Here is a 55,314-nt window from a genome sequence, read left to right as displayed (position 1 = left end):
CGCAGCACGCGGAAGCGGCTGCCGCTCTCGCCCTCGAAGTACAGCACCGCATCGACCATGTGCTCGAGCACGCGCGGGCCGGCGATGCCGCCCTCCTTGGTCACGTGGCCGACCAGGAACACCGCGGTGCCGGTCTCCTTGGCGTAACGCACCAGCCGCGCCGCGCTCTCGCGCACCTGGCTGACCGAACCCGGGGCGGCGGTCAGCGACTCGGTCCACAGCGTCTGCACCGAATCGGCCACGATCAGCCGCGGGCGCGCGCCGGCGGCCATGCCGGCGACGTGCGCGAGGATGGTCTCCACCCCGGTCTCGGCCAGCGCCTGCAGGCCGTCCAGCGGCAGGTCGAGCCGCGCCGCGCGGCCGGCGACCTGCGCCAGCGATTCCTCGCCGGTCACGTACAGCGCCGGCAGCGTCGTCGCCATCCGCGCCACCGCCTGCAGCAGCAGCGTGGACTTGCCGATGCCGGGATCGCCGCCGACCAGCACCACCGCGCCTTCGACCAGGCCGCCGCCGAGCACCCGGTCGAGTTCGCCGATGCCGGTGGAGACGCGCGCTTGCTCGGTATGGCGCACGTCCTTGAGCGCAGTGACCCGCGGCGCGTCCGCGCGCCCCGCCCAGCCGCCGCGGCGCGCGGCTTGGGCGGTCTTGGCGGCCGGCTCGACGACGAACTCCGACAGCGTATTCCAGGCGCCGCAGCCGGCGCACTGGCCCTGCCACTTGCCGTGTTCGGCGCCGCACTCGGCGCAGACGTAGGCGGTACGCGCACGCGCGGGCTTGGCCGCGCCGGAGGGTCTGGACATGCCGCTGGATCCGCAGGAAAACCGGACCACAGGGTAACGGGGCGCGGTCGCGTGCGACGAGACCGCGATGGCGCCGGCGCCGCCGGCGCGATGCTCAGGCCGCGGCGGCCAGCGCGCCGACCGCGCCCAGCGCCAGCGGGCGCGGCGGCGGCGCCAGCGCGCGCGGCAGCAGCAGCGCCATGAAATCCTCCTCGGAGAGGATGCTGTAGCCGCAGGCGTCGAGGTCGTTGCGCACCTCCCGCCAGCCGGGCAGCACGCCGGCCTCGCCGATCTGCTGGGTCCAGCCGTGCACCACGCCGCCCAGGGCCTCCATCGCGTCGGCGGGCAACGGGGCGCCGGCCGGGGCCACCACGTAGCCGTCGACGTTGCGGGTGACGAAGATGTCGATCGAGCTCGGATCCATGACGAAAGCGGTCGGGTCGGGACGCGCACTGTGCCCGGCATACCGCGTAGAAACGGTGAAGCGCGCATGGCCGCGCGATGACGGCGGCCGCAGCGCCTAGGGAACTTCTGAACAAAGTTCAGAAGTTCCGCAAACCAGGAGGGTTTGCCCGCAGTCGATCGCGTAAGCGATCGATCTGCGTGAGCCAGTCCGGACGTGCGCCGGACTGGCGGCGTCTGAACAAGTCCATGGATGGACTTGTTCAGACCTTCCCTAGGGATCCGCCGCGGCCCGCAGCCAGCCGGTGATGGACAGCCGCGGCGCCTCCACGAACGGCGCCACCGCGCTCACCAGGTGCGGGCACGGCACCCGGAACAGGGACAGCGTGTTGAAGCGCGGCACCACCACCTCCTCGACCCCGCCGTCGGCGCCCAGGAACTGCAGCTGGCCGCCGTAGTCCGGCGCCCAGTCCGGGGTCAGGCCGAGCACGTAGGCCACGCGCCGCCGCTTGGCCGGCTCGGCGTCGTCGTGCAGGGTCAGGAAGTGGCCCTTGCGGTAGCGCGTGGCCTGGCCGTCACCGAAGGCGATGTCCTCGCAGCCGCTGATCCGCCGCGCGAGCGCCAGCAGCGGCCCCTCGCGCAGCAGCGCGCGGAACCGGTCCAGCACCGGCGGCCCCGGTTCCGGCCGGAAGCCGACGTCGTAGAGCGGGTAGCGTTCGTAGAGGTACTGGAAGCCCTGCCGGGCTTCGGCGGCGATCAGCGCGTCCAGCTCGGTGCGATCCTGCGGCGGGATGCGCGCCATCGCCGCGGCATCGAAGTCGCGGTGCCGGCCCTGCACCCGGGTCACCAGCGCCCAGCGCGGCCAGCCCGCCAGGCAGGCGTGCAGCTCGGCGGCGAACACCGGCGCCAGCAGGTCGGGCACCACCACCCGGCCCCGGGCGGCGAAGCGCGCGCGCAACGCCTCCAGGTCCGGCCTCGGGGCCAGCGGAGCGGAGGGAAGGTCGTCGGAGGCGCCCATGCGCCGGAGTGTGCACGCATCGCGGCGGCCTTGTCGCGCGCCGGCGGACGGATGGAGCGGAATGGTGCCGGAAATAGGATTCGAACCTACGACCTACGCATTACGAATGCGCCGCTCTACCAACTGAGCTATTCCGGCACTGCAGCCGCGCGGTGCGTGGCGCCCGACGCTTGCGCCGGGGCATGCGATTCTAGGTTTCGGCCGCGACGGGGTCAATCGACCAGGCGCACGCGCAGCTCCTTGGGCAGGGCGAACACCATGCTCTCGGGTTCGCCTTCCAGTTCGCCCACGCTGCGCGCGCCCAGTTCCCGCAGCCGCGTGAGCACGCCCTCGACCAGCACGTCCGGGGCCGAGGCGCCGGCGGTGACGCCGATGCGGTTGCGGCCGGCGACCCAGGCGGGGTCGATCTCGTCGGCGCCGTCGATCAGGTAGGCCTCGACGCCGTCGCGCTCGGCCAGCTCGCGCAGGCGGTTGGAGTTGGAGCTGTTGGGCGAGCCCACCACCAGCACCAGGTCGCACTGCCGCGCCAGGTCGCGCACGGCGTCCTGGCGGTTCTGGGTGGCGTAGCAGATGTCGTCGTTCTTCGGGCCCTGGATGGCGGGGAACTTCGCCCGCAGCGCGGCGATGACGCTGCGGGTGTCGTCCACCGACAGCGTGGTCTGGGTGGTGTAGGCGAGATTGCCGGGCTGCGAGACCTCGAGCGCGGCGACATCGTCCTCGTCCTCGACCAGGTAGATGGATCCCGCCCCGGCCTCCTTGCGCCACTGGCCCATGGTGCCTTCGACCTCGGGGTGGCCGGCGTGGCCGATCAGCACCACATCGCGCCCGGCGCGGCAGTGGCGGGCGACCTCGAAGTGCACCTTGGTGACCAGCGGACAGGTCGCGTCGAACACCTTCAGCCCGCGGCGCTCGGCCTCGGCGCGCACCGCCTGCGAGACCCCGTGGGCGCTGAAGATCACCGTCTGGCCGTCCGGCACCTCGTCGAGTTCCTCGACGAAGATCGCCCCGCGCGCGCGCAGGTCCTCGACCACGTAGCGGTTGTGGACCACCTCGTGGCGGACGTAGATCGGCGCGCCCAGCGTCTCGATCGCGCGCTTGACGATCTCGATCGCGCGGTCGACGCCGGCGCAGAAGCCGCGGGGATTGGCGAGAATGATCTCCATGAACCCCGAATTCTAACGGAGCCGCGCCCCTCCAGCCTGAAGCGCGAGGCGGGTGCCGGCGCCGGCCCGGCACGATCGCCCCTCTCCCGCCTGCGGGAGAGGGGTTGGGGTGAGGGAGACGAGCGGCAGCGCTCGAGAAAGCGGCCCTCATCCGCCCCTTCGGGGCACCTTCTCCCGCAACGCGGGAGAAGGGATCGGGCCACGGCATGCCTGGGACACCTTCTCCCGCAAGCGGGAGAAGGAAACGGGCCACGACATGCTTGGGGGCACCTTCTCCCGCAACGCGGGAGAAGGGAACGGGCCACGGCATGCCCGGGGTCGGCCAGCGCTGGCCAGGGCCCCTGCGCGGCGCCGAGCCGGCGGCCCTACCCCTTCTTCTTTTGGCCCGGGAACAGCCCGAACACCGCGATGCCGATCGCGCCGCCGACGATGGCGCTGTCGGCGAGGTTGAAGGCCGGCCAGTAGTAGTCGCGCCAGTGCCACTGGATGAAGTCCACCACGTGGCCGTGGATCTGGCGGTCGATCACGTTGCCGAGCGCGCCGCCCACCACCAGCGCGAACGGCAGCGCGGTCTTCCAGTCGCCGCGCGGCGTGCGCGAGAGCCAGAACGCCAGCAGGCCGCTGATGCCGAACGCGAGCACGGTGAAGAACCACTTCTGCCAGCCGCCGGCATCGGCGAGGAAGCTGAACGCCGCGCCGGTGTTGTAGGTGCGGTACCAGTTCCAGAACCCGTCGATCACCGGGATCGCGGTGTACTCGGGCAGGTGGGTGAGCACCCACCACTTGGTGAGCTGGTCCAGGCCGATCACCAGGGCGGACAGCAGCAGCCAGATCAGGGCGTTGGGCTTGGGGCGCGTCATCAGTCGTGGATCCGTGGTGGGGCCGCCGGCGCGGGCGACGGCGGAAAGCGCAGGGGGCCTATTCTCGACCATCGGCCGGCCGCGCGCGCGCCGGCCGAAGCGGCATCAGAACCAGCGCCGGTCCTCGCCGTCGCCCTCGATGTTGTCCACGCAGCGCCCGCACAGCCCGGGATGCGCCGGGTGCGCGCCCACGTCGGCGCGGTGCTGCCAGCAGCGCACGCACTTGGCCTTGTCGGTCCGCCGCGCGACCACGCGCAGGCCGTCGGCCTGCTCGTCGGCGTCGACCACGCTCACGTCGCCGCTGATGAAGAAGAAGCGCAGCTCGTCGACGAACGGCTCGGCGCGGATCTGGTCGGCCACGCCGGCGCGCAACTCGATCTCGGCCTCCAGCGCGGCGCCGATCTCGCCGCTGGCGCGCATCGGCTCCAGCACCTTGGCGACCTGCTCGCGCAGCGCGAGCAGGCGCTCGAAGTTGGCTTCCGAAAGCAAGGCGTCGGCCGGCAGCGGCGCCAAGCCCTCGTACCAGGTGGCGAACAGCACGTTGTCCGCGCGCTCGCCCGGCAGATGGCTCCACAGCTCGTCGGCGGTGAAGCTCAGCACCGGCGCGATCCAGCGCACGAAACCTTCGGCGATGCGGTACATCGCGCTCTGCGCCGAGCGCCGGCCGCGCGAGTCCTCGGGCATCGTGTACAGGCGGTCCTTGGTCACGTCCAGGTACAGCGAGCCCAGGTCCACCGAGCAGAAGTTCAGCAGCGCCTGCACGATCTCGGCGAAGTCGTAGCGCTCGTAGGCGGCCTTGATCTGCTCCTGCACCTGCCAGGCGCGGTGCACGATCCAGCGGTCCAGCGCGACCATGTCGTCCAGATCGCGCAGGTGCGCGGCCGGGTCGAAGCCGTGCAGGTTGCCGAGCAGGAAGCGCGCGGTGTTGCGGATGCGCCGGTAGGCATCGGCGTTGCGCTTGAGGATCTCCTGCGACAGCGACATCTCGTTGCTGTAGTCGGCGCTGGCGATCCACAGGCGCAGGATGTCCGCGCCCAGGGTCTTCATGATGTCCTGCGGCTCGATGCCGTTGCCCAGCGACTTGGACATCTTGCGGCCGTGCTCGTCCACGGTGAATCCGTGGGTCAGGCACTGCCGGTACGGCGCGGCACCGTCGATCGCCACCCCGGTCAGCAGCGAGGACTGGAACCAGCCGCGGTGCTGGTCGCTGCCCTCCAGGTACAGGTCGGCCGGCTTGGGCAGGCCGCGGTCGGGCAGCACCGCCTCGTGGGTGACGCCGGAATCGAACCAGACGTCGAGGATGTCGGCGACCTTGTCGTAGTGCGCGGCCTCATCGCCGAGCAGTTCGACCGGGTCCAGCGCGTACCAGGCATCCACCCCGCCCTGCTCCACCCGGTCGGCGACCTGGCGCATCAGCTCGACGCTGCGCGGGTGCGGCTCGCCGGTCTCGCGATGCACGAACAGCGCGATCGGCACGCCCCAGGTGCGCTGGCGCGAGATCGTCCAGTCCGGGCGGCCGGCGATCATGCCGGCAATGCGCGCCTGTCCCCATTCGGGATACCACTTCACGTCCTCGATCGCGCGCAGCGCGTCCGCGCGCAGGCCGGCCTGCTCCATCGAGATGAACCACTGCGGCGTGGCGCGGAACGCGATCGGGGTCTTGTGGCGCCAGCAGTGCGGGTAGCTGTGTTCCATCCGGCCGGCGGCCAGCAGGCTGCCGTTGCCGCGCAGGGCCTCGACGATGGCGTCGTTGGCCTTCCAGATGTGCATGCCGGCCAGCGCGGCGTCGCCGATGGGCGGCGTCGAGGGCAGGTACACGCCGCGCCCGTCCACCGGGTTGATCTGCGCGGCCGAATAGCGCTCGAGCAGGCCGTAGCGGCGCGAGACCTGGTAGTCCTCCTGGCCGTGGCCGGGCGCGGTGTGGACCGCGCCGGTGCCGTCGTCGTCGGAGACGTGCTCGCCCAGCACCAGCGGGATGTCGCGCTCGGCATAGGCCGGGTGCGCCAGCAGCAGGCCTTCCAGCGCCGCGCCCCTGGCGTGGCCGTGCACGACCGCCGCCTCCACGCCGTAGCGCTGAAGAGCCTTTTCCGCCAGCGCCGAGGCCAGCACCAGCCAGCGCCGCCGGCCGTCGCGCGGCGGCCCTTCGACCAGCGCGTAGTCCAGTTCCGCGCCCAGCGACACCGCCAGCGAGGCGGGGATCGTCCACGGCGTGGTGGTCCAGATCGGCACCGCGACCTCGACGCCCTCGGGCAGCACGGCCCCGAACCGGGCCGCCAGCGCCGCGCCGTCGCGCGCGGCGTAGGCGATGTCCACCGCCGGCGAGACCTTGTCCTGGTACTCGATCTCGGCCTCGGCCAGCGCCGAGCCGCAGTCGAAGCACCAGTGCACCGGCTTGACGCCTCGGGTCAGGTGGCCGTTCTCCACCACGCGCGCCAGCGCGCGGATCTCGTTGGCCTCGAAGCGGAAGTCCAGCGTCCTGTAGGGGTTCTCCCAGTCGCCGACCACGCCCAGGCGCTTGAATCCCTGCCGCTGCAGCTCGATCTGCTCGGTGGCGTACTCGCGGCACTTCTGCCGGAACTGGGTCGCGTCGAGCTTGGTCCCGACCTTGCCGTACTTCTTCTCGATGGCGATCTCGATCGGCAGGCCGTGGCAGTCCCAGCCCGGGACGTAGGGCGCGTCGAAGCCGGCCAGGTGCTTGGACTTGACGATGATGTCCTTGAGCACCTTGTTGACCGCGTGCCCCAGGTGCATCGCGCCGTTGGCGTAGGGCGGGCCGTCGTGCAGCACGAACAGCGGGCGGCCGCGGGCGTGCTCGCGCAGCCGTGCGTACAGGCCCTCGCGCTCCCAGCGATCCAGGATCCCCGGCTCGCGCTTGGGCAAATCGCCGCGCATCGGGAAATCCGTGGCGGGCAGGTGGATGGTGGATTTGTAGCGGTTGGAGTCTGCGCTCACGCGGGGAGGCCTATCGTCGTGCGGTATGCGTGGAATGGCCCGCATCGTCCAGCGCGGGTTCGGGGTGCAGCGCCAGCATGCGGCGCGCCTGCTCGGCGTCGCGGTCCATCTGCGCCACCAGCGCCGGCAGGTCGGCGAACTTCTCCTCGTCGCGCAGGCGGGCGACGAATTCGACCTCGATGCGACGGCCGTACAGGTCGCCGGCGAAATCGAACAGGTGCGCCTCCAGCAGCGGCTCGACGCCGTCCACGGTCGGCCGGGTGCCGAAGCTCGACACCGACGGCCACGGGGCGTCGCCGACGCCGTGCACGCGGGTGGCGTAGATGCCGCGCAGCGCCGGCACCTTGCCGCCGAAGCGCAGGTTGGCGGTGGGATAGCCCAGGGTGCGGCCGAGCTGCCGCCCGCGCACCACCCGCCCGGAGATCGCGTAGGGGCGGCCCAGCAGGCGCGCGGCGTGGGCGAAATCGCCCGCCGCCAACGCCGCCCGGATCGCCGTGCTCGACACCCGCTCGCCCTGGTGCAGCAGCGGATCGATCTCGCCGGCGCCAAAGCCCAGTTCGGCGCCCATGCGCTGCAGCAGGCCGAGATCGCCGCCGCGGCGGTGGCCGAAGCGGAAGCCCGGCCCCACCCACACCTCGCGCGCGCGCAGCCGGCGCACCAGCACCTGGCGCACGAAGTCGGCCGCGTCCATCGCCGCCATGGCCGCGTCGAAGCGCAGCAGGCCGATGGTGCGCGCGCCCACCGCGCGCAGGCCCTCGACCTTGGCCCGCGGCAGCATCAGCCGCGGCGGCGGGTCGCCGGCGCCGAAGAACTCGCGCGGCAGCGGCTCGAAGCTCAGCGCCACCGGCTCGGCGTCGAAGTCCTTCGCGCGCGCGGCCGCATGCCGCACCAGCGCGCGGTGGCCCAGGTGCAGGCCATCGAACGCGCCGATGCAGACCACGCTGCCGCCCGGACAGACCGGGCCGCCGCCGACGTCGCGGAAGAGCCTGCTCATAGAAGCCCGGCAGTATAGAGCGTGCGGCCGGCCTGCCGGGATCGCACGCGCGTTCAGTGCCGCAGGTGCCGCGGCCGCAGCCCCAGCGCGGCCAGCGCCAGCGCGTAGCTCGCCGCGCCCGCGCCGATCGCCGCGGCCAGCCAGCCGACCCGCGCCGCCGGCCCCGCGATCGCCGTCCACTCGCCGATCCAGCCGCGCGCGCCCAGCACCACCGCGGCCATCGCCGCGCAGGCCGCCGCCAGGCGCAGCGCGAAGCGCAGCCAGCCCGCCTGCGGCCGGTACAGGCCGCTGCGCCGCAGCGCCCGCCACAGCAGCCAGGCGTTGACGATGCCGGCCAGCGCCGTGGCCAGGGCGATACCACCGTGCGCCCCCGGCACGCCGCGCAGCCACAGCGGCGTGGTGATCGCCACCGTCAGCGCGACGTTGGCGGCCACCGTCCAGATCGCCGCGCGCATCGGCGTGCGGGTGTCCTGGCGGGCGTAGAACGCCGGTGCCAGCACCTTGCTCAGCATGAAGGCGGGCACCCCGAGGCTCATCGCGCCCAGGCTGATCGCCGCCATGCGGGTGTCGAGCGCGGTGAACTCGCCGTAGTTGTAGATGGTGGCGGTGATCGGCTCGGCCAGCAGCAGCAGGCCCAGGCCCGCCGGCGCGCCCGCCAGCAGCGCCATGCGCAGGCCCCAGTCCAGCGAGGCGTTGTAGCCCGCGGCATCCTCCGCCGCGTGCCGGCGCGACAGGTGCGGCAGGATCACCGTGCCCAGCGCCACCCCGAACAGCCCCAGCGGGAACTCGATCAGGCGGTCGGAGTAGTACAGCCAGTCCACGCTGCCGGCCGCCAGCACCGAGGCGAAGGCGGTGCCGACGATCAGGTTCACCTGCGCCACCGAGGAGGAGAACAGGGTCGGCAGCATCAGCCGCCCGACCTTGCGCACCTCCGGGTGGCGGAAACCGGGCCGCAGCCGCGGCCGCAGCCCCAGCCGGCCCAGCGCCGGCCACAGCAACGCCAGTTGCAGGAAGCCCGCCGCCAGCACGCCCCAGGCCAGGCCGACCGGCGGCACCGCGAAGCGCGGCGCCAGCCAGAGCATGGCGGCGATCATGGTCAGGTTGTGCAGCACCGGGGTGAAGGCCGGCAGCCCGAAGCGGCCGGTACTGTTCAGGATCGACGCCGCCAGCGACATCATCGACACGAACAGCAGGTAGGGGAAGGTGATCCGCAGCATCTGCGCGGCCTGCCCCAGCAGCTCCGGCTGGTCGGCCCAGCCCGGCGCGAACAGCCGCGCGATCCACGGCGCGGCGAGCATGCCGGCCGCGCAGACCACCAGCACCACCGCGCACAGCGCGCCGGCCATGTGGTCGATGAAGTCCTTCAGCGCCGCGCGGTCGCCGCGCTCCTTGATCTCGTTGAGCACCGGCACGAAGGCCATCGCCATGGAGCCTTCCGCGAACACCCGGCGCAGGAAGTTCGGTACCCGGTAGGCCACGATGAAGGCGCTCATCGCCCCGCCGGTACCGAACAGGGTCGCCTGCAGCATGTCGCGGGCGAAGCCGGCCACCCGCGACAGCAGGGTCATGCCGCTGAAGACCGCGGTGGAGCGCAGCAGGCCGCGGCGGCGGTCCGGCGGCCCGGCGTCGCCGGGGGCCGCGGTGCCCGGGTCGGGAGCGCTCACCGATCGCCCCGGCGCCGGCGCGCCTGAACCGGCGCATCCACACGATTGACCCGCAACCCGCGACCCCGCATAATTTCCTGCTCGCTTTGTCAAGACTCCCGGAACTGTCCGGGTGCCGACACCCCAGTTTCCGTCCCCAATAGTTTCCAGGATTTCGCCGTGGCCAACATCAAGTCCGCCAAGAAGCGCGCCAAGCAGACCGTGGTGCGCAACCAGCGCAACAGCAGCCAGCGCTCCATGCTGCGCACCTACGTCAAGAAGGTGATCAAGGCGCTCGACGCCAACGACGCCGCCGCCGCGCAGGAGGCGTTCAACGCCGCGCAGCCGATCCTCGATCGCTTCAGCGCCCGCGGCCTGATCCACAAGAACAAGGCCGCCCGCCACAAGAGCCGCCTGACCGCCCGCATCAAGGCGCTGAAGGCCGCCGCCTGAGGCAGCCTCGCTAGCGCCAGCGTCGCCGAAGAACCCGGCTCCGGCCGGGTTTTTCGTTTCCCGGGCGCCCGCCCCCACCGACACCGCGCGACGACGCGGCGAATGCGCGGCCACGCCGCGCGTCGTCGGTCCCGACGCACGGATCGTGCCGTCGCCCTTGCGCTGCCCCTCCCGACCGGCCGCCAGCCCGGCGCAAGCCTCAGCCCCCGATCCTCGCCGCGGAATGCGTCCGGCGTCGGCGCCGCGTCGCCGCTGTCGGCGGCCCAGCACGCCCGCTCGGCGCTCACGCGGATCATCCCGTAGGCCGCGGCTTCGGACGACAGCGGCGCCCCGGTCGATCGGAGGCGTTCCCGCGGCGAAAAAGTCGCGCAGTCGCCCGCGCAGAGTCCCGATGCGTCTTCGACGTCGGTTGCGATGGCGCTATAGCGATCGTCATAATCCTTTTCGATCGCCCAGGCCCACGAGGTTCGTCTCGACGGTGCCGCGAACGCGCTGCGAAGTCCCGCGCCAGCGAACAGCCATCCTCGCGCGTGTTCGCGTTTCTCGGCCCTGTCGTCCGCCCTCAACCCGGCCTGCCCGTGAAGCCAGCAGCGGCGGGCATCCCCTTCCTGGCCGGCGAGAGCCGGAGAGGACGGCGACGCACGCCAGCACGCCCGAATGGCGCCCAGACCCGAACAGCATGCGAGAGACGGCAATGGAACCATCCGAACAGCCCCGGCCTGCGGCGCAGCAATGGACGCTCGCCGATTTCCTCAGCACCCGCAGGTACTGGTCGTTCTTCTTCGCGACCTTGTTCGCCGTATCGGCGGTTCAGGGGTGGAACGCGCTCATGCCCCACCTGCTCATCGCGGCCGACGCCGAGCGCAGGTCGATCTACGGCTACTTGAGCATGTTCTCCTCCGGGGGATTGCTCGGACTCGCTCTCGCCTTCCTGGTCGTGGCGCGCGGCGGAAAGGCGTCGCTGGCTGCGGTGCTGGCGGCGGGTGCCCTCGTCGCGGCGCCGGCGGCGCTGAACCCACAGAGTCTGCTCGCGCCGTGGTATCCGAGCCTGCTGGGCGCCACGCTCGGCGCCGTGAACGTCGTGTTCCCCATTGCGGGCGCCTTCTTTCTTTCCACCGGCCGCGCGAACAGGGTCGATTTCGCCGGCGCGCTCATCCTGTTGATCGCGGCGGCGATGGTCGCCTCCATCGTACCGGTCGCCGTCGCGACCGAACTGGCGCGGGCGTCGGCCGCCAGCTTGGCCGCCGGCGGCTCGGTAGCGGCACTGATCGCCGCTGCCGTGGTGCTGCTGGCCTGCCAGCGGCTGACTTTCGACGACGCGCCCCCGCCCCATCACAGGCCGCTGCCGCCACGACGTCGATCGCCGTGGCTGGTCCTGATGACGACGGGCGCGCCGCTGATCGTGGCGGCGGGACTACTGACCTATGCGTTGGCGCGGACGCTGTCGTTTTTCGGGCCTTCGCGCATCTCCGATACGCTCGCTCATCCGATGGCGCTCCTGGCGCTCGTCCTCCTCATCGCATGGGCGGCCGGCATCGCCTACTGGCTCTACCGCATCCACGGCGAAGTCGCCGCGGCGAATGCATCGCCCCGACTGCTCACGCCATCGGCGGCCCTGTGGATCGGGATGTTCGTACCGCTGGGCCTGGTGGTAGTGCTGATGACGCTGGGGGACTTCCTGAACGAGCGGACCGCCTCCCCTGGCCGGCGTCGGGCCATTCCCACGCCGGTACTGGCATTGTGCGTGATCCTGGTGCCGCCCGTGGCCATGGCGCTGATCCAGCACGCCGCCAACAAGACGTATCCGCACGCCAAGTAGGCGAAGGCGGCTATCTCATCAGCCGCATCCGCCCGGCGCGGTGTCGGCGACCGGCCGCGACCGGGGCAGGTCGCCGTGAACAGCGCGTCGTCCGCACGCAACGGGAACGCCGACGCGTCCGCGCGAGCCAACAGCAGGCCCGCGCACACGCCGCGGCCACGGCTGTCCCATCGCATCGCAAGGCTCCCGATCGCGCGAAGGCGCGTTCCTGCCGCGGGCGCGCGCATCCCGCAAACCAGGCGCGCGCCGGCCCCTCATTCGCCGCGCGCGGCGGCCTCCTCGGCGTCCAGCCGCGCCTGCTCGTCGAGCGCGGCCTGCACGCGCCGCATCACCTCGCGGGTGCCTTCGTGGGCCAGGCCCGAGATCAGGAACCACGGCGCCCGCCAGTCCAGCGCATCGACGATGCGGCGCGCTTCGGCCTGCGCGTCCTCGGCCTGCATCAGGTCGGCCTTGTTGACCAGCAGCCAGCGCGGCTTGTCGAGCAGCCCGGCGTCGAACTTCGCCAGTTCGCGCTCGATCGCCCGCACCTGGTCGACCGGATCGCTGCCGTCCAGCGGCTGGATCTCCACCAGGTGCAGCAACAGCCGGGTGCGCTGGATGTGGCGCAGGAACAGCGCGCCCAGGCCGGCGCCGTCGGCCGCGCCCTCGATCAGGCCCGGGATGTCGGCCACCACGAAACTGCGGTGCGGCTCGGTGCTGACCACGCCCAGGTTCGGGTACAGCGTGGTGAACGGGTAGTCCGCCACCTTCGGCGTGGCCGCGGACACGGCGCGGATCAGCGTGCTCTTGCCGGCGTTCGGGAAGCCCAGCAGGCCCACGTCGGCCAGCAGCTTCAGCTCCAGCCGCAGCAGGCGCTCTTCGCCGTCCTCGCCCGGCGTGGCCTTGCGCGGCGCGCGGTTGACCGAGCTCTTGAAGTGCATGTTGCCCAGGCCGCCGCGGCCACCGCGCGCCACCAGCAGGCGCTGGCCGTGGGCGGTGAGATCGCCGATCACTTCGTCGGTCGCCACGTTGGTCACCACGGTCCCGACCGGCACCATGATGGTCAGGTCCTCGCCCCCCTTGCCGTACATCTGCCGGCCCATGCCGTTCTCGCCGCGCTGCGCGCGGAAGCGCGTCTCGTGGCGGAAATCGACCAGGGTATTGAGGTTCTCGTCGGCCTGCAGCCAGACGCTGCCGCCGTCGCCGCCGTCGCCGCCGTCGGGCCCGCCCAGGGGGATGAACTTCTCGCGCCGGAACCCGACGCAGCCGTTGCCGCCCTTGCCGGCGGCCACGGTGATTTCGACTTCGTCAACGAGCTTCATCGTCGTAGCGGTATCCGTAGAGTGTGAGGTCCGCGCGCGCCGGCGCCGCGTCTTCGCCCGCGCCCTGCGGCCGGAACACCCGCAGCATGCGCAGCGGCTGGCCGCGCTCGTCGGTGCCGAAGTAGCGAATCGATACGTCGTACCAGGTTCCGTCGCGCAGTTGCCGCGCGCGGACGGCAAGGCCGTGCGCATCGCGCGAGACGATCGCGAACTCGTCGTCTTCGACGTCGGCGCCCTCGCGATACGTCCGGCTGCTCCACCCCAGCAGGCGCCCGTCGGCACCCAGGCGTTCGGTCCGCACGACGCGCTCCGGCGGCTGCCCCGGACGCCGGGTATTGAGTTCCATTTCCCGCGATCGCGGATCGGGATGGTGGATCGTCCCGCCCCCGAGCGACAACAGGGCCCCGCCGCTGCCCTCCGGCGGCGTCAACGCAAGATCGATGGCGCTCGGCGCGGCGGCGCCGGTGCGCGAACGCCGCATCCACAGCGTCCAGCCCTCGTCCTGGTCCCAGTTCAGCGCGGTGGCCTTGATCCAGCCGTCGCGATCGAACCGGATCAGGCTGCGCAGGTACTCGATGCCGGTTTCGATGCGGACCGGCGGTGGCGGCGGCGACCAGTCCGCCGGATCGGCGAGCATCGCCTCCATCGCGGCCGAGGGCGCATCGAACTCGAAAGAGTGCGCCTCCAGCTCCAGCGTCGTCTCCGGCAGCGACATCGCCGCCCGGTCGTCGAAGCGCGGCGCCGCGACGGCGACGCACGCCGCCAGCAAGACCAGCAGGCCCATCAGCGCTCGCACCTTCCCGGTTCTCGTCATCTCGCTCTCCGCTGCGCGCCGCGCGGAAACGAAAAGCCCCGCGGACCGCGGGGCTCTCCGGAACCGATCGTCGCGGCGACCCCGGCTCAGGCCTGGGCGGCCACCACGCTCACGGTGCGGCGCTTCTTCGGGCCCTTGGTGGCGAACTCCACCGTGCCGTCGACCAGCGCGAACAGCGTGTGGTCGCGGCCCAGCCCGACGCCCGGGCCCGGGTGGAACTGGGTGCCGCGCTGGCGGACGATGATGTTGCCGGCCTCGATGGCCTGGCCGCCGAAGATCTTGACGCCGAGGTACTTCGGGTTGGAGTCGCGGCCGTTGCGCGAGGAACCGACGCCCTTCTTGTGTGCCATGACTGCTGCTCCTTACTTCTGGTCGCCGGAACCGTTGATCCCGGTGATCTCGATTTCGGTGTAGTGCTGCCGGTGCCCCTGGCGCTTCATGTGGTGCTTGCGGCGGCGGAACTTGATGATGCGGACCTTGTCGGCGCGGCCGTGGGCCTTGACGGTGGCGGCGACGGTGGCACCCTTGAGCGCGTCGCCGAGCTTCACGCCCTCGCCGTCGCCCAGCAGGAGCACGTTGTCGAACGTGATCTCCTGACCGGCCTCGGCTTCGAGCTTCTCGACGCGCAGGGTCTCGCCCGCCATCACGCGGTACTGCTTGCCGCCGGTGACGATGACTGCGTACATGACCAATGCTTCCTTTGGTAGTTATTGTGGTCGCTGCCCGGCACCAGGGCTGGACAGAAGCGGAATTGTAGTGCTTTCAGGAATTTAGGGTCAAGCCGCCGGGAATCCCGTCTCATCGGCTGAGACGGCCCCGCGGCACCATGCCCGGCGCGCGCGGAACCGGGGCACCGACCCCGCGCATGCCCGCCCATGGCCCGGCCCGCCCTGGCGAAACCGGGGTTTGCCCCCATGTCGGCGGCTCGGTAGGCTGCCCGATTGGCCTCCGGCTCCGGCCGTTCCCCTCCCCACCTCCCCGGCCAGGCCAGCCGGGACGACCCGGATCCACGACCCGATGGCGATGGACTACATCCGCATTCGCGGTGCCCGTACCCACAACCTGAAGAACATCGACCTCGACCTGCCGCGCGACAAGCTGATCGTGATCACCGGCCTGTCCGGCTCGGGCAAGTCCTCGCTCGCCTTCGACACCATCTACGCCGAGGGCCAGCGCCGCTACGTCGAGTCGCTGTCGGCCTACGCGCGGCAGTTCCTCAGCGTGATGGAGAAGCCGGACATCGACCACATCGAGGGCCTGTCGCCGGCGATCTCGATCGAGCAGAAATCCACCTCGCACAACCCGCGCTCGACCGTGGGCACGATCACCGAGATCTACGACTACCTGCGCCTGCTGTACGCGCGGGTGGGCATCCCGCGCTGCCCCGACCACGGCTACCCGCTGGAGGCGCAGACGGTGAGCCAGATGGTGGACCACGTCCTGACCCTCGACCCGGAACAGCGCTGGATGCTGCTGGCGCCGGTGGTGCGCGACCGCAAGGGCGAGCACGCGCAGGTGTTCGAGCAGCTGCGCGCGCAGGGCTACGTGCGCGTGCGCGTGGACGGCGAGGTGTACGAGATCGACGCCGTACCGACGCTCGCGCTGCGGCAGAAGCACACCATCGAGGCGGTGATCGACCGCTTCCGCGTGCGCGAGGACCTCAAGCAGCGGCTGGCGGAATCGTTCGAGACCGCGCTCAAGCTGGGCGACGGCATGGTCGCGGTGCGTTCGCTGGATGCGCCCGACGCCGAGCCGATCCTGTTCTCCTCGCGCTACAGCTGCCCGGTCTGCGACTACTCGCTGCCGGAGCTGGAGCCGCGCCTGTTCTCGTTCAACGCCCCGCTCGGCGCCTGCCCGACCTGCGACGGCCTGGGCGTGAGCGAATTCTTCGACCCCGCGCGGGTGGTGGTGCACCCGGAGCTGTCGCTGGCCGCCGGCGCGGTGCGCGGCTGGGACCGCCGCAATCACTACTACTTCCAGCTCATCGCCTCGCTGGCGCGCCACTACCGCTTCGACGTGGACACGCCCTGGCAGGATCTCTCCGAACGCGCGCGCCAGGCGGTGCTGTTCGGCAGCGGCGACGAGACCATCGCCTTCACCTACTACACCGAATCGGGCAAGCGCAGCCAGCGCCGGCACCGTTTCGAGGGCATCGTGCCGAACCTGGAGCGGCGCTACCGCGAGACCGAGTCGGCCGCGGTGCGCGAGGAGCTGGCCAAGTACGTCAGCGAGCGCCCGTGCCCGGCCTGCGGCGGCGCGCGGCTCAACCGCGCCGCGCGCAACGTGTTCGTCGCCGACCGCCCGCTGCCGGAGATCGTGGTGCTGCCCATCGGCGAGGCGCTGGCCTTCTTCGGCGAGCTGCGCCTGCCCGGCTGGCGCGGCGAGATCGCCGCCAAGATCGTCAAGGAGATCCGCGAGCGGCTGAGCTTCCTGGTCGACGTCGGCCTCGACTACCTCACCCTCGAGCGCAAGGCCGACAGCCTGTCCGGCGGCGAGGCCCAGCGCATCCGCCTGGCCAGCCAGATCGGCGCCGGCCTGGTCGGCGTCATGTACGTGCTCGACGAGCCCTCCATCGGCCTGCACCAGCGCGACAACGAACGCCTGCTGGAAACGCTGACGCGGCTGCGCGACCTGGGCAACACGGTGATCGTGGTCGAGCACGACGAGGACGCGATCCGCCTGGCCGACCACATCGTCGACATCGGCCCGGGCGCCGGCGTTCATGGCGGCGAGGTGGTGGCCAAGGGCAGCTTCGAGGACGTGCTGCGCGCGCCGCGCTCGCTGACCGGCCAGTACCTGTCCGGCCGCAAGCGGATCGAGATCCCGGCGCAGCGCCGCAAGCCCAACGCCAAGCTGCAGCTGCGGCTGGAAGGCGCGGCCGGCAACAACCTGCAGGACGTCGACCTGACCATCCCGTCCGGCCTGTTCACCGCGATCACCGGCGTCTCCGGCTCCGGCAAGTCCACCCTGATCAACGACACCCTGTACGCGCTGGCCGCCAACGAGATCAACGGCGCCTCGCACTCCCCGGCGCCCTACCGCGACATCCAGGGCCTGGACCTGTTCGACAAGGTCGTGGACATCGACCAGTCGCCGATCGGCCGCACGCCGCGCTCCAACCCGGCCACCTACACCGGACTGTTCACGCCGTTGCGCGAACTGTTCGCGCAGGTGCCGGAAGCGCGCGCGCGCGGCTACTCGCCGGGGCGCTTCAGCTTCAACGTCCGCGGCGGCCGCTGCGAGGCCTGCCAGGGCGACGGCCTGCTGAAGGTGGAGATGCACTTCCTGCCCGATGTCTACGTGCCCTGCGACGTCTGCGGCGGCAAGCGCTACAACCGCGAGACGCTCGACATCCTCTACAAGGGCCACAGCATCCACGACGTGCTGGAGATGACCGTGGAGGACGCGCTGGAGCTGTTCCAGCCGGTGCCCGCGATCGCCCGCAAGCTGGAAACGCTGCTCGACGTGGGCCTGGGCTACATCAAGCTCGGGCAGAGCGCGACCACCCTGTCCGGCGGCGAGGCGCAGCGCGTCAAGCTGTCCAAGGAACTGTCGCGCCGCGACACCGGGCGCACCCTGTACATCCTCGACGAGCCGACCACCGGCCTGCACTTCCACGACATCGAGCACCTGCTGGCGGTGCTGCACAAGCTGCGCGACGACGGCAACACGGTGGTGGTGATCGAGCACAACCTCGACGTCATCAAGACCGCCGACTGGGTGATCGATCTCGGCCCCGAGGGCGGCCACCGCGGCGGGCGGATCATCGCCGAGGGCACCCCGGAACAGGTGGCGGCGATGCCGCAGTCCTATACCGGCCAGTTCCTCGCGCGGATGCTGACCCCGGAGCCGGCGGCGGCCACGGAGACCGCGGCCCGGGCCGAGGCCGCGCCGCCCGCGAAGGCGACGAAGACGGCCAAGGCCGCGAAGAAGACGCCGGCCCGCAAGGCCTCCACCACCACCGGCGCGCCGCGCAAGCGCGGCCGCGACGCATGACCCAGGAGTTCCGATGAGCGACGCCCCTGCCCCGCTGTACCGCCTGCCGATCGAGCTGCGCTGGCGCGACCTCGACGCGTTCAACCACGTCAACAACGCCAACTTCATGACCTACCTGGAGGAGGCGCGGATCCGCTGGTTCGATTCGCTCGGCGAGGAATGGGTCACCGAACGCACCGCGCCGCTGCTGGCCGCGGTGCAGATGAACTACCGGCTGCCGATCCCCTACCCGGCCAGCATCGAGGTCGAGCTCGGCTGCGGGCGGCTGGGCACCACCAGCGTGACGCTCTCGCACCGCATCGTCGGCGCCGGCGGCAGCCCGCTGTACGCCGACGGCCACGTCGTCATGGTCTGGATCGACCGCGCCAGCGGCCGCCCCACGCCGCTGCCCGACGCGGTCCGGCGCGCCGCCGGCGGCTGACGCGCACCACGCGCTCGCGCACCGGGCGCCGCCGGCCGGCTCAGTCGGCCAGCGCCACCCGCACGCTGCCCGAGTGCGATTCGATCGACACGTCGCCATCGCCGCCGCCGAGCCGGGTGCGCAGGCTGCGCCCCGGCCCGTGCCGCGGCCGCTCCACCTCGCCGGCGGCGGAATCGATCCTGCCGCTGAAGGTCTCGATGCGCAGGCGCGCGGAAACATCGGCAGGCAGCCGCAGGCCGACGCGCCCGCTCACGCTCTCCATCGCGATGCGCCCGCCCGGCGCCAGCCCGGCGACGCGCGCGTCGAGGCCGCCCGATACCGACTCGGCGCTCAACCGCTCCACCCGGCCCAGCTCCAGCGACAGGTCGCCCGATACCGTCTTCGCCTGTACCTCGCCGCCGACGCCGCCGGCCGCGATCGCATCGCCGCTCACCGTCTCCACGTCGAGGCGGGCGGTGGCCAGGCGCGAACGGATGTCGCCGCTCACCGTCCCTAGCGCGGCCTCGCCGACGCGCCCCTCGGCGTGCAGAAGACCGCTGACGGTCTTGGCCCGCAGGCTGCGCAGGTCGATCCCGCCGATCTCCAGATCGGCGCTGACGGTGGAGGCCTCCAGCTCGGCGCCCTTCGGCACCCGGATCTCCAGGTCCGCGCCCGACGACGCGCGGCCCTGCGGATAGTCCACCTGTATGCGCACGCGGTTGCGGCTGGCATCCACGTTCAGGCGCTGTCCGCTGCCCAGCGTGCCGGCGACGGTCACCTCGTCGCGGTCCCAGCCGCGCACGCGGACGCTGCCGGCGATGTTCTCCACCTCCACGCGACCGCCCGCGGCCAGCGGCCGGCGCTCGTCGATACGGGTCTGCGCCTGCAGCGCCGAAGCGCACAGCAGGCCGAAGGTCAGCAGCACGGCGGCGGCCAGCCGGCGATGGAACGAGTTCGGACAGGTCTTCATGGCGGGTCCTTCAGGTCGAGGCGAACGCCGCGTCGCGCGCGGCCTGCCGGGTGAGTTCGAGACGCTTGGCGTAGGTGCGCTGCAGCTGGCCGACCAGGAAGGCCGAGCCCGGGTTCTCGTCCAGCGCCGCGCGGATTTCCGCCGCGCTACGGTCCAGCTCGGCCAGCGCAGGTGCCACCTCGGGCATGGCCGGCGCAGCCGGCAGCGACTGCAACGCGATCCGGTACTGGCGCACCATCGCATCGGCCTGCACGCGCAAGTGCGAGAACTCCGGCTCCGGTTCTGGCGCCGGCGGCGGCGGCGACAGGCGCGGCAGCACCGCGACGGCGGCCAGCATGGCGGCGAGCGCCAGGCCCGCGCCTGCGAGCAGACGGCGGCGGCGCGGCCGCGGAGGCGGCGCCGACGTCGCGGCGGCATCCAGCCCGCGCGACACCGCTTCCCAGGCCTGCGCCGGCGGAACCTTCTCCCGGGGCAACGCGCGCAGCCGCGCGCTCAATGCATCGTCGTATTCGTTCATGCGGGGTCTCCGAGCCATCCGCGCAGCAGGCCGCGGGCGCGATGCAACTGCGCCTTCGAGCTGCCGACGGCCATGCCGAGTTCCTCGGCGATCTCCTGGTGGGTCCAGCCCTCGATCTCGTACAGCACCAGCACCGCCCGTGCGCGCGGCGGCAACGCGGCGATCGCGCGCTCCAGGTCCATGCCGGTCCCGACGCAGCGCGCCGTGCCCGGCAGCGCTTCCAGCGCATCGTCGCCGTCGTCGCGATCGTCCCGGCCGCCGCGCCCGCGCACCTCCATCAGCGCCGCGTTGACCGCCAGGCGCTGCAGCCAGGTCCCCAGCGCGCTCTCGAAGCGGAAACCGGGCAGCGCGCGCCAGGCGCGCAGGAACGTCTCCTGCAGCACGTCCTGCGCACGGGCCTCGTGGCGCCCGCAGATGCGCCAGATCAGCGCGTACAGCCGCGGCGCATGGCGGCGGTAGATCGACTCGTAGGCGCGCCGGTCGCCGTTCGCGGCGGCGCGCGCCAGCGCATCGTCGTCGACGCCGTGGAGGGCGCCGGCGGGGCCGGACTGCAGCGATGCGGTGGTCTCGAACATGACCGGTTGGATGCGCTTGGCCCGGCGAAGGTTTAAAGGCATGGCGCGCGCGCCGGCACCCGCCCCACCGGAACGTTCTAAACCCTTCGCGCCCACCGCGCATCCAACTCCGCATGGACGCACCCACCGCGTCCGCCGGCGCGCGCCGCGCGACGGAGACCCAGGAGGCGACGATGCGACCCGGACCCATCGCCGGCATGCTGGCCTGCAGCGCGTGGCTCGCGCTGCAACTCGCAGGCTGGACGCCCGCGCCACCGCCCCGGCCCGCAGCGGCGGCGGCGCACCGGCCGGGCCCTGTCCAGCCGACGACCTTCGCCTGCGACGCGCCGACGCACGCGCCCGCGACGACGCGGCTGGCGGTCGCCTGCGCCTACGCCGGCGGCCGTCCCGGCCGCTGTACGGTCAGCACGACACCTGCGCGCGAACCGCGCAGCGCGCCCGCGCGCTGCGCCCCTCCGCCGGCCGCAGGCTGACGGGCGCCGGCGCGTGGGCCTCCGCGAGCGCATCCATGCAGTCGCGCCAGCGCCCGCGGCGGTCGCGGCCATGGCCGGCGCGCGACGCCCGCGACAAAGGCGCGGTGGACGGGGACGCGGACTTCACCGCCGTATGATGGCGATATCCTCTTCCCGAGCCGGCCGAGCATCCGCATGACGATCGATACCCTCGTCCACGACGACATCCATGAGCTGCGCCTGGCGCGGCCGCCGGTCAACGCGCTCGACCCCACGCTGTGCCGCGCGCTGCCGGAGGCGATCGCGCGCAGCCTGGCGGCCGGCGCCGCCGGCCTGATCCTGAGCGGCGGCCCGAAGGTCTTCTCCGCCGGCCTGGACGTGCCCTACCTGCTCTCGATCCAGGACGATCCGGGCGCCCTGCGCGCGGCCTGGGAAGCCTTCTTCGACGCCGCGCGCGCCCTCGCTGCCTGCCCCGTGCCCGTGGCCGCGGCCATTGCCGGCCACGCGCCGGCAGGCGGCTGCGTGCTCGCGCTGTGTTGCGACCTGCGGATCATGGCCCGGGGCCCGTTCGCCATCGGTCTCAACGAGACCCAGGTCGGCCTGGCCCTGCCGGTCGGCATCCTGCGGCTGCTGCAACGCACCGTCGGCCAGCGCGAAGCCGAGCGGCTGGCCGTTGCCGGCGCGATGGTCGAGGCCGAGCGGGCGCTCGCCATCGGCCTCGTCGACGAGCTGGCCGGCATCGACGAGGTGACTACGCGCGCCCTCGCCCAATTGCAGGCACTGGGGAGCCTGCCGCGCACGCCGATGCTCGCCACCCGCGCCCTGGCCCGCGCCGACCTGGTGGAGGCGCTGTCGCCGGCCGCGATCGACCTCGACCGCATGCTCGACAGCTGGCGCAACGCCGATACCCAGACCGCACTGCACGCCCTGGTGGCGCGACTCGGCAAGGGCTGAAGCGCGGCGCCGTCCTGCGCGTACTGCGCCGCGCTCGCGCCTTCGACAAGCCCCACACCCTTGCGCGCGAGCGCCGTACTATCGCGACAGGCCGGTGGTCCCCGCCTCGTCGCCCACCGCGACCGGCCGCGTCGGGTCCTCGATCCAGCCGCTCCAGGAGCCCGCGTAAAGGCGCGCGCCGTCGAGTCCCGCATGCGCCATCGCCAACAGGTGGTGACAGGCGTAGACGCCGGACCCGCACATCGTCGCGACCCGTTCGGGATCGCGCCCGTCCAGCAACGCCTCGAACTCGCGCCGCAGCGCCGCGGCCGGCTTGAAGCGGCCGTCGTCCGTCAGGTTCGCCGCGTGCGGCCGGTTGACCGCGCCCGGCACGTGGCCGGCGACCGGGTCGAGCGGCTCCACCTCGCCGCGAAAGCGCTCGGGCGCGCGGGCGTCGATGAGCAGCCCACCCGTATCCAGATGCGCCCGCACATCGGCCGCGTCCAGCGGCGGCATCCGCCACGACAGCGGCCGGATCGGCACCCGGCCGGGCGCCGGCGCGTCCGTGGACACCGGCAGGCCCAGGCCGCGCCAGGCCGCCCAACCGCCGTCCAGCACCGCCACCTCGCGGTGGCCCGCCGCGCGCAGCAGATACCACAGGCGCGCCGCGAAGCCGCCGTCGCCGCCGTCGTAGGCCACCACACGACTCGTCGCCTCCACGCCCCAGTCGGCCAGCCGGCGCGCGAACGCCTCCGCATCCGGCCAGGGATGCCGGCCGCCCCCCGGCCGATGCGGCCCGGAAAGGTCCCGGTGCAGGTGCGCATAGTGCGCACCGGGCACGTGCCCCTGCGCATACGCGCGCTCCCCGGCCGCGGGATCGGACAGTGCGTAGCGGCAATCGACGACCACCAGCCCGGGTGTTCCGACTTGCGCGTGCAGCGCCTCGGGCGCCAGCAGCACCGGCCACGGCGCGCTCATGCCGCGGCCTCCCGCAGCGCGGCCAGGCGCTCGCGCAGATTGAACAGGATCGACGCGGTCGCCCCCCAGATACGGTGCGGCGCGACCAGCGGATCGCCGCGGAACTGCAGGATCTGGCGCGATCGCCCACCGTACTCGATGGCCACGCGCTCCAGGCTGTCGGCCGCCAGCAGAAAGGCCAGCGGCACCTCGAACACCTCCGCCACTTCGCCCGGATCCGGCCGCGGCACGAAGTCGGGCGCGATGCGCGCCACCAGCGGCAGCACCCGGAACCCGCTCACCGTGACCAGCGGATCGAGATAGCCCAGCGGACGGGCCTGCGCCGGCGCCAGCCCGATCTCCTCGTCCGCTTCGCGCAGCGCCGCCGCCAGCGCGTCGCGGTCCTCGGGCTCCACGCGACCGCCCGGGAAACTCACCTGACCCGCGTGGTGCCGCAGCGCATCGTTGCGCAGCGTCAGCACCACTTCCAGTCCCCGGGCGCGCGGCACGAGCCCGACCAGCACCGCCGCTTCCGCACGCGCCCGGTTGCCCGGCAGCAGATCCTGGACCTCCTCCAGGTTCCAGCCCTCGCCCTGCGGCGGCCGCCGTACCGGATGCAGGACCCTGGCGATCGCATCCAGCATCACAGAACCCTCGCTCATGCCCGCCGCGCCTCGCGTTCCGGCAGCACCTCGTCCAGGTAGCGCGCCCGCTCCGCATCCCCCATCAGGCCCCAGCGCGCGATCTCGTCGATCGTGCGGAAGCAGCCATGGCAGAGGCCATGCTCATCGAGCGTACACACACCGATGCAGGGCGTCAGGATGGGCGTAGCGGGCGGCGTCATGCCGGCAATTCTAGGCCGGCGGGGGTGAACGCATCCGACAGGCGAAGGCAATGCTCGGAGGACGCCACGTCCGGCGCGCCGGTCCGCGCGCATGCGCGACGATGGCCCGGAATCCCAAGAACGACGCACGATGGGCCTTGGAACGACGCGCGATGGGCGTTGCCGAGCGTCCGCAGATGCCCCGTGCTTGCGATGACCGAGCCAGCTCGATCCCGCTGCGCACGGCATTCCAGTCATCGGGAGCACTGCAGCGACGCCTCGCAAAGCCCCCACGGCGTGTCACTCGACGACAATCACCGGGCTGGTGCAATCGTCATAGCGGATTTTGCAGGCCTGCCCATCGTTGGCCTGCGTGCATTCCTGCAACGCCCGGGCTCCTGCCTCCTCCACGGTCAAGCCCCCCTGGAACGACACCATCATCGGCTCGCCGGTCCTTTCGGCACGAACGGCAACGGCCGCCACCGATTTTCCCAAGACAGCACGATGTCGCAATCGCGACCACACGTGGAGCGACAGGGCCCCCCAGGAAGACGCTCAATGACGAACAGGATCGAATTCAGGCCGCCCCGCACCTTCCCATTGCCCCGACGCCCCCGCCTTCGGGCAAACCCGCAGGTATTGCTGCAACGAATCCCGATCGGCGTAAGTCCAACTCTTCCAACCGTACGGGTTCGGCGGCCTGCAATATGGCATCAGCGTGTAGGCCCCTGTGTAAGGCGGCTGCGGCCTCCAACAGGGAAACGGCTCGATCTGCGGATCCTGCCCCTGCGTACAGAAGACGAACGGATCGTCATCCCGATATCGCAGGCGCTCATAGAACCCGGACTGCGCACTGATGTCCATCATCGGCAAGATCGCCAGAAACGCCAGCATCGCCCATCGTCGCATTTTCCACCCCCGCCTACTAGCTATCCGATTAAAGCCACCGCCGCCCAGCGGAACACCCCATCCCTAGCCAAAATATGCACGAACGCACAATCACTAACAGCGCCTCACGTAAACTTCCATTCAGGCCGAACAAGTGCCGCAAACCCTGGATAGATGGATTGACCCGACGAGTATAGGGTGCATCAAGGCACTACATGCCGAGAAAAGCCCCTACGCCAACGCGAGCGAATCCGCCTTGGCAACAGGCAGCACGAAAATGACGAAAAGCAGGATTTCCACGCATAAGCGCCCACTCTCGTCAACGGACCCGGATCATCCAACAAGCAAGCAACCGATCACCCTACTGACCAGTCTTCGAACAATCAATTCACTAACTGGAGCGGCGCAGCCGGAGCACAGAATCGCGCAGCCCTTCTCGCGCATTCTGCCACATCAACACTAAAATTAACGAACCCCCAACGATAAAGAAGAAAACCCTTAATTCACTAGCAACGGTTCACTACAAGCTGAGTACACGATTCGACAACCAGTGCCGCCGTTTCTTTGCGAACAACTGGAAAGCGCTGCATTCGACGTTTCTTCTATGGTCGGCCCGCTCCGATAGATGCTCTCGCCGGGAATGAACTGACCGTCCCGAACGGGATCCGCTATTACCGCGCACTGATTTTGATAAGCCAACATCACCTCGCAATCACGCCCACCCTTACCATTACATTGAGCCAACGCCTGCCGCCGCGCGCGTCGCTGAGACGGCTCGCCGACCGCATACCCTGTCGCCCCAGTGGCCACATCGAAAGCTATGGCGCCCCAGGTCAACTTCCATCTTGGCACGGTAGCGGCCTCAGAAATGGGGGTAGCGGACGCGTTCGGAAGACACATCGCGCTCCCCTGTGGCGCGCCGTATGGACATGCGGTTTGGGCAAAACCAGAGCCATACGACAGCAAGTAAATCGCACCTATCAGACTGGCCGGACGCAAATAAAAACGAATAGCCATAAAGCGGTCCCTAGTACCTGTAGCCATGAATTTGGCCGCCTCGCTCAACAGAGCCAGCGCTCGCCGAGGGGGCACTAGGCGCAATAGGCTGCCCGCCTACGGGATAATACCCGCCACCAGGCTGCCCCGGCCTCGCGGCTTGCATGGGTTGCTGGCTGAATGCGCTATGGGGCATGAAGTGTCCAAGGGTACCTTGGAAGAACGATGCCGCCATCGCAGGCACAGTAATCAGGAACAGGGTCATCAAAATGCCCAGCCCGCCCTGCTGCATCGCCATGCTGCCTACGCCCTGAGCCGAAGCGCCCTCGCCCGTAATGGCGAGCATAGCGAGATACTGCAGTAGAAATTGCGTCGAAACTGCACCGATCAAGCTCGAAATCATTGACACCGTGAAACTCAACACGGCCAACGAGAACATTGTGCCGATGCCGTACCACAACCACTTCTGAAACATCCCCTTCGTTTGGTCGAAACCCAGACACATAATAAAGAACGGCCCCAGGCCGACGAACAGCGCCAACGCCATCTTATACATCAACAGAATAGCGCCACCAATCAGCGATGGGCCAGCAACGCCAACCCCTGTGAACCATAGCGCACGAGTTTTTGCGGCCTGAAGTGTTTCGTCCCAGCTTGTGAATAAAGCATCGATCATTACCATAGCACCTTCCATTTGCTGAAGGTTTTCATCGATCGCATCTTCTGGCGCCTCGTCTTCGCCCGTAACCATTTGATTGATCAACGCAGGCATGTCGTCTGTGAGGAGTTCATGCACGTCACTCCCCCCAAACATAAACGTGGTCGCGACGGCAAACAAAAGCACCCACTTCAACGAATTTACGACGAGCTCCATCATGTATTGACGGGACTGACCCGTGACGATCCGATAGCCCTGCAGCAAGATCCACAATGTCAGCATGACAAGCCCGATACCGAAGACCCAGTCGCCAACCGCCCCCAGAAAATTGTCTCGAAACGTCTCGATTTCTTCGCCAATCCAATCAAAGATGGCACGAAAAAATAGCCAACGCTCTACCGCCTCCAGCTGCACGCCAATACCACGCAGCAAATCAGCGAGCCCTAATTGAACCACGTAACTCATACGCCCTCCCCTATGCAGCAACCCTTGTCAGTTCGAGCGTCAGCGGCGCCGGAAGAATCCACTTGAGCGCCTTTCGGTACGTGCAGCATCCAAAGCCCCTGCGAGCGCCGCCCCTCCCACGATCGCGCCGAGACCGGGCAAGCCTCCTGATCCCGCCCTCGTACCCTCCAAGGCTTGTTGGGCCATAGTACGACTAGCCTGCTGCAGGTAATTGATACGCGCCGCATAAGCATCCATATAGTAACGCTGTTGCTGCCTATCGATTTCCATCTGAGACATCAGCAATAGAATGCGATTGGTGTTGTCCTCGAGCTTACCGATCTCATGTTCTCGAATATCCGCACGCTGCTCCTTCAGCTGATCCAGATATCTCTGCCGTTGCCTTGTCAACTCGAACATGCGCAGCGAATAGGTGTATTGCGCCAACTCGGTCGTGGCGATCTCACGACACAGTTGCCATTGCTGTTGCGCAACCCCCCCCGCGGCAGGTTGGGGACACCGATCTTCCACACGGATGGCGACGGCGGCACTAGGTCTCTCCGCATCGAGCGACACTTCGGGCTCTTGGGCAGCAGCGACATCGCTGTCCGAACTGTCGTAGCCAGCGATGTACTGCTGACGATAAAGGTCCCTGAGATTACCAGTGACACTACCCTCACCATCCCCGCTGGCGCTGGTATTACCAATACGGCGTGAAATCGTATCCAGCTCCTCGTTAGCGTCACGCAGCCGGTCATTGGCGCGCTCCAGCTTTTCGTTGGCTTCACGGTCGACTACTCGCCATTGAGCGGCAGCGCTGCCCATCGCAAGCAGTAGACCGAGAGCGATACACGGGACCGCTGCGTAGCCACACTTGATCGAACTCCGGCTTGCGCTCGCGCCTTTGCCATTTTTTTCTACGGCTTCCATTATGAGTACTCCGACTGAATTCCAGTAGAGATCGAAGCCCGCGAATTCCGGGCTCCCGGCGTTCCCCGCGCTCGATTCGAAGGCGCATGGACACCACGCGCCCGAGACCCTTTGCGCTCCGCCTGGAACCGCGGCAGCCACTGCTCCGGCCGCAGATCGTCCTTCGGGATACCCAGGGCAGCGGCCTCCTCATCGACGATCCGGTGCATGATCTCGATGTTGTCGGTGCTGGCGGAAATGACCGCGAGCGCGTCGTCCATGCCGCGCAAGTTGAGCTGACAGACCGTGGACGCGTGGCCCTGCTTGACCAGGAAGCAACGCGAACGCTCGTCGAGACTCTTGACGACCTGGAATTCCGCCTCGGTGAGCTTGAGGCCGTCGAGGTAATCCTCGCGCGCCGCGTTGGGATTGGGCAGAAGGATGAGCGTCGCGGTCTGCTCGATCAGGGCTGCGGAGATATCGCTGTTGAGCGCGTCCTCCGGGCTCTGGGTGGCGAAGATGCCTAGGCCGTTCTGCTTTCGGATGGTCTTCTGCTTGTTCTTGGCGAATTCCTTGAGCGCGCCGCCGCCGTCGAGGATCTTCCAGAACTCGTCCATCACGTAGATCAGCGGACGGCCGTCGATCAGCGACTCCAGGCGGTGCAGCAGGTAGTTGATGACCGGCACGCGCACTTCGGGGTTGTCGATGACGTCGGTGTAGTCGAAGCCGATGATGTTCGCCTTCTGCAGGTCGATCGTGTCGACCGGATTGTCGAACACCCAGCCCAGCGCATTGCCGGCCGTCCACTTGCGCAGCCGCGCGTAGAGCCCGTCGTCGCCCATGTTGGGCAGGCTCTTCTGGAAGTTCGTCATCGATCGCAGGTGCATCGGCGTGTCGAGCATGCTCTCCACCGCGCGGAAGATGTCCTCGTCCTCGCGCGCGGTGTAGTGCGTCTTCGCGGCCAGCACCTTGATCAGGTCGGCCAGGAACTGCACGTTGGCGTCCGTGCGCTCGCACTGGAACGGGTTGAAGCCGGTCGGCGCGCCGTTCTCCAACGCGAGGTAATTGCCGCCGCAGGCGCGCACGAAGATCTCCGCGCCGCGGTCCTTGTCGAAGAAGAAGATGGTCGGAACCGGATCGAACTTCTGCACTTGGCTCAGCAGGAAGTTGATCAGGGCGGTCTTGCCCGTACCGGACTTGCCGATGACCATCGTGTTGGCGATGGCCTTCTCGCCCAGCGAATTCTCCGCCGGGTGGGTGGCGTGGAAGTTGAAATAGTACGGCTGGCCGTTGGTGGTCTGCAGCACGGTCACGCACTCGCCCCAGGGGTTGCGGTCGCGCTTGCCGGTGGCGAAGTTGTGCAGCGGCGACAGGCCCAGGAAATTGAGCGAGCTGACGTTGGCCAGACGGGTACGGTACTTCCAGTTGGCGGGAAACTGGGAATAGAACGACGAACAGACGGCCAGATCCTCCTTGGCGGAGACGAAGCCCGCGTTGGAGAGCTCCGCCCGCGCGATCGCCAGGTTGTTGGCGAGCTTCTCCTGCGTCTCGGCGTAGATGGTCAGAATGAAATGGTATTCGCCCAGCACGAAGTTGCCGGAGGCGAGCTGATCCATCGCGTGATCCAGCTCGACGATCTGGCTGACCGCCTTGTCCCCGGACGAAATCATCATGCCCTTGGTGCGGTCCAGCACCTTCAGCGCGTCCTGCCGGCCCATCGGGCTGAAGGAGTGGGTGATGACGTACTCGAAATCGAGGTACTTCAGGCCATTGAGGATGCCTGGCCAGGTGCCATCGGTGTATTCCTTGATATTCAGAATGGCACCGAAGTGGTTACCACCGCCCGGCGCGATGACGACGAAATCGCCGGTCTTCGCCGAAAACATGTGCCGGCTCACCGGCAGGTAGTCGTAGACCGGCGCGTTGAGCACCGGCACCCGCTCGGTAATGCGGTTGAGCAGGAAGCCGAAGAACTCCAGCGTCTCCGAGAACACCACCCCGTTATCGGCTTCGTACATGCCCAACCGGACCGGCGCATAGTCCTTGAGCACGGCTTCCACGTTGCCGGCCAGTTCCATGAGCTTGGCGACAGCCTGTTCCTGCTCGGCGCGAAGGCGGTCCACGTTCGCCGATTTTTCCACGAACCGCTTCCCGACCACGATCGGGCGATAGATCATGGTCAGGTACAGCTCGTTGCGCATGATCTTCTGCGAGGACAGCGCGGAGAAATAGGTGTCCGAAAGCTCCTGATTGAACGCCTGCCCGAACCTGGGCTGCGCGTCCACATGACCGCGGCGCCGCACGTCGTGTACCCAGAACGCCACATTCACGAAATCGGGCGCCCGCAGGGTCTGCAGCATCCGGTTGAACGTGTTGTGGCGATGCTCGAGCTCCCATTCCTCGCGCCCGACGAACGGCAATCCATCCAGCCGCCAGGTCAGCAGATAGTCGCCACCCGTGGTCTTAACGACCTCAGGCGCGACATGGCTGGAGAATGGAACGAATTCGGCAATGGAAAGATCCGGAGCCAGCATAGAGCAGCCTGCTATTTCGGGTTCGCGGGAACGTCGAGACGTTCGCGGTAGGAATTCGGCGTGAACACCCACATGCCGTCGTGCTGCTGGATATTGCGCACCTTCGCCCGGAACTGCCAGCGCAATCCCAGCAGCCGGAAAATCATCTCGTCCCGCCTGGCCATCTGCCGCATGATGAAGACGACCACCGGCAGCAGGGCCAGGCAGAACATGTCGATGTAGAACGTCAGCAGCAGGCACGCGCCGGCCCCGATCGTGAAGGGCACGTATGGCACCCCCATGAACATAGGCGGGCGCGTGCAGCCGCGGAACAATACGTTCTTATGCATACTGCAACAGCTGAACGAACGCCATGGCCATTCCGCCAGCGCCGCCGCCAGGCTCGGCGCCGACTTCGTCCGGCAGAAGCATGTTCGCGATCTGGGCCGCCGCACCGATCAGGAAGCCGCCGATGAGGACCGGCGCAACGTCGCCGATGCGCTTGTGATTGAAGGCGATCTGATAGCCGGCGAAGATGATCGCGATGGTCACGATCGCGATCGACGCGACGTTCAAAAGTGTGTTGAGACTCGAGAAGAACGTGCGGACGCTGCCCGCCGCGCCGTCGACACTCTGAGCGAGAGCAAATTGCGGCATCGCCACAAGAACTGCGAACGCCGTAGCGACCATCATGGCATTCAGCGCCTGGCGGTTCCGGTGGAGAGTTGCTTTATCGAGGTTCATGGCATGACTCCTTACTGGGTGAGAACAATGGTGAAGTGTGCTCGGCCGATCCCTGGCCCGGGGTTTCCTTCAGAAAACGAACGCGCTATCGCGAGTGGGGGTGGAGGGCGATGTCTGCTCAGGTCCCGCTGCAACGGGGAGCGCACCTTCCCCGAATGCGCGTACCGTGACCGGAAGGTCGGACGCATCGAGCGCTCGCACTGGAGCGCCGGGCGCAGGCCCCGGCTGCGGCGACGGCATAGCGGACTGCGCCCTGGTGGCGATTGCATTGGGCTCGCTCATCGCCGCGGGGGTGGAGGCGATTGCGGCGTCCCTGGGCGAACCGGGCTCCGGGAGCGCCGGGGACTGACTCGTGGCGGCGATCTGCGGCTCAGCTCCTCGCAGACGACGCGCGAGCAGCGAAGCCTCCTCGGAGGCGACACGGCGGGGCGCCGCAGCAGGCCTGGACTCCCGCCCCACCACCGGAATCGCCGCGGCCAGATCGCCATCGAACTCCTGCCGATAGGACGCGAACACCTTCTGCACGTAACCGTGGCGGAAGCCGGTGGTGAAATTGCCGGAGTAATAGCAACTGAAGGCCTTGCCCCAATCTCCGCCGGCGCGCCCGTGGCATTCGGCGAGGATGCGTGCACCGGCCTGCAGATTGGGGCAGGCCTGGAACGCGGTCTCGTAGGACAGCCCGTATTTTTCGAGGTTATGGCGATTGACCTGCGCCAGGCCGAGCGAGAAGTTGTAGCCCTCGCGCTCGAGCATGCGCACGGTCGACAGCGCCTCGGGCAGGTTGCGCGGCTGCCTGGCCAGGCGCGCGCCGACCACGCCGATGGCATAGGGATTGAACGAGGATTCCACGCGCACCACGTGCCGCATGACTTCCTGCGGCACCGCCAGTTCTGCGCACCCCATCAGCTCCATGCCTGGCAGCATCACCACCTCTCCTTTCGGCAACCGCCGCACGGCTCCCGAAGCGCTTCCGGCACGCATCGGACGAATACGTGCCCCCTCCCGCGTCGGGATGTTCTTCCCGCGCCGCGTGCGGTGTCAATCTTTTGGCGCCGAACGGTACGATACGGGGGCGTATTCGGCAACCGGCGTCGCATTTCAGCCATCGGTCGCCCCCCGCTCCGGGTCGAAATCGATGCCGGTGATGTAACGCCTGCCGGCATGCGCCTTGATGTGGACCACGATGTCGATCGTCATCATCAACAGGCGCTTGATGACCGCGAATTCCAGGCCGCTGCCCTCGCTGGAGGCCTTGACCATCAGCGCGAGCTGGTCCCAGGTCTGCGCGGTGCTGCCGGCGTGGCAACTGGTGATCGAGCCTGGGTGGCCCGAGGCGCAGTTGCGGATGAAGTAGAACGACTCGTCGCCTCGCAGCTCCGCCAGGATGATCCGGTCCGGCTTCATGCGCAGGCACGACTCCATGCAGCTCTTGGCGGTGACGTTGCTGGTGCTCTGCCCGCCCTTGGAGTACAGCAGGTGCACGACGTTGGGCTGGCGGATGAAGAGCTCGCGCGCATCCTCGATCGTCACCAGCCGCTCCTGCTCGGGAATGTGATCCACGAGCGACTTCATGAAGGTGGTCTTGCCGCTGCCGGTGGCGCCGGCGACCACGATGTTCTTGTGGTACTGCACGGCCTTGCGGAAGAAATCGGCGTACTGGCGCGAGCGCTTGAGCTCCATCAGTTCGCGGTCGTGCTCGCTCAGCGACGCGCCCTGCTCCAGGATCTCCTGGAAGAAGCCGTCCTGCTCGTACTGGTCGAGCGTCTTGGTGAACTTCGACGGCAGGCGGATCGTGATCGAGACCCGCCCGGCGGCGCAGGCGGGCGGGATCACGAACTGCGCGCGCTGGCCGGTAGGAAAGGTCAGCGACACCATCGGATCGGCGTCGGTGATGCGCTGCCCGGTGTTGCTCTCGTTGACTACCGCGGTGCAGAACTGCCGCGCACGCTCGAAGGTCAGCGAGGGCACCTCGAGCCGCTTCCACCCTTCGCGGGCGGTCTCCAGGTAGAGCTCGCCCGGTCGGTTGATGCAGATCTCGGTGACGTCGGGCGACTCCATGTACTCGTGGATGCCGAGCACCTGGTACTGGTAATCCAGGAACCCGCTGGAGATCCTGGCGACCGGTTCGACCTCGGCGTTCACGACTTCCGCTCCGCTCGGTTCAGTGCAGCACGCCGGAGAAATCCACGTCGCGCGCGACGTAGACGTTGACCACCGTGCCCTGGTTGATGGTGACGGTTGGGCGTCGGCGCATGTTCTCGTCCACCGCCATGTTCGCCAGACGCTCCATCGTGCGTGCGGTGTTGCTCTCGTAGGGGTTGTCCACGATGAAGCCGCCGTTGGAAATCGTCGTGGTCCGCGGCCCGTGCTCGGCGCCGAGGTACTTGAACGCATCGCTGAGCATGCTGATCAGCAGTGCGGATCCGATCCGCTCGGGCCAGTGCGCGTCGTAATGGCCTGGGTGGCCGGAAGAGCCCAGTCCGTCGACGCCGGGGCTGGCCATCGATACGTCCAGCCCGTTCGGCGTGGTGATGCGGTCCCATACGACCGCGACGCGATCGCCGTACGTGGAATCGTTGCCGTAGCTGCCGAGCACCTTAGACCCCTTCGGCAGCAATAGGCGGCGACCGTTGATCGAGTACACCGGCTCCGTCACGATGCACGACGTGAAGCCCGGAACATCGGTGATCACTCTCGTCTGGAGCACGCAGCGGATGAAAGTGCCCCTGACCATCAGGGTATCCGGATTGTAGATCGGGCGTGCGCTGGTCGCGTGGTTGCGCATCTGCTCGGTCGGGCTACCCCCCATTTGCGGCAGCATGGACTGATCCTGCGGCGCCTGGCCCATGGAGAACCCGTCGCCGGCCGCATCCTGCATTCGCCGCTGCAGCAATGAAGTTTGCCCGGACGAGAACACGTCGGCGCCCGGGAACGACATCCCGCCGGACGCGGGCCGAGGCTCTTCGATCACGGGCAGGGGCGGCAATTCTGGTGGCACGCGCGGCTCGGCCACGGGCGGAAGCTCGGGGAGCGCCACCTCGCGCGGCGCTTCCGGGATGACGACCTGCTCACCGCGCGGCCGGCGCGGCGCTTCGCCGGAACCGGAGGTGGCGCGAGTGAATACCCACACCGCGCCCAGGATCAGAAGCGCCACGATACCGCCGAGGAAGAGCAAGGCCTTCCGGTTCAGCCGCTGGACGTCGACCGACCTCAAGGTCGGCGCATCGGCGTCGAGATCCGGCACCTCCCTGTCCTGACGCCCGGCCTGGTAGGGATTCGTGTCCGCCGTGCGCTCCGGGGCGTCGGCCTGCTCGGGATTGTGGGGCGTATTCTGGCTCACAGCTGAGGACTCCTGCGCAGACCGACGACGTTGTCTCCGTGACGGATCACCAGGTACGGGTACGTCCCGTGGACGATGATCGTGTCGCCTTCGATGGTGGTATTGACGACGAAGTCCTCACTGGATTCGCGCTCCCGAGCGAACACCGCCGGGAAATTGCCGGTCGGGAAACGAGTCAAATCCATCCGAATGTAGGTGAAGCGCCCGTCGTCGTACACGGTGCTGGGCACCAGCCACACCGGGTGCCGTTTGTGAAACGAATAGTCATAACCGAAATGGTAGACGCGCCCAGGCTCGAGGCGGGTACTGATCTCGGATACGGTCTCGATCGGCTCGGCGTCCTCGCTCGGACTCGCCCCGAAGTCGGTCCCGCCCGGATAGACGAAGCGCACCCGATAATGCACGCCTGCGTTCTTGGCCTGATCGAGCGCGCGCCAGTCGGTCGCCACCACCTTCAGCTCGAAGATGTAGGAATGCGCCGCGGTGCGTACCAGCATGTTGGTATCGACGTCCACGTTCTTCGGCCTGAGATAGAACACGTTCTCGCGCCGGGTCAGGTCCCAGCCACTGCTGAAGCCGGTGCTGTAATCGAGGATCTCCTCGTTGGGACTGAGCTCGATCTGGGTGGTGATGCCCACCCCGGTACGGATCTGGTAGATGCCGTCCGGCTGGTACTCGTATTCCTGCACGACCTGGGCGGCCGCGGGCAGCGCTGCGCAGAACAGCGCGAGGATGAGGCCGAAGCGCAGACGATTTCGTAGGGACAGGCTCATCGCGTGCTGACTCCATTAGCGGGGGCGGCCGCAGGCGGCTCTTCAGGGAAGGGGTACTCGGGGATAGCGTTAGCCGGTGCGCCGGTATTGGGCGGCTGCTCCGTACCTGCCGGCGGCGCGCCGCTGGGATCGGTGGCGGGATAGCCGGGCACATCGCCCGTTCCCGGCGGCGCGGTTGCGCCCGCAGCCGGCGCGACCGGCGCGACCGGCGTCTGCGGCACCGGCGCTCCAGCGAAATCGTCGTCCACCCGGTAATTGGTGACCCGGAAACCCAGAGGATTGAGCAGCCGGTCCTCTTCGTTCAACTGCAGGTTGGCGTCGTAGGTGAACTCCATGGTGGCGATCTTCGTATCCAGCGGCGTCGAGGTGGCGCGCATCTTGTCGAAGATGCTGCGCTGGAAGCGCACGGTCGCACCGGTCGGGCGCTGCCCCTGCCCGCCGCCGATCAGCACGATGCTGAGGATGCGCACGCGGATCGCCCGGGTGCTGCCGTAGACGCGCGACGGGAGATTCGGGTTGTTCGGCGAATACAAAGCCCGGTACTCGGGCGTCACCGCCGGCCCCGCCATGGAGAAGACCGTGCGCCAGTTGCGCTGTCCGATCAGCCCGGAGTCGTAGGACTCGCGGGCCAGCACGAACTGCGCCACGTTGCTCTTGTTGAGCGCTTCGGAGGTCGTGATGGTCTGATCGTCGAAGTTCCTCAGCCGCGCGACCGTGGCCGTGCCCGTGTAGGGATCGGCCATGACCAGGTACGGCACCTTTTCCTTCAGCGGCAGGAACAGGAAGTAGCCGCCGGCCAGGATCAGCGACATCACGATCGCGCACCAGGCCACGATCCACGCCCGGCGCTCGCTGCGACGCGCCTGGCTGGCGATGGTCACCTCGAAGTCGACCGCACCGGCCACGGCCTTGTCGATCTTGGCGCTGTCTTTCTTCTTGCCGAACATCATGCCGTCCCGTTGGATGCGATCGCGCGCACCGGATGAAATGCGCGAGTGCGCGCCTGCTGCCGGTCGGCCGCCGCCGAACCCGGCGAACGGGCGACTCCAGCGCCGGCGATCGGCATGGCCGAACGCCGCGACGCGGCCTCCTCGCTTCGTTGGCTCATGGCGTCACTCGCCGCTCGCGGCCGAGGAATCGGCCGCGGCCGGACCCGGCGCCGGGTCGCCGACCGCCCCCCGCACCACGATCTGCGATGCGTCGGCGGTCACCACCACGCCCTGCGCCGCATAGGCGGCGGACAAGGCGGCGACCGCTTCCCGAACATCGGTGGAGCGGATGTCCGCCACCGGCGCATGCAGCGTGTAGTCGTTGGGGTGCAGGTACGACAGGCTCCGCTTCGAGTCGCGGGCCCACCGGGTCAGCATGGTCTTGAGCGTGCCGTCCATCGGCGAGGCCTGGAACAGGTAGGCCTGCTGCAGCGGAATCGCCTGCGGCGCCTCGGAATAGCGGTTGACCGGCTTCCAGCGCCCGCGGAGGTCCGGCGCGTCCGGCGTGGAGCAGCCCGCCAGCAGCAGGACCGGCACGGCGACGACTGCGGAAAGGAAACGACGCGAAAGAAAACGATTCATGGCTTCGCTACCGAAATGAGAACTTGGAAGGTCACGCGCGGCGGCGGCGGCGCACGAAGGTCGACACGATCCGGCATGCGCGACGAGAGACGCGCACGTTAGTGAAAAAAGATCACGAACCGGCCACAGAAATGTGATGCCGGACACACTACGTCGCCGGAGGCGAACGGACGTGCGATACGCGAGACACCACGACCGATCCACCAATCCGTGCGAGACCCCATCCTTTCCCCCTTAGCCTTGCATCCTGAAACGCATCTTCGACGGATCCGCGACCCATGCGGACCAGCCAATGCGGTGCCTGCCCGCGGCCTCTCCCACGCGGGCGGCCGCACGTTATCCGTACCCGGGCGTCTAGTCAACCGCACTTTCGTCCATGCGGGGCGCCTCGGTCGATTCGCCCAGGCTGCGGACGAGCGCATGTTGGTGCGGAAACATTTCAATCCGAAGCACGGTTCTGGCAAGATCGATCGAATCGCATCGCGAGGTCTTTCGCAGCTACCCGGGCTCGGCCATGGATTCCTCTCGTATCGAAGATTTCGTCGCGAACGCGGCGCTGCTCGCCGCGCACTTGACCAAGCAATGCGAGCAGGCGACGGCCCAACAGCAGGCGGCGGCGGAGGGCCTGCAACGATCGGGCGACGCGGTGCGCGCGGCCGTGGCCGCCGGCAAGACCGAGCTGGCCGAACATGCGCGCCAGGCGGTGCGCGAAGGACTGTCGAAGGAGGTGAGCGCGCTGACGCGCTCTCTCGACGAGTCCGGCGAACGGCTTCGCCGCGCGGCCGCCGTACTCCAGCAGGAGCAGGATCAGATCGGCCGGCGCATGCGCGCGCTGAGCTGGCGCTCGATCGTCTCGATCGGCGTGGCGATGGCGGCGGTCGTGGCCGGCTCGTCCTTCTGGGCATGGCAGAACGTGCAGCGCGCCGAGCGCGCCCAGGTCCGCGCGGAAGTGCTCGAGGCGCTGCAACAGGTCACCATCACCTCGTGCGACGGCCAGCCGTGTCTCAAGCTCGAGGCGGGCCTGCCGCGCTGGAGCCGCAACGACGAGTACGTGCTGATCGAGACCGGCAGCGCCGGTTCGTCCGAGACCCGCGACGCGCACTGAACTCCCGCGGCGCGCGCGGCCCGCTCCGCCCCTCCTTTCGAGCGAACGCACCGACCCATGACCAACTACCGTCTCCCCATCGCCCTGCTGCTGACCGCGCTCGCGCTGGTCGGCGGGCTGTACCTGTCGGGCTACCTGGCGCTGCTGTTCCTCGGCCTCGACACCGGCCTGCTCGAGGCCACCACCTGGTACCAGTACATCCGCGTCGTCGACCATCCCCAGGTCGCCCGCTATGCCGGCCGCCTGTGGGCCGCCGGCGGCATCGGCTTCGGCCTCGCCCTGCTGGTCTGGGCTTCGCTGCTGGTCATGCTGTTCAAGCTGCGCAGCCATCGCAACCTGCACGGCCGCGCCCGCTTCGCCGGCCTCGCCGATCTCGCCCGCAAGGGCTTCCTCGGCCGCTCCGACCGCGGCATCGTCGTCGGCAAGATGCGCGGGCGCCTGCTGCGCATGGACGGACAGCAGTTCGTCATCCTCGCCGCCCCCACCCGCTCCGGCAAGGGCGTCGGCGTGGTCATCCCCAACCTCCTCGACTACCGCGAATCCGCGGTCGTGCTCGACATCAAGCAGGAGAACTTCGACCTCACCTCCGGCTGGCGCCAGTCCATCGGACACGAGGTCTACCTGTTCAACCCCTTCGCCGAGGACCGCCGCACCCACCGCTGGAACCCGATGACCTACGTCTCCAGGGATCCGGCCTTCCGCGTCTCCGACCTGCAGAGCATCGCCGCCATGCTCTACCCCGACGGCGACGACAAGGACAAGTTCTGGGTCAGCCAGGCCCGCAACGCCTTCCTCGCCTTCGCCCTCTACCTGTTCGAGCGCGCCGAGGCCGAGCCCGGGGCCGAACCGCCCACCCTCGGCGCCATCCTGCGCCTGTCCGCCGGCGACGGCGGCGAGCTCAAGCCCTACCTGCAGACGCTCGCCCAGGCGCCCTTCCTCAGCCCGCACGCGCGCACCGCCTTCGCCGGCCTGCTCTCCCAGGCCGACGTCACCTTCGCCTCGATCGTCGGCACCTTCAAGGAGCCGCTCAATCCCTGGCTCAACCCCGTCCTCGACGCCGCCACCTCCGCCGACGACTTCGACCTCAACGACGTGCGCCGACGCCGCATGACCATCTACGTCGGCATCCAGCCCAACAAGCTGGCCGAGGCGCGGCTGATCGTGAACCTCTTCTTCAGCCAGCTCATCAACGTCAACACCAAGGTCCTGCCGCAGAACGACAAGACCCTCAAGCACCAGTGCCTGCTGCTGATGGACGAGTTCACCGCCATCGGCCGCGTCGACATCATCGCCAAGGCGGTCGCCTACATGGCCGGCTACAACTTGCGCCTGCTGCCGATCATCCAGTCCATGGCCCAGCTCGACGCCGTCTACGGCAAGGAGCTCTCCCGCACCATCATCACCAACCACGCCCTGCAGATCATCTACGCCCCCCGGGAGCAGCAGGACGCCAACGACTACTCCGAGATGCTCGGCTACACCACCGTGCGCCGCCGCAGCCGCACCCGCTCGCATGGCCGCGGCCGCGGCGTGTCCGACAACGAGGTCATGGAGAAGCGCGCCCTGATGCTGCCGCAGGAGCTCAAGGCGATGGGACCGGAGAAGCAGATCGTCCTCTACGAAGGCCTCCCCCACCCCGTCCTGTGCCGCAAGATCCGCTACTACCAGGACCGATACTTCACCCAGCGGCTGCTGCCGAAGGTGGACATCCCGGTGGTGGACCTGGAAAGCCACGGACCGCGGGCAGGCACGCGATCGGCCGGCCAGGGAACCGCCGGCATCCAGGTGAAGGTCGCGCAGGATGAGAAGACGTTCCGGGGCCTCGAGGCCGGCTGAGCTCGAGCGGCTCATATCCAACTCGATGGCTCCAGGATGGCCACGATGCACAGGCCCGCGCCCGCCCTTCTGGCTTGCCTGCTTGTGGCAGCCTGCACGCCCCCCGATTCGCAGTCGCCGGCTCAATCGCCGCCGGAACGCGCCGTGCTCACTCCAGTGCCGGGCAGGTCTCCGGCCATCGTCGACATGGAACGCGATCCGCCGTCACTGCAGGAATGGTTGCGGCGATCTGAGCAACTCGACCGACGACAGGCACAGGATCAGCAGCGGCAGCCGGCGCTCGTCCTGCAGCCCCGCACCATGTCGCAACAACGGTCGGCATGACTCCCGGAACGAACAGGCCCGCGACCGGAGTCGCGGGCCTACTGCATGTGCCGATCGCGGACGGCGGCGTGCCGTCCGCGCTGGGCGTTACTGGCCGATGCTGACCAGCTTGACGTCGAACACCACGGCCTGGTTCGGGCCGATCGGCGACTGCGGGGTGTTGCCGTAGGCCTTGTCCGGCGGCAACACGATCTCCCAGCGCGCGCCCGTGGGCATCTGCGCCAGCGCTTCGCGCAGGCCCACCAGCGGGATCTCGTTGAGGCGCACGCTGACCGGGCCGGCTTGCTGGCCCTGCTGGGCGACGTTGGTGTCCACGAAGGTCTGGCCGGTGCTCAGGCTGCCCTTGTAGTTGATCGTCACTTCGCTGGTGGGCGTGGGCTTGGCGCCGCCGCCGGCTTCGATCACGCGGTACTGCACGCCGCCGGGCAGGGTCTGCACGCCGGACTTGGCGCGATTCTCGGCGAGGAAGGCGTCGCTGCGGGTCTTGTTCTCGGCGGACACGCGCTCGAATTCGGCGCGGGCCTTGGCCAGCTGGCGCTGCTGCATGCTCTCGACCGCGGTGCGCAGTTGCTCCACCGGCACGGCGGGATCGCGGCGGGCGTAGCCGTCCTGCACCGCGCGCACGACGGTGTTGACGTCGATCTGCTCGCCGCTTTCGATCAGGTTGCGGCCCAGGTCGTATCCGAGCGCGTAGCTCAGCCTGCCCTGCTCCGTCGAGGTATCCTGCGCCGCCAGGCTGCCGGCAGTGAGGCTCAGTGCCGCCAGGCTGGCGGCAAGCAAACGCAACTTCATGCGGTGGATCTCCAGGGAGTTTCCGGTTGGGGGCGACGCCCGCATACGCCGGGGGCGCAACGAACGAACGCGTTAGCATAACGACGGGCGGCCGGGGCCGCCACTGGCGCATCCTATCGACAAAACGCCCCGCCGCGAGTTCCCGATCGACCGGGCGTTCATCCATGTCGAGGCGGTTTAACCCCGCCCGAACGCAATCCGAACGACTTTCCGACGAACCCACCGAGAGACCCTCGCCGACATGACCGAACCGCTGCTGCGAAGCGCCGACGAAGGCGCCATCCGGACCCTGACCGTCAATCGCCCGGACAAGCTGAACGCCCTGAACGCCGCCACCCTGGATGCCCTGCAGGCGGCCTTCGACGATGCCGCGCAGGATGCGGCGGTACGGGTCGTGGTGCTGACCGGCGCCGGCACGAAGGCTTTCGTGGCCGGCGCCGACATCGCCGAGATGGCCGAGCTGACGGCGGTGGCGGGCCGGGATTTCTCGGCGCGCGGGCAGCGGCTCATGCGCAGCATCGAAACCTTCCCCAAGCCGGTGATCGCGATGATCAACGGTTTCGCCCTGGGCGGCGGGCTGGAGCTGGCGATGGCCTGCCACCTGCGCATCGCCGCCGACAGCGCGCGGCTCGGGCAACCGGAGGTCAATCTCGGGCTGATCCCCGGATTCGGCGGCACCCAGCGCCTGCTGCGCCTGGCCGGCCGCGCCGCCACCCTGGAGCTATGCCTGACCGGGGCGCCGATCGACGCCGCGCGTGCGCTGGCGCTGGGCGTGGTCAACCGGGTCGTGCCCGCGGCCGAGCTGGCCGAGGCGACGCGCGCGCTGGCCGCCGGGCTGGCCGAGGCCGCGCCGCTGGCGCTGCGCGGCGTCCTGGACTGCGTGCATGCCGGCGGCGAATGCGCGCTCGGCGAAGGGCTGGCCTACGAGACCGCCCAGTTCGGCCTGATGTTCGCCACCGAGGACATGCGCGAGGGTACCCGCGCGTTCCTGGAGCGCCGCAAGCCGCGTTTCGCCGGGCGCTGAGGCGCATGACCGCCGCCTCGCCCGACCCGAACAGGCTGCTGGCCCTGCTCGCCGCCGACGACGTGGACGCGGCGATCGAGGCCGGCCTGCCGGCGCTGGGCGACGATGCGCTCGCGCGCCTGCCGGCCGCGGAGGCCGGCCGCCTGCGCGAGGCCCGCGACCGTCTGCTGGCGGCATGGGCGGCGCGCGAACGCTACCGGGCCCGGACCGCGCGGCTGGCCCGGCGCGCGGCCGAACGCGAAGCGCGCCGCGAGGCGATCGCACCGCGCCCGCAGGCGGGCCGCCCCGCACTGCCGCCTGCCGCCGCCGCCGCGCTGGCGCGCGCCCGCGCCCGCGCCGGCCGCCACGACTGAATCCCCTCCCGATCGCCCATGCCAGCCCGCAAAAGCCCGCCCCGCCGCAGCGCCACGCTCAGCCGCGCCGAGATCCGCACCCTGTTCTCGCGCCTGGCCGAGCTGAATCCCAAGCCGGCCACCGAGCTCGAGTACTCGACGCCGTTCGAGCTGCTGGTCGCGGTCATCCTCTCGGCGCAGGCCACCGACGTCGGCGTCAACAAGGCCACCCGCAAGCTGTTCCCGGTCGCGAACACGCCGGCCGCGATCCTGGCCCTGGGCGAGGACGGGCTGAAGCGCTACATCGCCACCATCGGGCTGTTCAACGCCAAGGCCAGGAACGTGATCGCCACCTGCCGGATCCTGGTGGAGCAGTACGGCGGCGAGGTGCCGCGCGAGCGCGAGGCGCTGGAGGCGCTGCCGGGGGTCGGCCGCAAGACCGCCAACGTGGTCCTCAACACGGCCTTCGGCGAGCCCACGATCGCGGTGGACACGCACATCTTCCGCGTCGCCAACCGCACCGGCCTGGCGCCGGGGCGCAACGTGCGCGAGGTCGAGGACGGACTGCTGGAGCGGGTGCCGCGCGAGTATCTGCACGACGCCCACCACTGGCTGATCCTGCACGGGCGCTACGTGTGCAAGGCGCGGCGCCCGGAGTGCCCGCACTGCGCGATCCGCGACCTCTGCCGCTACCCGGACAAGACGCCCGCCGTGGCCTGAAGCCGGCACGACGAAGCCGCTCGCGATCCGGGGAGAGAGGTCCGGACCGGAGCGGCTTCGCGCCCCATCGTAGGGACGGCGCCGGGGGAAGCGAGCGTCAGAAGTTCAGCTGCGTGCGCAGCGCATACTGGTTGGTCTTGTCGCCGTTGAACTCGTTGTCGCCGCGGGTGTAGTTGAACATCATCCGCACGTACGGATTGACGAACCAGTTGAGGCCGAGCGTGGCGCTGCTGGCCTCCAGGCCCGGCACGTCCTTGTTCTCGATGGTGTCGTAGCGCGCGGTCAGCTGCCACGCGCCGGTGGACGCGTCCGGCTTCGGCGACCCGAACACGCCGGCGCCGGACTTGTAGGGCCGGTGCTCGCCGGTCAGGGTCCAGGCTCCCATCAGGTACCAGGTCTCGACGTCCTGGTCGGGCCCGGCCGCCTGCCCGTAGCGGGCACGCGCGTACTCGGACTGGAAGAACAGCGGGCCGAACGAGCCGGCCGCCTCGAGACCGACCGTGTCCACGGACGCGCCGCTGTCGCCGGGGGTGGTGGCGATGGTCTGGCTGGGACCGCGGCGGCCGGCGTAGACCGCGGTGGCGGAGACGTCGGCCGAGCCGCGGTTGAGATTCTCGTGGCTGCCGGACAGCCCGAAGTGCAGCGTGTTCTCGTCGTCGTGGATCGGCGCCCAGGTCGCGCGCGCGGCCGCGCCCATGCCCTCGTTGCGCGTGCCCGAGGCGTTGCGCAGGTTGAACACGGTCGCGCCGAAGGTGTGGCGGTCGCCCGCGGCGAGGTAGCCGACGCCCTGCTGGAACTGGCGTCCCGCGTAGAGGCCCGTGGCGGAGGCGAACGGCCGCTCCATCATCAGGATCTCGTTGGAGCTGGTCAGCTCCTCCATCGAGCGATAGGGCTTGAAATGGCCGATGGTGAACTTGCCGCCCAGGGCCTCGCGGGCGATGTAGACGTCGCGGAAGCCCTCGGTGGTGCTGCCGGCGGCGAAGTCCTGTTCGATCTTGTACTCCCAGCCCTGCACCTTGCCGCCGAGGGTGAGGCGTGCGCGACGGAACTCGCTGGTCCCGGCGACGTCGGCCTGGTCGCGGTCGAAGGCGTAGGCGTCGAACTGGATGCGACCGCCCACGGTGAATTCGTATTCGCCGTCGGCCGAGGCGACCTTGAGCCCGCCGCGGGTCTCCACCCGCGGCGTGGCCGGGCGCTCGGCGGCCTCGGCCGCGACCGCATCGGCGGGTCCGGCCTGCGCGTCCGAACGCGCTTCGAGTTCGGCGACCCGCTGCTGCAGCAGGGCCAGTTGCGCCTTGAGCTCCATCAGTTCGCGCTCGCGCGCGTCCTGGGCGCCGGCGTCGGGCGCCACCACGCCCAACGCCAACGCGATCGATACCGCCAGTAGGGAAGAACGCATCGCAAGACTCCGGTTACGGGGAGGGCCGCATCGGCGGCGCCCCTGCTCGCAGCCGCGTTGCGCGTCAAGATTGGGTCAGAAATACGACCGTTTCGTTCCAGTAAATTGACCGAATTGTGACAGCCGCCGGCGTGACGACGGCGCTTTCCCGGCATCGGGCTCGCGGCGCGCACCCGCCGCGCAACGGAAACGTCATCGCACAGACACGGCGCGGGCACACGCGCCGCGCATCCTGCCGCCGACCGCGGAGGACGCCATGCACTACGCTCTCGTCACCGAGACCTGGCCGCCGGAGATCAACGGCGTCGCGTTGACCGTCCGCGACTACGCCCGCGGCCTGGCCCAGCGCGGGCACCGGGTGGACGTGATCCGCCCGAAGCAGCGCGCAGGGGACGCCCCCGGGGAACACGAACTGCACGTGCGCGGCGGACGGCTGCCCGGCTACCCGGGGCTGCAGTTCGGCCTGCCGGCCGGCGGGGCGCTGTCCCGGCGCTGGCGTGCGCAGCGGCCCGATGCGGTCTACATCGCCACCGAAGGCCCGCTGGGCTGGTCGGCGCTGCGCGCCGCCCGGCGGCTCCGCCTGCCGGTGGCCACCGGCCTGCACACGCGCTTCGACCTCTACATGCACGACTACGGCCTGAGGCCGCTGGCGCCGGTGGCGCTGGCCTGGATGCGCCGCTTCCACAATGCCGGCGAGGCGACGCTGGTGCCCACCGCGGCGCTGGCGGCGGAAATCGCCGCGCGCGGTTTCCTGCACGCACGCCACCTGCCGCGCGCGGTGGACACCCTGCGCTTCGCCCCGCACCGGCGCGACGAGCGCCTGCGCGAGCGCTGGGGCATACCGCCCGGGGGACTGGCGGCGATCCACGTCGGGCGGCTGGCCGCTGAGAAGAACCTGCCGCTGGCCATCGCTGCCTTCCGCGCTCTTCAGCAGCGGCGCCCGGGTGCGCGCTTCGTGCTGGTCGGCGACGGCCCGCTGCGGGAAACGCTGCAGCGCGAACATCCCGACTTCGTGTTCTGCGGCATGCAGCTCGGCACCGACCTGGCCGCCCACGTCGCGTCCGGCGACCTGTTCCTGTTCCCGAGCCGCACCGAGACCTTCGGCAACGTCGTCCTGGAGTCGATGGCCAGCGGCGTGCCGGTGGTCGCCTTCGATACCGGCGCCGCGCGCGAGCACCTGCGCGACGGCGAACACGGCCACGCGGTGGACGACGACGCCGCCTTCGTTGCCGCCGCCGAGGCGCTGGCCGCCGATCCCGAGGCGCGGCGCCGGATGGGCGCCGCAGCGCGGCTCGCGGTCGAGCGGCTCTCGCCCGCGGCGGTCTGCGCCGACCTCGACCGCCTGCTGTCCGGACTGGGGAACCGCCATGGCGCATCCATGCCCGCCGCCGCCTGAGCCGGCCCCGCCTCGCCGCAGCGGAGGCCGGCCATGACCCCGACCCGCTGGAGTTCGCGCGATGCCGGCTGGTGCCTGCGCGCCAACCGGCTGTGCGAGCGCGGCCCGCTGTTTACGGCCTTCGCCTGCGTGAGCCGGCTGGGCGATGGCATGTTCTGGTACCTGCTGATGGCCGCGCTGATCCTGGCCGACGGCTGGGACGGCCTGCGCGCCAGCGCGCACCTGGCCGCCACCGGCGTGCTGGCGCTGACGCTGTACAAGGCCCTGAAGCGCTGGACCCGCCGACCGCGGCCCTGCGCCGCGGACCGCCGCATCCGCGCCTGGGTGGCGCCGCTGGACGAATTCAGCTTCCCCTCCGGCCACACCCTGCACGCGGTGGCCTTCAGCGCGGTCGCGCTGTGGCACTACCCGGCGCTGGCCTGGCTGCTGCTGCCGTTCACCGCCGCCGTCGCGGCCTCGCGCGTGCTCCTCGGCCTGCACTACCCCAGCGACGTGCTGGCCGCGATCGCGATCGGCTGCACGCTCGCGGGCCTGTCGATCCTCGCCGCGGGACCGACCGCCGCGCTGCTCGGGCTGGCCTGAACCCGGCGCCCCTATCCCAATCGCGACACCCGCGCCGCCCGCAGCGCGGGCAGGCGCTGGCCGGGCCAGTCGCGGTCGTTGGCCACCTGCGCCCGCGCGCGGCTGGCCTCCAGCTCGGCGAAATCGAGCCGCGCGATGGTCCAGCCGTCGCGGCCGGCGCTGGACGCGACCACGCCATCGGCCGGCAGGTCCACGTCCATCGGCGCGTACAGCGCCGCCTCGCCGGTATTGACGTCGAGCGCCGCGCTCCACGGCGCCTCGCCGGCGGTCACCGCCTGGGCGACGAAGCAACGGTTCTCCAGCGCGCGCGCCAGGCAGCCCACCCGCACCCGGGTCGCACCCGCCTCCGTATCGGTGCAGCTCGGCACCAGGATCAGCCGCGCCCCGGCCTCGGCCTGCGCGCGCACCGGCAGCGGGAACTCGATGTCGTAGCAGACCGCCACCCCGAAGCGCAGGCCGCGATACTCGAACACCCGCAGCGCGTCGCCGCCGTCGATCGTGCCGGCGGCCTTCTCGAAACCGGTCAGCTGCAGCTTGTCCTGCCAGTCGTGCCCGCCCTCGGGCGCGAACACGTCGGCGCGGTTGCGGTAGCGGCCGCCGCCGGCGTCGAGCAGGAAGGTGCCCGGCTGCACCAGCAGCCCGGTCTCGCGCGCCAGCGCGGCGAACAGCGCGATCCAGTCCGCTCGCAGCGCCTGGATCGCGGCGAGCGAGGCGTCCAGCCGCCGGCCGACCTCCGCCCCGGACAGCGCCGCCAGTTCCAGCGACAGGTACTCGGGCAGCACCGCGATGTCGGCGCCCGCGGCCGCCGCCTCGCGCAGCCAGCGGCGCTGGGTCTCGGCGAAATCGTCGAAGCGCTGCGGCCTGCCGATCGGATAGCGGGCGACGGCGACCTTCATGGCGCGGCCTCCAGCGGCCGAGTCCAGAAGGTCAGGCGGTGGTCCACCTCGCCGTGGCCGCGCTCGCGCCAGCCCAGCCGCATGGCCAGCTCCGGCCGGCGCACGTAGCCGCGCTTGCGCCAGAACGCGTCGTTGGCGCGCGCGGCGGGCGGGCGGCGCGGATCCTCGGGGGCGCGGTCCACCGCGCAGAACGCGGTCAGCGCGAAGCGGCCCAATGCGCGCGCATGCGCCTCGCGCTCGTCGAAGAACGCATGGCCGATGCCGAGCCCGCGGTAGGCCGGCAGCAGGACCGACTCGCCGAAGTAGAACACCCGCGCCGCATCGAGGCCGGCGGCGTCGAACGGCGCGCGGAAGGCCTCGGCATCGTCGGCCAGCGGCAGGCCGGTGGCCGCGCCCACCACCGCGCCGCCGTCCTGCGCGAGCACGAACACGCTGTCGGGCGAGCGCGCATAGGCGGCCAGGTACTCGCGCTCGTAGGCGGGATCGCCCTCGTAGAGATAGGGCCAGTCGGCGAACACGCGCGTGCGCAGGCGGGCGACGTCGTCCAGCCAGGGCACGATGTCGGCGCCGCGCACGCGCAGGATGTGGGGACGAGCGGGCAAGGCGGCGGAACTCCAGGGGAGGATGCGGCGAACGCGGATCGTAGAGCATGCGGGCGGGCGGCATCGCGCCCTCGCGGCCCGGCCGGAGGCGAGCGCGACGGCCGGACCGCGGAAAGCCGGCGCGCCCGGTCCGTCGCGCGACACAGCGTTCCAGGCGGCGCACCGCCCGCGCCCGCGCATGCCGCCGCGCGCCCCCTTTGTCATCGCACGGCGGTGCCGGCATCATGCTGCGGCCCCCCGGAGGAATCATCCATGCGCCTGCCGCTGCCCATGCTGCTGCTGTGCCTGCTGGCGGGTTGCGCCGCGATGCCGCAGGCCGAGACCGATACCGTGTTCCTGGTGGCGCGGCATGCCGAGAAGGCCGACGACGGCAGCGCCGACCCGCAACTGAGCGAGGCGGGCCGCGGCCGCGCGCAGTCGCTGGCCACGGCGCTGGCCGACGTGCCGCTGCGCGCGGTCTACGCCACCCCCACCCGCCGCACGCGCGAGACCGCGCTGCCGACCGCGCAGCGCCGCGGCCTGCCGGTGCGCGACTACGATCCCGCGCGGACGCCGTCCGAGACCGCCACGCTGCTGCACATGCGCCACGCCGGCCAGCAGGTGCTGATGATCGGCCACAGCGACACCGTGCCCGCCCTGGTGGCCTCGCTCTGCGCCTGCCCGGTCGCGCCGCTGGCGGAGGACGCCTACGGCGATCTGTACGAAATCCGCATCGGCGCCGACGGCCGGGCCACGCTGCAGCGGCGCAGGTTCTGAGCGTGCGCGGCGGATGAGCGCCGGCGGCGTCTTCGGCGACTGGGACGGCAGCGTGCCGGCCGCGCGCGCGCTGCAGCAGGCGCTCGCGCAGCGCGTGCTGCTGCGCGACGACTACCCGCAGCCGCTGGCGACCGTCGCCGGCTTCGACGTCGGCTTCGAGGACGACGGCGCGACCACGCGCGCGGCCGCGGTCCTGCTCGACGCGCGCACCCTGGCGCCGCTGGACGCGCAGGTGGCGCGGGTGCCGACCTCGATGCCCTACGTCCCCGGCCTGCTGAGCTTCCGCGAACTGCCGGCGCTGCTGGCCGCGCTGTCGCAACTGTCCGCGATGCCGGACCTCGCGTTCGTCGACGGCCAGGGCATCGCCCATCCGCGCCGGCTGGGGATCGCCGCGCACTTCGGCGTGGCGACCGGGCTGCCGGCCGTGGGCGTGGCCAAGAAGATCCTCGCCGGCGATGCGGTCGCGCCCGGGCCGCTGCCCGGCGACCGCTCGCCGCTGGTGCACCGCGGCGAGGTGGTCGGCACCCTGCTGCGCAGCAAGGCGCGCTGCAATCCGCTGGTGGTCTCGCCCGGCCATCGGGTCTCGCTGGAGGGCGCGGTGGCGCTGACCGAGCGCTTCCTGGCCGGCTACCGGCTGCCGGAGCCGACCCGGCTCGCCGACCGCCTGGCCTCGCGCCGCGACGCGTCGCGTTGAACGCGCCGGCGCGCCTGACCGGTCTGCCGCCGGTATCGCGCCCCGACGCGCGCGTGCTCGTGCTGGGCAGCATGCCGGGCGCGGCCTCGCTGGCCGCGCAGCGCTACTACGCGCATCCGCGCAACGCGTTCTGGCCGATCATGGACGCGATCGCCGGCGCCTCGCCCGACCTGCCCTACGCGCAACGGCTGGCGCGCCTGCGCGCGGCCGGGATCGCGCTGTGGGACGTCCTGGCGCACTGCGTGCGGCCCGGCAGCCTGGACGCGCGCATCGAGCCGGCGAGCATGGTCGCCAACGATTTCGCCGCGTTCTTCTCCGCCCACCCGCAGCTGCGCCTGGTCGCCTTCAACGGCGGCACCGCCGCGCAGGCCTTCGCCCGCCACGCCGGCCCGGCACTGCCGCCCGGCGTGGCGACCGTGCGCCTGCCCTCCACCAGCCCGGCGCACGCCGCGCGCTCCCAGGCCGAGAAGCTCGCATCGTGGCGCGCGGCGCTGGCGCCGTACCTGGCGCCGGGCTGAGCCGCGCCGGCGACGGCTGGAACGCAGGGTTTCCGGGCCGCGACGCCGCGCGCCGCGCCACGTGCGAGGCTGGGCGCCTCCCTCGCCGAGCCCTGCCATGACCCTCGTCATCGAACCGCGCAGCCACGACCTGGGCGGCGGCTTCACCGTCCGTCGTGCGGTCCCTACCCTGCAGATGCGCAGCGTCGGCCCGTTCGTCTTCGTCGACCACATGGGACCGGCCGTGTTCGAGCCCGGCGCCGGCATCGACGTGCGCCCGCATCCGCACATCGGCCTGGCGACCGTGACCTTTCTGTGGAGCGGCGGCTTGCGCCATCGCGACACCCTCGGCTCGCTGCAGGACATCCTGCCCGGCGACGTGAACTGGATGACCGCCGGCCGCGGCATCGCCCACTCCGAACGGACCCCGCCAGGGTTGCGCGCGGACGGCCATCCGCTGCACGGCATGCAGACCTGGGTGGGCTTGCCGCAGCGCCACGAGGACACCGCGCCCGCCTTCCACCACCACCCCGCCGACACCCTGCCCCGACTGGCCCGCCGCGGTGCGCTGCTGCGGCTGATCGCCGGGCGCGCCCACGGCGAGGAATCGCCGGTGCGCGCCTTCGGCGAGATCCTCAACGTGGCCATCGACCTCGAGGCGGAGGCCGAGACCGCGATCGAACCCGGCCCGCGCGAGCGCGCGCTGTACGTGCTGGAGGGCGAGGCGCAGCTCGACGGCGCCGACGTTCCCGCGCGCCGGCTGCTGGTGCTCGATCCCGGCGCCACCGCCAGGCTGCGGGCGAAGACGCCGCTCAAGGCGATGCTGTTCGGCGGCGAGCCGCTCGACGGCCGCCGCCACCTGTGGTGGAACTTCGTCTCCTCCTCGCCCGAACGGATCGAGCAGGCCAAGGCCGACTGGCGCGCCGGCCGCTTCGGCACCATCCCCGGCGACGAGGAGGAGTTCATCCCCCTGCCGGAAAGGTGAGGCCGGAGCCATTTGTCAAGCGCCGCGCGCGGGGCTAAGGTCTTCGCGGGGAGGGCCGTCGCGCGACGGGGTCGCGCCGGGCCAGTACCGAGGGGGACCGACATGCAGGACAGACCATCCGGGCCGATCCGGTCGATCGCCGGCGCGTTCGCGCTGGCGCTGGTCGCAAGCGCACCGTGCGCGCTCGCGCAGGCCCCGGGCGATTGCCCGACGCTGCCGGCCGACGCCGGGCTCGACTGGACGCGGCGCGCCAGCGAAGCGTTCCTGATCTGCCGCGCGGTGGACGCCGACGGACGCGAGGCGTTCGGCCTCTACCTCGCCGAACGCTCGCCGTTCGAGCCGCGCCGCACCGCCCGCGAGGAACGCGGCACCGTCGCCGGACAGGACGTGCACTGGTATCGCGGCGAGGACGCCGCCGACCCGGCCAAGCTGGTACGCGAGACGCTGGTGACGCTGGAGGACGGCCGCGTGATGCACGTCTGGCTGCACGCGCGCGACCGCGACCAGCTGCAGCGCAACCAGCAACTGGTGGAGCGATTGCGCTTCGACGGGGCGCTGCTCGGCCGGAAGTGAGCCACCGGCCGACCCGCGCGCCGCTGTCAGAAACGCCCTTCCTGGAAGTCCACGAAGGCTTGCATCAGCTCCTGCCGGGTGTTCATGACGAAGGGGCCGTGGCGGGCGACCGGCTCGCGCAGCGGCCGCCCGGCGACCACGATCGCGCGCGCCCCGGCGCCTGCGGCCTGCAGCCGCAGCAGGTCGCCGCCGCCCAGCACCGCCAGCTCCTGCGCGCCGACCTCGCGCGCGTCCTCGCCGGCGCCGATCGCCAGCGCCCCCTCGTAGACGTAGACGAAGGCGTTGTGACCCTCGGGCAGGGCGTGCTCCCAGGCGCGGCCGGGCTCGAGCCGCACGTCGAGGTACACCGGATCGGTGGCCGGCTGCGCGATCGGACCGACGATCTCGCCGACGCGGCCGGCGATCGCCTTCACCTCGACGCCGTCGGCCGGGCGCACGACCGGGATCGTCTCCGGACCGAACTCCTGGTAGCGCGGCGCGCGCATCTTGTCCTTGGCCGGCAGGTTCACCCACAGCTGGAAGCCGCGCATGCGCCCGGCCTCCTGCTCGGGCATCTCGGAGTGCACCAGACCCCGACCCGCGGTCATCCACTGCACCCCGCCGGGCACCAGCAGGCCCTCGTGGCCGTGGTTGTCGCGGTGGCGCATGCGGCCATCGAGCATGTAGGTCACGGTCTCGAAGCCGCGGTGCGGATGGTCGGGGAAACCGCCGATGTAGTCCTCGGCGCGGTCGGTGCCGAACTCGTCGAGCAGCAGGAAGGGATCGAGATCGGGCAGCTGCGGACCGCCGATGACGCGGGTCAGGCGGACGCCGGCGCCGTCGGAGGTCGCGGTGCCGCGCAGCCGGGAGGCGACGCGGGCATAGCGGGCGGTGGTGTCGGCGCTCATGACGGGCTCCTGGTGGCGTGAGCCGACAAGATGGGGCCGGCGGCGCGGCGGCGCACCGGCACCGGTGGAACGCAGGGTTACGCCGCCGGTGGCGGGCGCGAAGCCGCCGGCGCGCGCCGGCGCACCCGCCAGGCGCGATGGATGCGCGGATTGCGGGCGAAATCGGGCGGAATGGTCTCGGCGCTGATCTCCTCGCAGTCGGCGAACGCCGCCACCGCCTCGGCATCCAGCCGGAAACGGCGGAAATTGTTGCTGAAGTACAGCACGCCGCCCGGCGACAGCCGCGCCACCGCCGCGCGCAGCAGCCGCACGTGCTCGCGCTGGACGTCGAAGTCGTCGGCGCGCGCGGAGTTGGAGAAGGTCGGCGGGTCGCAGAACACCAGGTCGTACTCGCCGCGCTCGGCCTCCAGCCACTGCAGCGCGTCGGCCTGCACCAGCCGGTGCGCCGGGCCGCCGACGCCGTTGTCGGCCAGGTTCTCGGCCAGCCATTGCAGGTAGGTGCCGGACAGGTCGACGCTGGTCGTCTGCGCGGCGCCGCCGACCGCGGCCTGCACGGTGGCCGCGCCGGTGTAGCAGAACAGGTTGAGGAAGCGCAGGCCCGCGGCCTCGGCGGCGATGCGCGCACGCAGCGGCCGGTGGTCGAGGAACAGCCCGGTATCGAGGTAGTCGAACAGGTTGACCCGCAGCCGCGCGGCGCCCTCGCGCACCCGCAGGAACTCGCCGCGCGCGTCGAAGCGGCCGTACTTGCTGCCGCCGCGCCCGCGCGCGCGCGTCTTCACGGCGACGCGCTCGCGCGGCACCCCGAACACCTCGCGCGCGGCCGCCAGCAGGTCGGCCAGGCGCCGCCGCGCCGCCTCTTCGGGAACGTCGGCCGGCGCGGCGTATTCCTGCACGTGCAGCCAGGGCCGGTCGGGCGCATCCTCGGGGGTATAGACGTCGATGGCGGCGGCGTACTCGGGCAGGTCGGCGTCGTAGGCCCGCCAGCACGAGACCTGCGCCTGCGCGCGCCAGCGCCGGCCCGCGCGCAAGGTCTTGCGCAGCCGGTTGGCGACCATGGTCGCGCCTTCCGACAACGGCCGCGCCGGCGCCTCGGCGCGCTCGGCGCGCTCGGCGCCGGCGATCGGATCGACCGCCAGCAGCACGCACTCCAGCGGCCCGTTGAACACGGTGTAGGCCTTGCGCGCGCGCAGGCCGGTGGCGCGCGCGAGCCCGTCGTCGCCGCACAGCAGGGCGGCGCGCCAACCGGGCACCGTGCGCCGCAGCGCCTCGCCCAGCGCGCGGTAGAGCGCGGGATCGGCGGCCAGGCGGGCATCGTAGGGCGGATTGGCGACCGCCAGCCCGGTCGGCGCCGCGGCCAGCCCTGGCGCGAGATCCTGCGGCTGCAGCGCGCGCAGGTCGCCGACGCGGAACTCGATCGCCGCCGCCACCCCGGCGCGCTCGGCGTTCTCGCGCGCGGCCTCGATCGCCTGCGGATCGAGATCGATGCCCTGGAAGCGCGGCTCGAGGCGGGCCAGGCCGGCGTCGGCCCGCGCGCGCGCTTCCTCCACCAGCACCCGCCAGGCGCCGGCATCGAAGCCCGACCAGCGGCTCGGCGGACGGCCGCCGTCGCGGCCGAGACCGGGCGCCACGTCGGCCGCCATCAGCGCCCCTTCGATCAGCAGCGTGCCGCTGCCGCACATCGGGTCCAGCAGCCCGCCGCCCTCGCCCTGCAGACGGCTCCAGCCGCCGCGCAGCAGGACCGCAGCGGCCAGGTTCTCCTTCAACGGCGCCTCGTGCCGCGCCTGGCGCCAGCCGCGCCGGTGCAGCGGACCGCCGCCGAGATCCACCGACAGCCGTGCGCGGCCCTTGCGCACCAGCAGGTGCAGTCGCAGGTCGGGCGCGTCCAGGTCGACGTCGGGGCGGCGGCCGTCGTGGTCGCGCATCGCATCGACCACCGCATCCTTGATCCGCTGCGCGGCGTAACGCGCGTGGGTGATCGCGCTCCCCGACACGTGCGCGTCCACCGCCAGGGTCGCCCCCGACGGCAATTGCGCCGGCCAATCCAGCGCCCGCGCGCCGGCATACAGCGCCTGCTCGTCGGGACAGTCGTAGTCGGCCAGCGGCCACAGTACCCGGCTGGCCAGCCGCGACCACAGCACCGCGCGCAGGGCATCGACCGGCTCCCCCTCGGCATTGACGCCGGCCACCGCGGCGGTGGCGCGGGCGCAGCCGAGCGCCGACAGCTCGTTGGCGAGCAGGTATTCGAGGCCCTTCGGGCAGGAAACGAAGAAATTCACGCAGATCCGGGGAGGGCGAAGACAGGCCGGCATTCTGCCTGACTCCAGAGACCGACCCGACGGATCCGGCCGCGCCCGCGATGCGCGATCGCCCGTGGCATCGTGGCGATCCGGCGCGTCGGCTGGCATGGCCGGCGCCGGCCATGCTATGAGAGAACCCGTTCCGAAGGATGCCGGATCGACGATGTCGTACTTCCCCCGCCCCCACGATGCATGCCGCCGATCGCTTTGGGCGCGCCTGCTGCTGGCCTGTGCGCTGGCGCTGGCGCTGCCGGCAGCGCCAGCGCCAGCGCGCAGGCCAGCAGCAGGCGCGCCCAAAGCGATCGGCGGCATGCATCGTAGGGGCGGAAGCAGCGCAACATCATGGACTCGGCATCGTTTAGGCCAATTGCCTCACGCACGACTACTGACGGAAAACCTGTTCATAGCAGCGGAATCTGGTCTTCCTCAGAGGGAAAGCCGAGATTCTTGCGCATGAGCCGGCGCCTCGATGGTATGGGAGTTTTTCCGCCTCTCGGGCTTGCCGTAAACGTATTCAAGCGCCGGATCCGCTCCATGCTCCAGCAACCAGTGCACCATCATGAAACCGCCACGCGATGCATAGGTCCCTATGATGGTTCCGCCTGGCGACACCTTGGCATTGACGTCCGCCCCACGCTCCACCAGCAACTGCACGTTGCGCCACTGGTTCTGCTTGATGAAGGCGTGGAACAGCAGGGCCTCGTTGTTGGGATTGCGCGTATCCGGATCGCCGCCGTGGTCCAGCAGCAGTTCCAGGTACGTCGGATCCTCCTGCTCCGCTGCCCACACCATCGCGTTGGCGTGGAAGCGCGTGCCGCGGTCGCGGGTCTCGTAGGCTTTCTTGACGTTCGGATCGGCGCCGTTCTCCAGCATCGCCCGCAGGCCCTCCGGGCTGCCGGCGTAGATCGGCCAGGCCAGCAGCGGCATGCCGCCGTAATAGCCGCCGAAGATCGTGTCGGG

General features: G+C 70.3%; 53 protein-coding genes, 1 tRNA gene and 2 pseudogenes (1 of these 56 only partly in view). 17 read left to right on the top strand and 39 right to left on the bottom strand.

The window, feature by feature from the left end:
• The 9 genes from radA to murJ form a co-directional block, all read right to left on the bottom strand.
• Positions 1 to 800: the 5' portion of a DNA repair protein RadA gene (gene radA, locus Z164_RS0106375; protein WP_024889891.1), read on the bottom strand. It extends 613 nt beyond the left edge of the window; the window shows 800 of its 1,413 coding nt (coding positions 1-800); it begins with the start codon at positions 798 to 800; the stop codon falls past the left edge of the window.
• A gap of 94 nt (positions 801 to 894) precedes the next feature.
• Positions 895 to 1,203, bottom strand: a complete 309-nt coding sequence (locus tag Z164_RS0106370; RefSeq protein ID WP_024889890.1) for a hypothetical protein — start codon at positions 1,201 to 1,203, stop codon at positions 895 to 897.
• Between the two features lie 252 nt (positions 1,204 to 1,455).
• A complete protein-coding gene (locus Z164_RS0106365) occupies positions 1,456 to 2,199 on the bottom strand; it encodes a 2OG-Fe(II) oxygenase (protein WP_024889889.1) in 744 nt (247 codons plus the stop codon).
• 62 nt (positions 2,200 to 2,261) lie between these two features.
• Positions 2,262 to 2,337, bottom strand: a tRNA-Thr gene (locus Z164_RS0106360).
• 74 nt (positions 2,338 to 2,411) lie between these two features.
• Complete coding sequence (ispH, locus tag Z164_RS0106355) at positions 2,412 to 3,362, bottom strand: 4-hydroxy-3-methylbut-2-enyl diphosphate reductase (protein ID WP_024889888.1); 951 nt, start codon at positions 3,360 to 3,362, stop codon at positions 2,412 to 2,414.
• A gap of 365 nt (positions 3,363 to 3,727) precedes the next feature.
• Entirely contained in the window at positions 3,728 to 4,225 is a 498-nt protein-coding gene (gene lspA, locus Z164_RS0106350; RefSeq protein WP_152540877.1) for a signal peptidase II, read from the bottom strand.
• A gap of 102 nt (positions 4,226 to 4,327) precedes the next feature.
• Positions 4,328 to 7,114, bottom strand: a complete 2,787-nt coding sequence (gene ileS, locus Z164_RS0106345) for an isoleucine--tRNA ligase (RefSeq protein WP_024889886.1) — start codon at positions 7,112 to 7,114, stop codon at positions 4,328 to 4,330.
• A 70-nt stretch (positions 7,115 to 7,184) separates the two neighbouring features.
• A complete protein-coding gene (locus Z164_RS0106340; protein WP_024889885.1) occupies positions 7,185 to 8,168 on the bottom strand; it encodes a bifunctional riboflavin kinase/FAD synthetase in 984 nt (327 codons plus the stop codon).
• Between the two features lie 53 nt (positions 8,169 to 8,221).
• A complete protein-coding gene (gene murJ / locus Z164_RS0106335; protein WP_043689502.1) occupies positions 8,222 to 9,766 on the bottom strand; it encodes a murein biosynthesis integral membrane protein MurJ in 1,545 nt (514 codons plus the stop codon).
• Between the two features lie 225 nt (positions 9,767 to 9,991).
• On the opposite strand from murJ, the gene rpsT reads away from it, so the two are divergent.
• Complete coding sequence (gene rpsT, locus Z164_RS0106330) at positions 9,992 to 10,264, top strand: 30S ribosomal protein S20 (protein ID WP_024889883.1); 273 nt, start codon at positions 9,992 to 9,994, stop codon at positions 10,262 to 10,264.
• Positions 10,265 to 10,958: 694 nt separating this feature from the next.
• Positions 10,959 to 12,083 (top strand): hypothetical protein, encoded by a 1,125-nt coding sequence (locus Z164_RS0106325; protein WP_024889882.1) that lies wholly within the window; start codon positions 10,959 to 10,961, stop codon positions 12,081 to 12,083.
• 254 nt (positions 12,084 to 12,337) lie between these two features.
• On the opposite strand, the gene cgtA is transcribed toward Z164_RS0106325, so the two are convergent.
• The 4 genes from cgtA to rplU form a co-directional block, all read right to left on the bottom strand.
• Positions 12,338 to 13,384: an Obg family GTPase CgtA gene (gene cgtA / locus Z164_RS0106320; protein WP_024889881.1), complete on the bottom strand. Its 1,047-nt coding sequence runs from the start codon at positions 13,382 to 13,384 to the stop codon at positions 12,338 to 12,340.
• Positions 13,371 to 14,198, bottom strand: coding sequence for a hypothetical protein (locus tag Z164_RS0106315; RefSeq protein ID WP_152540871.1), 828 nt, complete (start codon positions 14,196 to 14,198; stop codon positions 13,371 to 13,373). Before Z164_RS0106315 ends, cgtA begins: the two co-directional genes overlap by 14 nt.
• Positions 14,199 to 14,284: 86 nt before the next feature.
• Positions 14,285 to 14,548, bottom strand: a complete 264-nt coding sequence (gene rpmA, locus Z164_RS0106310; RefSeq protein WP_024889879.1) for a 50S ribosomal protein L27 — start codon at positions 14,546 to 14,548, stop codon at positions 14,285 to 14,287.
• 12 nt (positions 14,549 to 14,560) lie between these two features.
• Positions 14,561 to 14,884 carry a 50S ribosomal protein L21 gene (gene rplU / locus Z164_RS0106305; protein ID WP_024889878.1) on the bottom strand — a complete coding sequence of 108 codons (324 nt, stop codon included), beginning with the start codon at positions 14,882 to 14,884 and terminating at the stop codon, positions 14,561 to 14,563.
• 331 nt (positions 14,885 to 15,215) lie between these two features.
• Here rplU and uvrA point away from each other — a divergent pair, with 331 nt between their 5' ends.
• Positions 15,216 to 18,194, top strand: a complete 2,979-nt coding sequence (gene uvrA / locus Z164_RS0106300) for an excinuclease ABC subunit UvrA (RefSeq protein WP_024889877.1) — start codon at positions 15,216 to 15,218, stop codon at positions 18,192 to 18,194.
• Between the two features lie 13 nt (positions 18,195 to 18,207).
• On the top strand, positions 18,208 to 18,615 hold the full coding sequence (locus tag Z164_RS0106295) for an acyl-CoA thioesterase (RefSeq protein ID WP_024889876.1): 408 nt from the start codon (positions 18,208 to 18,210) through the stop codon (positions 18,613 to 18,615).
• A gap of 40 nt (positions 18,616 to 18,655) precedes the next feature.
• On the opposite strand, the gene Z164_RS0106290 is transcribed toward Z164_RS0106295, so the two are convergent.
• Genes Z164_RS0106290 through Z164_RS0106280 form a run of 3 tightly spaced genes read right to left on the bottom strand, consistent with a single transcriptional unit; the run spans position 18,656 to position 20,656 of the window.
• Positions 18,656 to 19,564 carry a DUF4097 family beta strand repeat-containing protein gene (locus Z164_RS0106290; protein WP_024889875.1) on the bottom strand — a complete coding sequence of 303 codons (909 nt, stop codon included), beginning with the start codon at positions 19,562 to 19,564 and terminating at the stop codon, positions 18,656 to 18,658.
• Positions 19,565 to 19,574: 10 nt separating this feature from the next.
• Complete coding sequence (locus Z164_RS0106285; RefSeq protein WP_052338377.1) at positions 19,575 to 20,081, bottom strand: hypothetical protein; 507 nt, start codon at positions 20,079 to 20,081, stop codon at positions 19,575 to 19,577.
• A complete protein-coding gene (locus Z164_RS0106280) occupies positions 20,078 to 20,656 on the bottom strand; it encodes an RNA polymerase sigma factor (RefSeq protein WP_024889873.1) in 579 nt (192 codons plus the stop codon). The genes Z164_RS0106285 and Z164_RS0106280 overlap by 4 nt, the downstream gene beginning before the upstream one ends.
• 647 nt (positions 20,657 to 21,303) lie before the next feature.
• Between Z164_RS0106280 and Z164_RS0106270 the strand changes: the two genes are divergently transcribed.
• Positions 21,304 to 22,062 (top strand): enoyl-CoA hydratase/isomerase family protein, encoded by a 759-nt coding sequence (locus Z164_RS0106270; RefSeq protein ID WP_024889871.1) that lies wholly within the window; start codon positions 21,304 to 21,306, stop codon positions 22,060 to 22,062.
• Positions 22,063 to 22,140: 78 nt separating this feature from the next.
• On the opposite strand, the gene Z164_RS0106265 is transcribed toward Z164_RS0106270, so the two are convergent.
• The 16 genes and pseudogenes from Z164_RS0106265 to Z164_RS0106195 all read right to left on the bottom strand — a co-directional run bounded on the left by Z164_RS0106265 (position 22,141) and on the right by Z164_RS0106195 (position 36,657).
• Positions 22,141 to 23,019, bottom strand: coding sequence for a sulfurtransferase (locus tag Z164_RS0106265; RefSeq protein WP_024889870.1), 879 nt, complete (start codon positions 23,017 to 23,019; stop codon positions 22,141 to 22,143).
• A pseudogene (locus Z164_RS20105) lies at positions 23,016 to 23,842 on the bottom strand (NUDIX hydrolase). The gene Z164_RS0106265 and the pseudogene Z164_RS20105 overlap by 4 nt, the downstream one beginning before the upstream one ends.
• A gap of 279 nt (positions 23,843 to 24,121) precedes the next feature.
• A complete protein-coding gene (locus Z164_RS22755) occupies positions 24,122 to 24,262 on the bottom strand; it encodes a DUF4189 domain-containing protein (protein ID WP_160170683.1) in 141 nt (46 codons plus the stop codon).
• A 114-nt stretch (positions 24,263 to 24,376) separates the two neighbouring features.
• Positions 24,377 to 24,715 carry a hypothetical protein gene (locus Z164_RS0106250; protein WP_024889869.1) on the bottom strand — a complete coding sequence of 113 codons (339 nt, stop codon included), beginning with the start codon at positions 24,713 to 24,715 and terminating at the stop codon, positions 24,377 to 24,379.
• A gap of 492 nt (positions 24,716 to 25,207) precedes the next feature.
• The gene (locus Z164_RS23680; protein ID WP_425477214.1) at positions 25,208 to 25,609 is read right to left on the bottom strand and encodes a DUF4189 domain-containing protein; all 402 of its coding nucleotides are present in this window, start codon (positions 25,607 to 25,609) and stop codon (positions 25,208 to 25,210) included.
• Between the two features lie 127 nt (positions 25,610 to 25,736).
• Entirely contained in the window at positions 25,737 to 26,828 is a 1,092-nt protein-coding gene (locus Z164_RS20100; protein ID WP_024889868.1) for a TrbL/VirB6 family protein, read from the bottom strand.
• A gap of 39 nt (positions 26,829 to 26,867) precedes the next feature.
• Complete coding sequence (locus tag Z164_RS22350) at positions 26,868 to 27,737, bottom strand: hypothetical protein (protein WP_152540869.1); 870 nt, start codon at positions 27,735 to 27,737, stop codon at positions 26,868 to 26,870.
• On the bottom strand, positions 27,737 to 30,250 hold the full coding sequence (locus tag Z164_RS0106235) for a VirB4 family type IV secretion/conjugal transfer ATPase (protein WP_024889866.1): 2,514 nt from the start codon (positions 30,248 to 30,250) through the stop codon (positions 27,737 to 27,739). Before Z164_RS0106235 ends, Z164_RS22350 begins: the two co-directional genes overlap by 1 nt.
• A gap of 11 nt (positions 30,251 to 30,261) precedes the next feature.
• Entirely contained in the window at positions 30,262 to 30,579 is a 318-nt protein-coding gene (locus tag Z164_RS0106230; RefSeq protein WP_081770095.1) for a VirB3 family type IV secretion system protein, read from the bottom strand.
• Complete coding sequence (locus Z164_RS0106225; protein ID WP_024889864.1) at positions 30,572 to 30,973, bottom strand: TrbC/VirB2 family protein; 402 nt, start codon at positions 30,971 to 30,973, stop codon at positions 30,572 to 30,574. The genes Z164_RS0106230 and Z164_RS0106225 overlap by 8 nt, the downstream gene beginning before the upstream one ends.
• Positions 30,974 to 31,042: 69 nt before the next feature.
• Positions 31,043 to 31,885 carry a lytic transglycosylase domain-containing protein gene (locus Z164_RS0106220; protein WP_425477213.1) on the bottom strand — a complete coding sequence of 281 codons (843 nt, stop codon included), beginning with the start codon at positions 31,883 to 31,885 and terminating at the stop codon, positions 31,043 to 31,045.
• A 186-nt stretch (positions 31,886 to 32,071) separates the two neighbouring features.
• Entirely contained in the window at positions 32,072 to 33,115 is a 1,044-nt protein-coding gene (virB11, locus tag Z164_RS0106215) for a P-type DNA transfer ATPase VirB11 (RefSeq protein WP_024889862.1), read from the bottom strand.
• A gap of 19 nt (positions 33,116 to 33,134) precedes the next feature.
• The gene (locus Z164_RS0106210) at positions 33,135 to 34,313 is read right to left on the bottom strand and encodes a TrbI/VirB10 family protein (RefSeq protein WP_024889861.1); all 1,179 of its coding nucleotides are present in this window, start codon (positions 34,311 to 34,313) and stop codon (positions 33,135 to 33,137) included.
• On the bottom strand, positions 34,310 to 35,080 hold the full coding sequence (locus tag Z164_RS0106205) for a TrbG/VirB9 family P-type conjugative transfer protein (protein ID WP_024889860.1): 771 nt from the start codon (positions 35,078 to 35,080) through the stop codon (positions 34,310 to 34,312). The genes Z164_RS0106210 and Z164_RS0106205 overlap by 4 nt, the downstream gene beginning before the upstream one ends.
• 2 nt (positions 35,081 to 35,082) lie before the next feature.
• A complete protein-coding gene (locus tag Z164_RS20095) occupies positions 35,083 to 36,033 on the bottom strand; it encodes a VirB8 family type IV secretion system protein (RefSeq protein WP_024889859.1) in 951 nt (316 codons plus the stop codon).
• Positions 36,034 to 36,198: 165 nt separating this feature from the next.
• Complete coding sequence (locus Z164_RS0106195) at positions 36,199 to 36,657, bottom strand: hypothetical protein (protein ID WP_043689462.1); 459 nt, start codon at positions 36,655 to 36,657, stop codon at positions 36,199 to 36,201.
• Between the two features lie 376 nt (positions 36,658 to 37,033).
• Between Z164_RS0106195 and Z164_RS0106190 the strand changes: the two genes are divergently transcribed.
• Positions 37,034 to 37,762, top strand: coding sequence for a hypothetical protein (locus tag Z164_RS0106190; protein ID WP_152540868.1), 729 nt, complete (start codon positions 37,034 to 37,036; stop codon positions 37,760 to 37,762).
• A 57-nt stretch (positions 37,763 to 37,819) separates the two neighbouring features.
• A pseudogene (locus tag Z164_RS0106185) lies at positions 37,820 to 39,490 on the top strand (type IV secretory system conjugative DNA transfer family protein); the annotation flags it as partial.
• Between the two features lie 519 nt (positions 39,491 to 40,009).
• Here the strand turns inward: Z164_RS0106185 and Z164_RS0106180 are convergent.
• The gene (locus Z164_RS0106180) at positions 40,010 to 40,714 is read right to left on the bottom strand and encodes an FKBP-type peptidyl-prolyl cis-trans isomerase N-terminal domain-containing protein (protein WP_024889855.1); all 705 of its coding nucleotides are present in this window, start codon (positions 40,712 to 40,714) and stop codon (positions 40,010 to 40,012) included.
• A 241-nt stretch (positions 40,715 to 40,955) separates the two neighbouring features.
• On the opposite strand from Z164_RS0106180, the gene Z164_RS0106175 reads away from it, so the two are divergent.
• Genes Z164_RS0106175 through nth form a run of 3 tightly spaced genes read left to right on the top strand, consistent with a single transcriptional unit; the run spans position 40,956 to position 42,790 of the window.
• A complete protein-coding gene (locus Z164_RS0106175) occupies positions 40,956 to 41,738 on the top strand; it encodes an enoyl-CoA hydratase-related protein (RefSeq protein WP_024889854.1) in 783 nt (260 codons plus the stop codon).
• Positions 41,739 to 41,743: 5 nt separating this feature from the next.
• Complete coding sequence (locus Z164_RS0106170) at positions 41,744 to 42,091, top strand: hypothetical protein (protein WP_024889853.1); 348 nt, start codon at positions 41,744 to 41,746, stop codon at positions 42,089 to 42,091.
• A gap of 18 nt (positions 42,092 to 42,109) precedes the next feature.
• A complete protein-coding gene (gene nth / locus Z164_RS0106165) occupies positions 42,110 to 42,790 on the top strand; it encodes an endonuclease III (protein WP_024889852.1) in 681 nt (226 codons plus the stop codon).
• A gap of 97 nt (positions 42,791 to 42,887) precedes the next feature.
• Here nth and Z164_RS0106160 read toward each other — a convergent pair whose 3' ends face one another.
• A complete protein-coding gene (locus Z164_RS0106160) occupies positions 42,888 to 44,189 on the bottom strand; it encodes a porin (RefSeq protein ID WP_152540867.1) in 1,302 nt (433 codons plus the stop codon).
• Between the two features lie 256 nt (positions 44,190 to 44,445).
• Here Z164_RS0106160 and Z164_RS0106155 point away from each other — a divergent pair, with 256 nt between their 5' ends.
• Together Z164_RS0106155 and Z164_RS0106150 are read left to right on the top strand one after the other, a co-directional pair.
• On the top strand, positions 44,446 to 45,585 hold the full coding sequence (locus Z164_RS0106155; protein WP_024889850.1) for a glycosyltransferase family 4 protein: 1,140 nt from the start codon (positions 44,446 to 44,448) through the stop codon (positions 45,583 to 45,585).
• Between the two features lie 33 nt (positions 45,586 to 45,618).
• Entirely contained in the window at positions 45,619 to 46,167 is a 549-nt protein-coding gene (locus Z164_RS0106150; RefSeq protein ID WP_024889849.1) for a phosphatase PAP2 family protein, read from the top strand.
• Positions 46,168 to 46,178: 11 nt separating this feature from the next.
• On the opposite strand, the gene Z164_RS0106145 is transcribed toward Z164_RS0106150, so the two are convergent.
• Together Z164_RS0106145 and Z164_RS0106140 are read right to left on the bottom strand one after the other, a co-directional pair.
• Positions 46,179 to 47,063 carry a carbon-nitrogen hydrolase family protein gene (locus Z164_RS0106145; RefSeq protein ID WP_024889848.1) on the bottom strand — a complete coding sequence of 295 codons (885 nt, stop codon included), beginning with the start codon at positions 47,061 to 47,063 and terminating at the stop codon, positions 46,179 to 46,181.
• Complete coding sequence (locus Z164_RS0106140) at positions 47,060 to 47,665, bottom strand: GNAT family N-acetyltransferase (RefSeq protein ID WP_024889847.1); 606 nt, start codon at positions 47,663 to 47,665, stop codon at positions 47,060 to 47,062. Before Z164_RS0106140 ends, Z164_RS0106145 begins: the two co-directional genes overlap by 4 nt.
• Positions 47,666 to 47,917: 252 nt before the next feature.
• On the opposite strand from Z164_RS0106140, the gene Z164_RS0106135 reads away from it, so the two are divergent.
• From Z164_RS0106135 to Z164_RS0106115, 5 genes are all read left to right on the top strand, one after another.
• The gene (locus tag Z164_RS0106135) at positions 47,918 to 48,421 is read left to right on the top strand and encodes a SixA phosphatase family protein (protein WP_024889846.1); all 504 of its coding nucleotides are present in this window, start codon (positions 47,918 to 47,920) and stop codon (positions 48,419 to 48,421) included.
• 13 nt (positions 48,422 to 48,434) lie between these two features.
• A complete protein-coding gene (nfi, locus tag Z164_RS0106130; RefSeq protein ID WP_024889845.1) occupies positions 48,435 to 49,115 on the top strand; it encodes a deoxyribonuclease V in 681 nt (226 codons plus the stop codon).
• A complete protein-coding gene (locus Z164_RS0106125; RefSeq protein ID WP_024889844.1) occupies positions 49,112 to 49,633 on the top strand; it encodes a DNA-deoxyinosine glycosylase in 522 nt (173 codons plus the stop codon). Before nfi ends, Z164_RS0106125 begins: the two co-directional genes overlap by 4 nt.
• 97 nt (positions 49,634 to 49,730) lie before the next feature.
• Positions 49,731 to 50,597, top strand: a complete 867-nt coding sequence (locus tag Z164_RS0106120; protein WP_024889843.1) for a pirin family protein — start codon at positions 49,731 to 49,733, stop codon at positions 50,595 to 50,597.
• 102 nt (positions 50,598 to 50,699) lie between these two features.
• A complete protein-coding gene (locus Z164_RS0106115; RefSeq protein ID WP_024889842.1) occupies positions 50,700 to 51,170 on the top strand; it encodes a hypothetical protein in 471 nt (156 codons plus the stop codon).
• Between the two features lie 26 nt (positions 51,171 to 51,196).
• Here Z164_RS0106115 and Z164_RS0106110 read toward each other — a convergent pair whose 3' ends face one another.
• The 3 genes from Z164_RS0106110 to Z164_RS0106100 form a co-directional block, all read right to left on the bottom strand.
• The gene (locus Z164_RS0106110; RefSeq protein WP_024889841.1) at positions 51,197 to 52,057 is read right to left on the bottom strand and encodes a pirin family protein; all 861 of its coding nucleotides are present in this window, start codon (positions 52,055 to 52,057) and stop codon (positions 51,197 to 51,199) included.
• A 77-nt stretch (positions 52,058 to 52,134) separates the two neighbouring features.
• Positions 52,135 to 54,333 carry a bifunctional 23S rRNA (guanine(2069)-N(7))-methyltransferase RlmK/23S rRNA (guanine(2445)-N(2))-methyltransferase RlmL gene (gene rlmKL / locus Z164_RS0106105; protein ID WP_024889840.1) on the bottom strand — a complete coding sequence of 733 codons (2,199 nt, stop codon included), beginning with the start codon at positions 54,331 to 54,333 and terminating at the stop codon, positions 52,135 to 52,137.
• Between the two features lie 447 nt (positions 54,334 to 54,780).
• On the bottom strand, positions 54,781 to 55,314 hold a 534-nt coding region (locus tag Z164_RS0106100), incomplete at its 5' end, for an ankyrin repeat domain-containing protein (RefSeq protein WP_024889839.1).

Origin of the sequence: Luteimonas huabeiensis HB2, assembly GCF_000559025.1 — a bacterium.
GTDB classification, from domain to species: domain Bacteria; phylum Pseudomonadota; class Gammaproteobacteria; order Xanthomonadales; family Xanthomonadaceae; genus Luteimonas; species Luteimonas huabeiensis.
This window is presented reverse-complemented; position numbering and strand designations above follow the sequence as displayed.

Bases quoted from the DNA above. Each gene is read 5' to 3' on its own strand.
- Z164_RS0106370 (WP_024889890.1), bottom strand. From the start codon at position 1,203: ATGGATCCGAGCTCGATCGACATCTTCGTCACCCGCAACGTCGACGGC.
- Z164_RS0106365 (WP_024889889.1), bottom strand. From the start codon at position 2,199: ATGGGCGCCTCCGACGACCTTCCCTCCGCTCCGCTGGCCCCGAGGCCG.
- ispH (WP_024889888.1), bottom strand. From the start codon at position 3,362: ATGGAGATCATTCTCGCCAATCCCCGCGGCTTCTGCGCCGGCGTCGAC.
- ileS (WP_024889886.1), bottom strand. From the start codon at position 7,114: ATGCGCGGCGATTTGCCCAAGCGCGAGCCGGGGATCCTGGATCGCTGG.
- Z164_RS0106340 (WP_024889885.1), bottom strand. From the start codon at position 8,168: ATGAGCAGGCTCTTCCGCGACGTCGGCGGCGGCCCGGTCTGTCCGGGC.
- Z164_RS0106325 (WP_024889882.1), top strand. From the start codon at position 10,959: ATGGAACCATCCGAACAGCCCCGGCCTGCGGCGCAGCAATGGACGCTC.
- cgtA (WP_024889881.1), bottom strand. From the start codon at position 13,384: ATGAAGCTCGTTGACGAAGTCGAAATCACCGTGGCCGCCGGCAAGGGC.
- Z164_RS0106315 (WP_152540871.1), bottom strand. From the start codon at position 14,198: ATGACGAGAACCGGGAAGGTGCGAGCGCTGATGGGCCTGCTGGTCTTG.
- rpmA (WP_024889879.1), bottom strand. From the start codon at position 14,548: ATGGCACACAAGAAGGGCGTCGGTTCCTCGCGCAACGGCCGCGACTCC.
- rplU (WP_024889878.1), bottom strand. From the start codon at position 14,884: ATGTACGCAGTCATCGTCACCGGCGGCAAGCAGTACCGCGTGATGGCG.
- uvrA (WP_024889877.1), top strand. From the start codon at position 15,216: ATGGCGATGGACTACATCCGCATTCGCGGTGCCCGTACCCACAACCTG.
- Z164_RS0106295 (WP_024889876.1), top strand. From the start codon at position 18,208: ATGAGCGACGCCCCTGCCCCGCTGTACCGCCTGCCGATCGAGCTGCGC.
- Z164_RS0106290 (WP_024889875.1), bottom strand. From the start codon at position 19,564: ATGAAGACCTGTCCGAACTCGTTCCATCGCCGGCTGGCCGCCGCCGTG.
- Z164_RS0106285 (WP_052338377.1), bottom strand. From the start codon at position 20,081: ATGAACGAATACGACGATGCATTGAGCGCGCGGCTGCGCGCGTTGCCC.
- Z164_RS0106280 (WP_024889873.1), bottom strand. From the start codon at position 20,656: ATGTTCGAGACCACCGCATCGCTGCAGTCCGGCCCCGCCGGCGCCCTC.
- Z164_RS0106270 (WP_024889871.1), top strand. From the start codon at position 21,304: ATGACGATCGATACCCTCGTCCACGACGACATCCATGAGCTGCGCCTG.
- Z164_RS0106265 (WP_024889870.1), bottom strand. From the start codon at position 23,019: ATGAGCGCGCCGTGGCCGGTGCTGCTGGCGCCCGAGGCGCTGCACGCG.
- Z164_RS22755 (WP_160170683.1), bottom strand. From the start codon at position 24,262: ATGATGGTGTCGTTCCAGGGGGGCTTGACCGTGGAGGAGGCAGGAGCC.
- Z164_RS0106250 (WP_024889869.1), bottom strand. From the start codon at position 24,715: ATGCTGGCGTTTCTGGCGATCTTGCCGATGATGGACATCAGTGCGCAG.
- Z164_RS23680 (WP_425477214.1), bottom strand. From the start codon at position 25,609: ATGTGTCTTCCGAACGCGTCCGCTACCCCCATTTCTGAGGCCGCTACC.
- Z164_RS20100 (WP_024889868.1), bottom strand. From the start codon at position 26,828: ATGAGTTACGTGGTTCAATTAGGGCTCGCTGATTTGCTGCGTGGTATT.
- Z164_RS22350 (WP_152540869.1), bottom strand. From the start codon at position 27,737: ATGGAAGCCGTAGAAAAAAATGGCAAAGGCGCGAGCGCAAGCCGGAGT.
- Z164_RS0106235 (WP_024889866.1), bottom strand. From the start codon at position 30,250: ATGCTGGCTCCGGATCTTTCCATTGCCGAATTCGTTCCATTCTCCAGC.
- Z164_RS0106230 (WP_081770095.1), bottom strand. From the start codon at position 30,579: ATGCATAAGAACGTATTGTTCCGCGGCTGCACGCGCCCGCCTATGTTC.
- Z164_RS0106225 (WP_024889864.1), bottom strand. From the start codon at position 30,973: ATGAACCTCGATAAAGCAACTCTCCACCGGAACCGCCAGGCGCTGAAT.
- Z164_RS0106220 (WP_425477213.1), bottom strand. From the start codon at position 31,885: ATGGAGCTGATGGGGTGCGCAGAACTGGCGGTGCCGCAGGAAGTCATG.
- Z164_RS20095 (WP_024889859.1), bottom strand. From the start codon at position 36,033: ATGTTCGGCAAGAAGAAAGACAGCGCCAAGATCGACAAGGCCGTGGCC.
- Z164_RS0106195 (WP_043689462.1), bottom strand. From the start codon at position 36,657: ATGAATCGTTTTCTTTCGCGTCGTTTCCTTTCCGCAGTCGTCGCCGTG.
- Z164_RS0106190 (WP_152540868.1), top strand. From the start codon at position 37,034: ATGCGGGGCGCCTCGGTCGATTCGCCCAGGCTGCGGACGAGCGCATGT.
- Z164_RS0106180 (WP_024889855.1), bottom strand. From the start codon at position 40,714: ATGAAGTTGCGTTTGCTTGCCGCCAGCCTGGCGGCACTGAGCCTCACT.
- Z164_RS0106175 (WP_024889854.1), top strand. From the start codon at position 40,956: ATGACCGAACCGCTGCTGCGAAGCGCCGACGAAGGCGCCATCCGGACC.
- Z164_RS0106170 (WP_024889853.1), top strand. From the start codon at position 41,744: ATGACCGCCGCCTCGCCCGACCCGAACAGGCTGCTGGCCCTGCTCGCC.
- nth (WP_024889852.1), top strand. From the start codon at position 42,110: ATGCCAGCCCGCAAAAGCCCGCCCCGCCGCAGCGCCACGCTCAGCCGC.
- Z164_RS0106160 (WP_152540867.1), bottom strand. From the start codon at position 44,189: ATGCGTTCTTCCCTACTGGCGGTATCGATCGCGTTGGCGTTGGGCGTG.
- Z164_RS0106155 (WP_024889850.1), top strand. From the start codon at position 44,446: ATGCACTACGCTCTCGTCACCGAGACCTGGCCGCCGGAGATCAACGGC.
- Z164_RS0106150 (WP_024889849.1), top strand. From the start codon at position 45,619: ATGACCCCGACCCGCTGGAGTTCGCGCGATGCCGGCTGGTGCCTGCGC.
- Z164_RS0106145 (WP_024889848.1), bottom strand. From the start codon at position 47,063: ATGAAGGTCGCCGTCGCCCGCTATCCGATCGGCAGGCCGCAGCGCTTC.
- Z164_RS0106135 (WP_024889846.1), top strand. From the start codon at position 47,918: ATGCGCCTGCCGCTGCCCATGCTGCTGCTGTGCCTGCTGGCGGGTTGC.
- nfi (WP_024889845.1), top strand. From the start codon at position 48,435: ATGAGCGCCGGCGGCGTCTTCGGCGACTGGGACGGCAGCGTGCCGGCC.
- Z164_RS0106120 (WP_024889843.1), top strand. From the start codon at position 49,731: ATGACCCTCGTCATCGAACCGCGCAGCCACGACCTGGGCGGCGGCTTC.
- Z164_RS0106115 (WP_024889842.1), top strand. From the start codon at position 50,700: ATGCAGGACAGACCATCCGGGCCGATCCGGTCGATCGCCGGCGCGTTC.
- Z164_RS0106110 (WP_024889841.1), bottom strand. From the start codon at position 52,057: ATGAGCGCCGACACCACCGCCCGCTATGCCCGCGTCGCCTCCCGGCTG.